This is a genomic window from Streptomyces sp. WM4235, assembly GCF_001279725.1.
Classification (GTDB): Bacteria; Actinomycetota; Actinomycetes; order Streptomycetales; family Streptomycetaceae; genus Streptomyces.
This window is the reverse complement of record NZ_LGDE01000260.1, coordinates 1-56,509: the sequence shown is the minus strand read 5'-3', so window position 1 is coordinate 56,509 and position 56,509 is coordinate 1. Positions and strand designations below refer to the sequence as shown.

Here is a 56,509-nt window from a genome sequence, read left to right as displayed (position 1 = left end):
TATGCCGCCCGCACCGACGGCGGCGATGACCCCGACACCGAGCACGGTCGAGCTGCGGGCCAGTCCGCCGCGCGGCTTGAGGACGCGGTGCTTGCCGCGGAGCGGCCGGGCCGAGTCCTCGGTCGGGTTCCACTCGCCCCAGGCGCCCGCCGTGGGCGACTCCTGGATGTCGACGCCGTCGTGGGCAGGCGAGTTGGAGGCCACGGGGGCACACTCCTCAAAGCAGGGGAACGCGCGCGGCGCCGTCTCTTGCGACGGCCGGGACGACCGCGCTGCGTTATCGAACGGTAATAGACTCGGGGGAGTGATTCCAAGCTGTTGCGATTGATCGTTAACACCAATCGGCCACTGCCTGAACAGCCTTGGCCTGGACATTGGGCCCAATAGTGTTCAACTCGGGCAAAAATCAGTGCACACCCTCACCACTTCAGCCACAGTGGCCAAGTGACGGCCCGTCAGGGCTTTAACGGAGTGCGCCACTTCGGACACGCACCGTTACGCCAGGCTCCTCGCGCGGCCCCTCACGTCGGCCTCTCACGTCGGATCCTCGCGGCTGACCACCGGGACCGTCCGCCGACGCTCCGGCTGCCCCCGCGCCGGGCGGCCCACCGCCAGCAACGCCATGTCGTCGGTCGCCCCGCCGCCCGTGTGCCGGCGCACATCGCTGTTGAGCGCGTCGAGCAGTTCGTCGGGTCCGGGGAAGACCCTCCCCCGCAGCCGGCCCGCCGGGTCGTAGAACCTCCCCTCCGCGTCCCGGGCCTCCGTCAACCCGTCCGTGTACAGCAGCAGCGTGCCGCCCTCGGGGAACGGCCACTCCTCGGCCCGGTCGGGCGAGAGCGCGCCCAGGCCCATGCCCAGCGGCAGCGCGCGCACGGCCGGCGCGAGCACCACCAGTGCCCCGTCGGGGTGCAGCAGCAACGGCTCGGGGTGGCCCCGGTTGACGAGCCGCAGCACCGCCGACCCCTTCGGGACCTCGCCGAGCACACACGTCGTGAACCCCTCCACCGCGTCCAGACTGTCGCGCCGGGTCCCCTCCCGGGTCAACGCGCGCTCCAGCCGCCGCGCGAGCGCCTCCAGCGTCGGTTCGTACTCCGCCGCCTCCCGGAAGGCGCCCAGCACCACCGCGACGGTCTCCACCGCGCCCAGCCCCTTGCCGCGCACGTCACCCACCACCAGCCGCACCCCGTACGGGGTCTCCTGGACGGCGTACAGGTCCCCGCCGATGAAGGCGTCCGCCTGCGCCGCCTCGTACGAGGCGGCGACGTGCAACCCCCCGATCCGATCGGCGGGCGTCGGCAGCACGGCCCGCTGGGCGGCCTCGGCGATCCCGCGCGCCGAGGCGAGTTCCTTGCCGCTGCGCCGTACGACTCGGTTGATCAGGAGCGCCAATCCGGAGACGGTGACCACCGTCGCCAGCTCGGTCACCGACTCGGCCCGCCCACTGGTGCCGTTGTGGACGTGCAGCACGACGACCGCGAGGGAGGCGGCCAGGCCCGTCAGGAACGTCGTGCGCAGGGAGAACAACGGCGCCGCGATCAGCGGGGCCGCCGAGAAGAAGGGGGAACCCGTGAAACTCGGCGGGGTCACCAGGTCGAAGACGAACCCCAAGGCGATCAGGATCGCCGGCAACACCCGGACCACCAGCCGGGACACGCCGCCCCCGGCACCGGTCGCGCCCGCGTCCTCGCCCTGCCGGCCCAGCCCCACCACGCCGTCTCCTGCCGCCCGATCCCTCGCACGGGTGCGGGCCACCGCCGCATCGCCCCTCAAGGCTGGCGTCGTGAAGGTCCGCGGGCGACCGGGCCGGGGCCGTACGGGTGACGAAAACACGGACGCCGGGTGAGAACGAAGGCGCGGCCGGAGTGCGGGAACGACGAAGGCCCGGTCCCCCTGAGGGGACCGGGCCTTCGTACTGAGTAGCGGGGGCAGGATTTGAACCTACGACCTCTGGGTTATGAGCCCAGCGAGCTACCGAGCTGCTCCACCCCGCGTCGGTAAACACAACTCTACGTCATGTGGGGGATGGCCCCCGCCAATTAACCCTCCGGGAACCCCCTGGAACGGCATCATCGCAGGTCAGAGGGCTTAAGAATGGATCCGGGGCGGCCCTCGGAAGCCCTCGCGGGGGCCCACCCCGCCAGTGGGAAGCGCGCGCCTCGCCGGTCGGACGGGCCCTCACCAGGGCTCGGAGGCGGGTGGATCCGCCGCGTGCGCGCCCGAGCGAAGGGCGCCGACCACCGGTGGCGGGAAACCGCCGGGCCGCTCCGGTCGATACCCGATCGGCCTCGCGCCCCTCTGCGGCTATGCTCTGGGGTGAGCACGCCGAGGGCCATTAGCTCAATTGGCAGAGCAGCGGACTTTTAATCCGTTGGTTGTCGGTTCGAGTCCGACATGGCCTACAGCTCGCGGTCGGAGGTCACGCCTCCGACCTGGCACAGAGCGCCCCGTCTGGTTTCGGCCAGGCGGGGCGCTCCGTCGTTTCCGGGTGCTCTCGGGCGCAGTTGGCGCGTCGCGGCGCTCCGGTGCCGGACGGCCGCCCCGGGCCCGCAGCGTGGCGCGCGCGGCCTTCGAGGGCCTCCACGGGAACGGGAAGCGGGAACCAGGAACGGCAACGGAAACGGGCTCGGCCCCCACCGCACCGGAGTGCCGTGGGGGCCGAGCCCGTGTCAGATGACGCTCAGACGTCAGCCGTTGCGCTTCCAGCGGGGCTTGTCGTCACGACGGCCACCGAAGGAACCGGTCGAGCCGGTCGAACCGGAGCCGGAGGGGCGGTTGTCGTCACGACGGCCGTAGGGGCGGTCGCCGGCGCCGCCGGAGCGGAAGCCACCGGACGGACGGTCGCCACCGGAGCGGAAGCCACCGGAGGGGCGGTCGTCGCGACGGAAGCCGCCACGGTCGCCACCGCGGTCGTCACGGTTGAAGCCACCCGAGGGACGGTCGTCGCGACGGAAGCCGCCACCACGGTTGTCATCGCGACGGTCGCCACCGGAACGGAAGCCACCGGACGGACGGTCACCACCGGAGCGGAAGCCGCCACGGTCGCCACCGCGGTCGTCACGGTTGAAACCGCCCGAGGGACGGTCGTCGCGACGGAAGCCGCCACCACGGTTGTCATCGCGACGGTCGCCACCGGAACGGAAGCCACCGGACGGACGGTCACCACCGGAACGGAAGCCGCCACCACGGTTGTCGTCACGACGGTCGCCACCGGAACGGAAACCGCCACGGTCGCCACCGCGGTCACCGCGGTCGTCGCGACGGTTGTCACGACGCTCGAAGTTGCCGCGGTCGTCACGACGCTCGAAGGTGCGCTCCTGGACGACGGGCTCGGCCACGGCGGCCGCGACCTCGGCCTCGGCGGCCTCGACCACCTCGGCCACGGCGGCGTCCGGGTCCTCGCCACGCTCGCGGGCGGAGCGGGCGACGAGGCGGTCGGCCTCCTCGCGCAGCTCGCCGGCGCGGCGGGTCAGGCGCTCCAGCTGCTTGGTGAGGTCGGCGACCTCACGCTCGGCCTGCTTGGCGGCGTTGTTCGCGGAGTCGGCCTGGACCTGCGTCAGCGAACGCGCGCCGGTGATCTCGGCGACCTCGGGGTCGAAGGCGCCGACGCCCTGGACGATGTGGCGCGAGGCGTCGACGCCCGCGTCCTCCATCAGGCGGAAGATCTGGCGACGCTGGTGCGGGAGCGCCAGCGACACGACGACACCGGACTTGCCGGCGCGGGCGGTACGGCCCGAGCGGTGCAGGTAGTCCTTGTGGTCGCCGGCCGGGTCCACGTTCAGGACCAGGTCGATGCCGTCGACGTGGATGCCGCGGGCGGCGACGTCGGTGGCGACGAGCGCGTTGACGTAGCCGTCCTTGAAGTCGGCGAGGACGCGGGTACGGGCGCCCTGCGTCATGCCGCCGTGCAGCGCGTCGGCCTTCACGCCGGCCTCGATGAGCTGCTCGGCGATGCGGTCGGCGCCCAGCTGGGTGCGGACGAAGATGATCGTGCGGCCCTTGCGGGCGGCGATCGCGGCCGTGACGGGCGCCTTGTCCTTCGGCTTCACGACGAGGACGTGGTGGGTCATGGTCGTGACGTTGCCCTGCGCGCTGTCGACCTCGTGCGTGACGGGGTTCGTCAGGTAGCGCTTGACCAGGGTGCCGATCTCGTTCTCCATGGTGGCGGAGAAGAGCATGCGCTGGCCGCCGCCGGGGATCTGGTCGAGCAGCTCGGTGACCTCGGGCAGGAAGCCCAGGTCGGCCATCTGGTCGGCCTCGTCGAGGACCGCGACCTGGACGTTCGCCAGGGAGCAGGCACCGCGGTTAATGATGTCGCGCAGTCGGCCGGGGGTGGCGACGAGGACGTCGACACCGCGCTCCAGAGCGAAGATCTGGTTGCTCATGGAGGTACCGCCGCAGACGACCTTCATCTTCAGGCCGAGCACGTCGCCGTAGGGCTGGAGGGCGTCCGCGACCTGCATCGCGAGCTCACGGGTCGGCGTGAGGATGATCGCGCGGGGCTTCTTCTTCTCGGTGTGCCCGCCGGCCAGGGAGGCCAGGGTCGGCAGACCGAAGGAGAGGGTCTTGCCGGAGCCGGTGCGGCCTCGGCCGAGGATGTCCTTGCCGGCCAGGGCGTCCGGGATGGTCGCGGCCTGGATCGGGAAGGGGCTCGTGACGCCGTTCTGGGCGAGCTTGCGCACGATGCCGTCCGGCAGACCGAGGTCGCTGAACGTGATGGTGGGTTCGGCGTCGGCCTCGTCGGCCTCGTCGATGGACTGGTCGGTCACGTCGGCCTCAAGAGCCTCGATGATCTCGTTCGCCTCAGCGGCCTCGATGGCCTCGGTGACCGCGAGGGTCTCGGCGGTGACGATCTCGTTCGAGTCGTTCTCGGGCATGACGGTGCGGTCAGAACTGGAAATGGACATGCGAAATGCGAAACCTTCCGGAGTCTCGGCACGCGCCCAAACTCCGTGAATCGCAAATCGACCGCCTCAATGCGGTCAGCCACGGCTAGGGAGTACGCGCCACACGGCGCTCTTCGGATTCGGCGCCGGGCAATGGGATCAAACGATCTATAACCATACGCACCCTCCTGGGGGTCTGGCAAGTCGCTCCCCCCAAGAGGCACCTGACCTGCGACGATCCCCGGAGGACAGAGCCGGACAACCGCCGACGAACCTCCCCGATACGACTACCCGACGACCGGAGGACTGGGCTCCGGCTGCGGCGGAGTGGGCTCCGGGGTGGGCTGTGTCACAGGCGGTTCGGGAGTGGGTTCCACCACAGGCGGAGTGGGATTCGACCCTCCGGACCCACCGGCGGCCGCGCCACCGCCGGAACCCGATCCCGACCCCGATCCCGTACCGGCGGAACCCGAGCCGCCGGAACCGGCGGCACCACCCGCGGCGGAGCCCCCGCCCGTCGGCTGCTGCGGCCCCTGGCCACCCGCGCCTCCACCCGGGCCGGCCGACGGCGAGGGGGCGCCCGGCTTGGCGGGCGCGCCCGGGCTGGGTGAGGCCCCGGTCGCGCCGGAGGCCTTGCCCGGCTCGACGGTCTTGCCGTCAGGGGTGGTCCCCGTACCGTCCTTCGCGCCGCGGCCGTTGCCGTGGACGCCGGAGCCCCGCCCGGAGACGGTGCCGCCGGCCGAGGCGGCGGCGTCCTTGGCGTCCACCGAGGCGGAGGGGCCGGGTTTCGCGGCGTTCTCGCCGACGCTCATGCAGCCTGCCGACGCCGCCACCGCGAGCGCGGTGACGGCCAATCGGAGGGAAGCGGACAACTGGCGCACGGGTGGCACCTCCGGGACGGGGAGCAGCGGAGTGTTCCGCATGAGCGGGTCAATGTGCCCAACTCCCCGTACCCCGTAAGAGACACGCCCTCAGCCGAAGAGCCGGCCGGACACCTGCGAGCCCAGGTGCACGGCGCCCAGCCCCACCAGCACCGACGCCAGGACGTTCGCCGCGGCGAGGAACCGCTCGCCGCGCTCGAGCAGTCGCAGGGTCTCGTACGAGAACGTCGAGTACGTGCTGAGCGCCCCGCACAGTCCGGTGCCGAGCAGCAGGCCGAGCCGCGAGGAGGCCGCACCGGCCAGCGTCGCCCCGGCCAGTACCCCCAACACCAGGCAGGCGGCGGCGTTCACGACGAACGTGCCCCAGGGGAAGATCGAGTCGTGGCGGCCGCGCACGGCCCGGTCCGTCAGGTACCGCAGCGGCGCCCCGACCACCGCGCCGGCCACCACCAGCAGCCAGTTCACGCCCGCCCCCGTTCCCGCAGCGCCGCCCGGGTCACCGCCGCACCGGCCCAGACCGCGCCCAGCGCGGCCACCACCGTCAGACCGGCGTACGTCAGCGCGGTCGGGACGAGGCCCTCGTCGAGCAGCCCGGAGAACTCCAGGGCGTAGGTGGAGAAGGTGGTGAAGCCGCCGAGCACCCCGATACCGAGGAAGGGCCGCAGGAGCGGGTGCGGCGAGGTGCGGCCGTCCTCGGCGACCGCCGCCATGAGCACGCCGATCAGCGCGCAGCCCAGGACGTTGACCCAGAAGGTGTCCCAGGGAAAGGCCCCGGGGTCCGCCGGCCACAGCAGGGCCGCCCCGTGGCGCGCCGAGGCGCCGATCGCCCCGCCGACCGCGATGGCCCCGAGGACGCGTCCCCGCGGTTCGGTGCTCCCGGGTGGATCGGCGTCGGGGTCGATCGACGCGGCGTCCTCCTCGTCGGTGCCGGTCACCGGCTCACCCGTAGCCCAGGGCGTGCAGTCGCTCGTCGTCGATCCCGAAGTGGTGGGCGATCTCGTGGACCACGGTGACCTCCGTCTCCGCGACCACGCTCTCCCGGTCCTCGCACATCCGCAACGTGGGGTTGCGGTAGATCGTGATCCTGTCGGGCAGCACCCCGGCGTACCACTCGCCGCGGTCGGTGAGCGGGGTCCCCTCGTAGAGCCCGAGGAGCTCCGGATCGTCTGCGGGCGGCTCGTCCTCGACGAAGACCGCCACGTTGTCCATCAGCCGCGTGAGCTCCGGCGGAATCCGGTCCAAGGCCTCTGCGACGAGCTCTTCGAACTCCTCGCGCGTCATCTCCAGCACCCCGTCATTGTCGCTCCGGGGGAAACCGTTTTGGCGATAGCTCCCCGGATCCCATATGCTTCTCACGTCCCCGACGCGCTGCAAAGTGCCCGGCGGGCCTTTAGCCCTCATCGTCTAGTGGCCCAGGACGCCGCCCTTTCAAGGCGGTAGCACGGGTTCGAATCCCGTTGGGGGTACGCAAAACCGTGTGCGAGACTTGTCTCGCACATTGCAAGGACCTGTGGAGCAGTTGGTTAGCTCGCCACCCTGTCAAGGTGGAGGTCGCGGGTTCAAGTCCCGTCAGGTTCGCTGAAGCTCGTAAGAGTTTCGTGGCTGGGTAGCTCAGTTGGTACGAGCGATCGCCTGAAAAGCGATAGGTCGCCGGTTCGACCCCGGCCCCAGCCACAAGAAAGAAGGCCCCGTCCTCGGACGGGGCCTTCTTGCGTCACTCCTCCATCGCCTCCGCCGCGTCCTTCACGTGCGTCTCGTCCTTCGCGCTTCGGACCGTTCGGCGCCACTGCGTCAGGGCGACCGCCCCCGCGGCGGCGGCGACCAGGCCGAGCAGCGCCCAGTCCGGTACCGCGTCGGCGATCGAGCGGACCCGCTGCTCCACCGCGAACGAGTCGTCCACGTCCAGCAGTCCGGGCAGCGCGCTCGCCCCGTCGTAGATCAGGAACAGCGCGCCCAGGGTGATGAAGAACAGCCCCGACAGCACCGAGGTGGTGTGCAGCCCGAGCGGGCCCACCCGGATGGTCCGGCCGCGCAGCCAGCGCTTGCGGCCCAGCTCGAAGCGGTCCCACAGCAGGGCCAGCAGGAACAGCGGCGCGGCCATCCCGAGGGCGTAGACGGCCAGCAGCAGGCCGCCGTAGACCGGGCTGCCGCTGACGGCGGCCACGGTCAACACGCTGCCGAGGATCGGGCCGGCGCAGAAGCCGGCCAGGCCGTAGACGGCGCCGAGCGCGTACACCGACAGCGCGGTGGTCGGCCGGATCCGTCCGGAGAGCTCCGCGATCCGCCGGGAGGCGAAGCCCAGGCCGAGGATCTGCGCGATCCCGAGCGCGATGATCAGCCAGCCGCCGACGAGGACGAGGGTCTCGCGGTTTCCGTGGAAGAACCGGCCCGCGTACGAGCCGGCCGCGCCCAGCGGTACGAGGGTGCTCGCCAGGCCCGCGTAGAAGATCCCGGTGCGGGCCAGCAGCCGTGACGTGGAGTCGATCGAGTACGCGAAGAAGGCGGGCAGCAGCAGGGCGCTGCACGGGCTGAGCAGCGCGAGGAGGCCGCCCAGCAGGGCGGCCAGGTATCCGATGTCGGTCACTTCCGGGCCGCCGCCTCGGCGCGGGCGATGGCGGCCTCGAAGGCGTCGAGGGGCTGCGCGCCGGCCACGGGCTGCCCGTTGACCAGGAACGACGGGGTGGAGGTGACGCCGATGCGGTAGCCCTCCTGCTGGTCGGCGCGCACCGCCGCGGCGGCCTCCTCACCGGCCATGTCCCGCTTGAAGCGCTCCAGGTCGGGCACTCCGGCCTCGCGGGCCAGCTCGGTGAGTCGGGCCTCGCCGAAGCCCTTCTCCTTGGCTCCCTCCGCGTAGGCGGCCGAGTGGAACCGCTCGAAGCGGTCCTGTCGGCCCGCCGCCCAGGCGGCCTTGGCGGCGGCCTCGGATTCCGCGCCGAAGATGGGGAAGTTGCGCCACTCGATGCGCAGGGTGCCGGCCTCCACGTACTTCTTCACCAGTTCGGGTTCGGTGTCCCGGGCGAACTTGCCGCAGTAGCCGCACTTGAAGTCGGAGTACTCGATCAGTACGACGGGCGCGTCGGCGCGGCCGACGGCGAGCTTGTCGCCGGCGTCGCGGCGGGCGAGCTTCAGCAGTTCGGGGTTGGCCTGCGGCGCGGGGCGGGCGGAGGCCGCGTCGCCGCCCGAGTCACCGCGCTCCTCGGGGGCGGTGGCCTGCCAGGAGACCAGGCCGAGGGTGACGGCGGCGATGGCGACCCCGGCCGCGATCAGCAGGGGCCGGCGCGGGGAGGGCTTGCGGGAGGAGGAAGAGGAGGGGGAAGGGGACATGCGGGTGCTCCGAAGCTGCGGGGTGCGGGTGAAAGGACGGACCGGCGGGAACGACCGGTCCTCCTAGACCCGCATCACGGACAGCTCCACGGGGCCCGGCGTCGTTCGGTCGGGCCCGCGGACGAGGACCCGTACGGGTGTCGTCCGCCAGGCCGCCGGCTGCTCCGCCGCGACCCGGGCGGCGGGGGCGGCGTGCTGTGGGTCACCGCAGCGGGGCGGCACGGCCGGGATCCCGCCGTGGTCCCCACCGCCGGGAGCGCAGGACGGGCCCTGCCCGGAGCCCACCGAGGCGGCGTGCTGCGGTGTCGTGGCGGGGCGCGAAGAGGCGCCCGGTACGAGAGGGGTCGGTACGAGAGCGGTCGCCCGCGCGAAGGTCGTCGTCGGGCCGGCGGCCTTCGGGGGGCCGCCCCCGGCCGCCGTCGACGGGATCCCGGCGAGCAGCACCGCGAGGAGGGCGCCCAGCAGACACCACACTCCCCGGGCGCGGAACATGGCGGGCCTCTCACTCGTACGGCAGGCGGGTTCAGGTGATCTCGTCCCGAAATGGTACGGGGAGGGGGCACAAATGCGTTCGCCACCCGGCACTCCCGGGTGAGATCCTCGACCAGGTATGTCTACTTCCTTCGCCGCCCTGCAGACGCTTCTCGGTGAGATCTCCCTCCGCGACGCGCACCGCCTCGGCCGCCGCCTCGAGGGCGCCCGCCGTATCCGCAAGCCCGAGGCCAAGCAGGCCGTGCTCGACGAGATCGCCGCGGAGGCCGAGAAGGCCGCCGCGCGTCTGGCCGGCCGTGCCTCGCGCAAGCCGGAGATCACGTATCCCGAGAACCTTCCCGTCAGCCAGAAGAAGGACGAGATCGCCGAGGCGATACGCGACCACCAGGTCGTGATCGTCGCCGGCGAGACCGGTTCCGGCAAGACCACGCAGATCCCCAAGATCTGCATGGAGCTGGGCCGCGGCGTCCGGGGCATGATCGGGCACACCCAGCCCCGCCGGATCGCCGCCCGCACGGTCGCGGAGCGGATCGCGGAGGAGCTGAGGTCCGAGATCGGACAGACGGTCGGTTGGAAGGTCCGCTTCACCGACCAGGTGGACCAGGACGCGACCTTCGTCAAGCTGATGACGGACGGCATCCTGCTCGCGGAGGTCCAGACGGACCGCGAGCTGCGCGCCTACGACACGATCATCATCGACGAGGCCCACGAGCGGTCGCTGAACATCGACTTCCTGCTCGGGTACCTGGCCACGCTGCTGCCCAAGCGCCCCGACCTCAAGGTCGTCATCACCTCGGCGACCATCGACCCGGAGCGGTTCTCCCGGCACTTCGGGGACGCGCCGATCGTCGAGGTCAGCGGACGCACGTACCCGGTGGAGGTCCGCTACCGCCCGCTCCTGGAGGAGGAGGGCGACGACTCCGACCGGGACCAGATCACGGCGATCTGCGAGGCCGTGGACGAGCTGCAGTCCGAGGGGCCGGGAGACGTCCTGGTCTTCCTCTCCGGCGAACGGGAGATCCGCGACACGGCGGACGCCCTGAACAAGCGCAACCTGCGGTTCACGGAAGTGCTGCCGCTCTACGCCCGCCTCTCGCACGCCGAGCAGCACCGGGTCTTCCAGCAGCACACGGGCCGCCGGATCGTCCTCGCGACGAACGTCGCCGAGACCTCGCTGACCGTCCCGGGCATCAAGTACGTGATCGACCCGGGCAACGCCCGGATCTCCCGCTACAGCCATCGCACCAAGGTGCAGCGGCTGCCCATCGAGCGGATCTCGCAGGCCAGTGCCAACCAGCGCAAGGGCCGCTGCGGTCGTACGAGCGACGGCATCTGCATCCGGCTGTACTCCGAGGACGACTTCCTCTCCCGCCCCGAGTTCACGGACGCGGAGATCCTGCGCACCAACCTGGCCTCGGTCATCCTCCAGATGACCGCCGCCGGTCTCGGCGAGATCGAGAAGTTCCCCTTCATCGACCCGCCGGACCACCGCAACATCCGCGACGGCGTCCAGCTCCTCCAGGAACTCGGCGCCCTCGACCCGGCCGAGAAGGACCACAGCAAGCGGCTCACGCCGATGGGCCGACAGCTGTCCCAGCTCCCGGTGGACCCGCGGCTGGCGCGCATGGTGGTGGAGGCGGACAAGAACAACTGCGTCCGCGAGGTCATGGTCATCGCGGCGGCGCTGTCCATCCAGGACCCGCGCGAGCGGCCCTCGGACAAGCAGACGCAGGCGGACCAGAACCACGCCCGCTTCAAGGACGAGACCAGCGACTTCCTCTCGTTCCTGAACATGTGGCGCTACGTGCGCGAGCAGCAGAAGGAGCGCGGCTCGTCCTCGTTCCGCCGGATGTGCAAGCAGGAGTACCTGAACTTCCTGCGGATCCGCGAGTGGCAGGACATCTACTCGCAGCTGCGCACGGTGGCGAAGTCGATGGGGATCCACGTCAACGAGGCGGACGCCCCCGAGCAGCACGTGCACATCTCGCTGCTGGCGGGTCTGCTGTCGCACATCGGTCTGAAGGACACCGACAAGAACGAGTACCTCGGCGCGCGGTCGGCCAAGTTCGCGATCTTCCCCGGGTCCTCGCTGTTCAAGAAGCAGCCCAAGTTCCTGATGTCGGCGGAACTGGTGGAGACCTCGCGGCTGTGGGCGCGGGTGAACGCCAAGGTGGAGCCCGAGTGGGTGGAGCCGCTGGCGCAGCACCTGATCAAGCGCACCTACAGCGAGCCGCACTGGGAGAAGGACCAGGCGGCCGTGATGGCGTACGAGAAGGTCACGCTGTACGGCGTGCCGATCGTCGCCCAGCGGAAGATCAACTACGGCCGGATCGACGCCGAGGTCTCCCGCGAGCTGTTCATCCGCAACGCCCTGGTCGAGGGCGACTGGCGCACGCACCACAAGTTCTACGCCGACAACCGCAAGCTCCTCACCGAGGTGGAGGAGCTGGAGAACCGGGCGCGGCGCCGCGACATCGTGGTGGACGACGAGACCCTCTTCGACTTCTACGACCAGCGGATCCCCGAGCACGTGGTCTCCGGGGCGCACTTCGACTCCTGGTGGAAGCACAAGAAGCGGGACGAGCCCGAACTGCTCGACTTCGAGCGCGAGATGCTCCTGACGGAGAAGGCTGCCGGGGTCACCAAGGCCGACTATCCGGACTCCTGGCTCCAGGGGCCGCTGAAGTTCCGGGTGACCTACCAGTTCGAGCCGGGCGCGGACGCGGACGGCGTGACCGTCCACGTCCCGCTCCAGGTCCTGAACCAGGTCACCGAGGAGGGCTTCGACTGGCAGATCCCGGGCCTGCGGGAGGAGGTCGTCACGGAGCTGATCCGTTCCCTCCCGAAGCCGATCCGCCGGCACTACGTGCCCGCGCCGAACTTCGCGACGCGCTTCCTGGCCACGGCGCACCCGATGCAGGAGCCCCTGCACGTGACGCTGGCCCGGGAGCTGCACCGGATGGTCGGAGTGCCGGTGTCCGCCGACGACTTCGACCTGAGCCGGATCCCGGACCATCTGAAGATCACCTTCCGGATCGTCGACGAGCGCCGCAAGAACCTCGCGGAGGACAAGGACCTGGAGGCACTGCGGCTGAGGCTCAAGCCGAAGGCCCGCCAGGCCCTCTCCAAGGCCGCCGCGGCGACCGCCGAGCGGGCGGGCGGGGAGTCGGTCGAGCGTTCCGGGCTGAGCGACTGGACCATCGGGACGCTGAGCAAGGTCTTCGAGACCCGGCGGGCGGGTCAGCCGGTCAAGGCGTACCCGGCGCTGGTGGACGCGGGCGCGAGCGTCTCCGTACGGCTCTTCGACACGGAGGCCGAACAGCGGCAGGCGATGTGGCTCGGCACCCGGCGGCTGATCCTGCTCAACATCCCGGTGAACCCGGCGAAGTTCGCCTCGGACAAGCTCACCAACCAGCAGAAGCTGGCCCTCTCGCGCAATCCGCACGGTTCCATCCAGGCGCTGTTCGACGACTGCGCGACGGCGGCCACCGACCGGCTGATCGCCGCCCACGGCGGCCCGGCCTGGGACGAGGCGGGCTTCCGCAAGCTCTTCGACGCGGTGCGGGCCGACCTGGTGGACACGACCGTGCGGACGGTGGACCAGGTGCAGCAGGTGCTGGCCGCCTGGCAGGCCTGCGAACGGCGGCTGAAGGCCACCAACAGCCTGGCCCTGATGGCGAACGTCCAGGACGCGAAGACACAGCTGGCGGCGCTGATGCCGGCCGGCTTCGTGACGCTGACCGGACTCAAGCGGCTGCCGGACCTCATGCGCTACCTGGTGGCCGTCGACCGACGGCTCCAGCAGATGCCGACGGGCGTCCAGCGCGACACCACGCGCATGGAGAAGGTCCACGAGATGCGGGACGAGTACCTGTGGCTGCTGGAGCAGCTGCCGAAGGGGCGGCCCGTGCCCGAGGCGGTCACCGAGATCCGGTGGATGATCGAGGAACTGCGCGTCAGCTACTTCGCGCACGCGCTCGGGACGGCGTATCCGATCTCCGACAAGCGCATCGTGAAGGCGGTGGATGCGGCCGCCCCCTGATCGGGTTCGACTGCACCCCCTGAGCTGTTGTACAGTCTGATTCGTAACCGCCCAGCGGCTACAAATCAAGGACCTGTGGAGCAGTTGGTTAGCTCGCCACCCTGTCAAGGTGGAGGTCGCGGGTTCAAGTCCCGTCAGGTTCGCAGAGACGTCAGGGCCCGTATCCCTCAGGGGATACGGGCCCTGACGCGTTGACGGGTCCGCTCACCGCCGGTCCACTTGCCGGTGCGCGGGCCGTGCGGGCGCCGAGTCGGGGGCGGTTCGCCCGTCGATCGCCTGAGGGGCGCGGGGCGGGTCGGAGGCCCGTGGATCGCCTCCCGCGACCGCAAGGCGCGCAGAGGGGCCCTGGAGGCCTTTCCGGGGCCATCGATCGCCCCATCCGGCCCATCGGCCCCCATGGGTCACGTTCCCGTCTCATCGCGTCCGCGCCCCTTGCCGCGTCCGGCCGCATTCTCGCGCCCGAGTCGGCGGCCGACGGCCACGCCGGACGAAATCCCTCGTCCGCATGACGCGCCCTGTCGCTCACGTCCCCTTACGGGCTGCATTGCCGGGTGTACAAGAGTGATCAGCTGTGACGGGTGTCACCACATGAGTTTTTGAGACTCGCACATTTATCGCAGTCATACGCCGGCTCGATTTTATATGTGCAATGGCACCTACCCCCGCAGGGCTGCCGAGGGCTCCTCGTTTCCGCCGCCCTCCGGGCATAAAAAAGATCGCGCTGGACCCGGCGGAGTCCAGCGCGATCGAACAGCGGAACCTGTTGGGGCAGGCTCTGCCGTTTGAAGCTTTTGGGTTTCATCGGATTGGGGGACCCGATTCAGACCCGTCAAAAAGGTCCTGCTTGCGAGCCTCAGGCCTCGCTGCGCTGCTGCGGAATTCCCGCGAGCAGTGCGCGAACCTCAGCCTCGCGGTAACGGCGGTGTCCACCCAGAGTGCGGATGGACGTGAGCTTGCCAGCCTTGGCCCAGCGGGTGACCGTCTTCGGGTCCACGCGGAACATCGTGGCAACCTCAGCCGGGGTCAGCAGCGGCTCGGCATCAGGGGTGCGAGCGGTCATGAGCGGCCTCCTCGGGAGAACTGAACCATCTCGGTTCTTTCCTCTAAATTCTGCACCTTGGCCCACGTTGCCCGAAATGGACATACGCAGGCCGAGTCGGTTATAGGACGAACGGCTTGTCCTCGGCACTACAACTACACCATCCGTCCAGCCTCGACGGCCAAACCGATGGAATTGCCCTCCGAGGTGTTCATCAGCGGCGGAAGCCGATGGACCGTCCCATAACGGACAGTCACCCCACTGTGACGATCAGTCACAGAGCGATCAGGAGTCGTCAGACCCCCCATAGAGTGCAATACCAAGCATTCCGCCCTTACTTGGACGGAAGGAACCCTCCCCGGACTCCTTGTCCTATTTTGGCACGAGGGTAGGGGAAGGGCGCAAGGGTGTAGATAGTGCGGTCCGTCACGCTTGGGCCAATGGCCCGTATCGGGACGTAGGTCCCGGCACTAAGACCCCAATACCGTGATCAAGGCTCTGATCTGCGACTTATGGCCGATCGGACGATACGGGCGACACGGCGGGCGCGCCAGGGGTCTCCGGTACCTAATTGGCGAACAGTCTCTCCCGGACCGCCCGCCAACGCTCCGCCAGCTCCCCGTACGTCCGGGCCGCGCCCTCCCGGTCCCCGGCCCGCAGCTCCGCGATCCCCCGCGCCAGATCCCGCGCGGAGCGGTCGCCGGCCAGCCCGGCCTCCGGCAGGGTGTGCGTCAGTCCGCCGTAGTCCAGTTCGACCATGGAGCGCGGGTGGAACTCCTCCAGCCAGCTGCCGACCTCCACCAGACCCTCCGTGAGCATGCCGTACCCCTCCGCCTCGCGCAGGGTCCGCAGCCCCCGGGCGAGCCGGCGCCGGGCCTGCACCATCGGGGTGCGGTAGCGCAGCCGCTCGCCCGGGAGGTACTCCCGCTCCTCGTCGGCCACCAGCACGAACCACCGCAGCGGGACCTGCCAGACCCCGGTCCGGATCCACGGGCGGCCGTCCGGGTTCCGCTCGCGCCACGCCTCGTACTCCTCGGTCGCCCGACGGCGGGCGGCCGGGGGCAGTGCCGCGTCCAGCACCGGGCGCGGGAACCACTCCACGAGTTCCTCCAGCGCCAGCCAGCCGCGCAGCCTGGTCCGCCACGGGCAGACCAGCAGCGTCCCGTCCCACTCGGCGGTGAAGGCGTCGGCGCTCTCGTGCCGGGGGACCGCCACCAGGGGCACCCGCACCAAGTCCGCGAGCGACCTGCGCAGTTCGTCCTGGGCGGTCGGGGTGTCGCCGCGCCGGGCGTAGTCGGCCCAGTGCGTGCGCTCCGGTTCGGGGAAGGCCGCCAGCGGCTCGTAGACGCGCAGGTAGGAGGCGTAGGGAACGGTCGGTACGGGGCGCGCGGAGGGCGGCCGGGGGTCGGGGGATTCGCTCACGCTCTCGTACTCCCCCGCGCCGGCCGGCGGTACTCCGGCGGGCGCCCGCGAGGTCGTCGGGACCCCGCCCGGGACCCGGGAGTGTTTCGATCCCCGGACAGGACGCCTGCGCGGGCCCCTCAGGTCTTACGCTGCTCCCAGCGCGCCCTCCCCCACCCGCAGGGGGGCGTCTTCCCGCCGCATCTCTTCCATGGGAGTCACCACCGTGACCGAAATGACCGACGGCGTCCTGCACACCCTGTTCCGCACGGAACAGGGCGGCCACGAGCAAGTCGTGCTGTGCCAGGACCGAGCCACCGGCCTCAAGGCTGTCATCGCCATCCACTCCACCGCCCTGGGCCCGGCCCTCGGTGGTACCCGCTTCCACGCGTACGCCTCGGACGGGGAGGCCGTCCTCGACGCGCTGAACCTCGCGCGCGGCATGTCGTACAAGAACGCCCTCGCCGGCCTCGACCACGGCGGCGGCAAGGCCGTGATCATCGGCGACCCGGACATCCTCAAGAACGAGGAACTGCTGCTGGCCTACGGCCGGTTCGTGGAGTCCCTCGGGGGTCGCTACGTGACGGCCTGCGACGTCGGCACCTACGTCGCGGACATGGACGTGGTGGCCCGCGAGACCCGCTGGGCGACGGGCCGTTCCCCCGAGAACGGCGGCGCCGGCGACTCCTCGGTCCTCACCTCGTACGGCGTCTTCCAGGGCATGCGCGCGAGCGCCCAGCACCTGTGGGGCGACCCGACCCTGCGCGGCCGCAAGGTCGGTGTCGCGGGTGTCGGCAAGGTCGGCCGGCACCTGGTGGAGCACCTGTTGGAGGACGGCGCGGAGGTCGTCATCACCGACGTCCGGCGCGAGTCGGTGCAGGAGATCCTCGACCGGCACCCGGGTCGGGTGACCGCCGCCTTCGACACGGACTCGCTGATCCGCACCGAGGGCCTGGACATCTACGCCCCGTGCGCGCTGGGCGGTGCGCTCAACGACGCCTCGGTGCCGGTGCTGACCGCCAAGGTCGTCTGCGGCGCGGCGAACAACCAGCTCGCCCACCCGGGTGTGGAGAAGGACCTCGCGGACCGCGGGATCCTCTACGCCCCCGACTACGTGGTCAACGCGGGCGGGGTCATCCAGGTCGCCGACGAGCTCCGCGGCTTCGACTTCGACCGGTGCAAGGCCAAGGCGGCGAAGATCTTCGACACCACGCTGGCCATATTCACACGTGCGAAGGAAGACGGTATTCCGCCGGCTGCCGCAGCCGACCGGATCGCCGAGCAGCGGATGGCCGACGCGCGCGGCGTCGTCGCGGTCTGACACCTTCCGGGGGCCCGTGGGACCCGCCGGAGGCGCAGAGGAGACGGAACTCACTGCCCTTCGGCGGGTCGCCCGCCAGGAAAGGGTTAAAATCGCAGCTGACCAGCGAGTACGGGGTGTCTCGTTGGTACTGCATCGGCGCGCGTGATGCGGGCGGCGTACCGTATGGCCGCTGAAGCAGGTACCGTTGAACCCCTACGGACGGTCTCTCCACGGAGAGCCCGCTCCGAACCATGAACGCGTGTCAGACTCTGGGGCCGTCGAGCCCCGTCACCGAGGGGGTCGAGCCATGGGGCGCGGCCGGGCCAAGGCCAAGCAGACAAAGGTCGCCCGCCAGCTGAAGTACAACAGCGGCGGGACTGACCTCTCGCGTCTGGCCAATGAGCTGGGCGCATCGCCGACAGAGCCGCTGCCCGTCAGCGCGCCGGTCGAGGTCGATGACGATCTGGATGACGAAGACGACCCGTACGCCAAGTACGCGGCTCTCTACAACGGCGATGACGACGAGGACGAGGACGATGAGTCCGGTCCTTCGGCTCAGCGCCGCGGCGCTTGACGCTCTGAACGTCGACGTCTGCAAAAGATCTCAAAAGTACTGAAACCCGGTCCAGGGCATCGCCCCGGACCGGGTTTCAGTGCTGCTCAGCTCGCGTAGGAACCGGTCAGGGTCGCGCCTTCGGTGTGGTCGCCCCGGTCCAGGATCTCTCCGGCGACCCAGGCGTCCACGCCGCGGTCGGCCAGTGCGGTCAGGGCCACGTCCACCGACTCCTGCGGGACCACGGCCATCATGCCGACGCCCATGTTGAGCGTCTTCTCCAGCTCCAGGCGCTCCACCTGTCCGGCCTTGCCGACCAGGTCGAAGATCGCGCCGGGGGCCCAGGTCGCCCGGTCGACCGTGGCGTGCAGGTGGTCCGGGATCACCCGCGCCAGGTTCGCGGCGAGGCCGCCGCCCGTGATGTGCGAGTACGCGTGGACCTCGGCCGTGCGGGTGAGGGCGAGGCAGTCCAGCGAGTAGATCTTGGTCGGCTCCAGCAGCTCCTCGCCGAGGGTCCGGCCGAGCTCCTCGACGTGACCTTCCAGGGGCATCCCGGCGCGGTCGAGGAGGACGTGCCGGACCAGCGAGTACCCGTTCGAGTGAAGACCGGAGGAGGCCATCGCGATGACGGCGTCCCCCGTACGGATGCGATCCGCGCCCAGCAGCCGGTCGTACTCGACGACTCCGGTGCCGGCGCCCGCCACGTCGAAGTCGTCGGGGCCCAGGAGGCCCGGGTGCTCGGCGGTCTCGCCGCCCACGAGGGCGCAGCCGGCGAGGACGCAACCCTCCGCGATGCCCTTCACGATGGCCGCGACACGCTCGGGGTGGACCTTGCCGACGCAGATGTAGTCCGTCATGAAGAGCGGCTCGGCGCCACAGACGACGATGTCGTCCATGACCATCGCGACCAGGTCGTGGCCGATGGTGTCGTACACGCCGAGGCGGCGGGCGATGTCCACCTTGGTGCCGACGCCGTCGGTGGCGGAGGCGAGCAGGGGGCGCTCGTAGCGCTTGAGGGCGGAGGCGTCGAAGAGGCCGGCGAAACCGCCGAGGCCGCCGAGGACCTCGGGGCGCTGCGTCTTCTTCACCCACTCCTTCATGAGTTCGACGGCGCGGTCGCCCGCTTCGATGTCGACACCTGCTGCTGCGTAGCTGGCACCGGTGGTCTTCTCTGTCATGACAGGAGAGAGCTTTCGTGTCGTTACTGCGGGTGGTGCACAGCCCTGGGAGAAGCTTGAAAGACAGGGCCGGGCGCAGGTCGAGCTGGGGCCGAGCCGGTCCGACCCGACCTGGTGGGGTCGGGTCGGACGAGGGCTACGGGCGCCGGAGCGCGTCGGCGGCGTCGGTACCGCCGGCGAGTTCGGTCTCCAGGAGCTGCTTGCCGAGGAGCTGCGGGTCGGGCAGTTCCATCGGGTACTCGCCGTCGAAGCAGGCACGGCAGAGGTTCGGCTTCTGGATGGTGGTCGCCTCGATCATCGCGTCGAGCGAGATGTACGAGAGCGAGTCGGCACCCATCGACGTGGCGATCTCGTCGACCGTCATGCCGTTCGCGATGAGCTCGGCCCGGGTGGCGAAGTCGATGCCGAAGAAGCAAGGCCACTTCACCGGCGGCGAGGAGATCCGGATGTGGACCTCCGCCGCGCCGGCCTCGCGGAGCATCTTGACCAGGGCGCGCTGGGTGTTGCCGCGGACGATCGAGTCGTCCACGACCACCAGGCGCTTGCCCCGGATGACTTCCTTGAGCGGGTTGAGCTTGAGGCGGATGCCGAGCTGGCGGATCGTCTGCGAGGGCTGGATGAAGGTCCGGCCCACATAGGCGTTCTTGACCAGTCCGACGCCGTACGGAATCCCGCTGGCCTCGGCGTAGCCGACGGCGGCGGGCGTGCCGGACTCCGGCGTCGCTATCACCAGGTCGGCGTCGACCGGGGCTTCCTTGGCGAGGCGCCGACCCATCTCGACACGCGAGAGGTAGACGTTCCGGCCGGCGATGTCGGTGTCCGGGCGCGCCAGGTAGACGTACTCGAACACACAGCCCTTGGGCTTCGCTTCTGCGAATCGGGAGCTGCGCAGGCCGTTCTCGTCGATCGCGATGAGCTCGCCCGGCTCGACCTCGCGGACGAAGCTGGCGCCGCAGATGTCGAGGGCGGCGGTCTCACTGGCGACCACCCAGCCGCGCTCCAGGCGGCCGAGGACCAGCGGGCGGATGCCCTGCGGGTCACGGGCGGTGTAGAGGGTTCCCTCGTCCATGAACACGAGCGAGAACGCGCCCTTGACCTGAGGGAGGACCTTGGTGGCCGACTCCTCGATGGTCAGGGGCTTGCCCTCGTCGTCGACCTGGCCGGCCAACAGGGCGGTGACCAGGTCGGTGTCATTGGTGGCCGCCACCTGGGTGGCGCGGCCGTCCTGACGGGGGAGGTCGGCGACCATCTCGGCGAGCTCGGCGGTGTTCACCAGGTTGCCGTTGTGACCCAGGGCAATGGAGCCGTGGGCGGTCGCGCGGAAAGTGGGCTGCGCGTTCTCCCAGACGGAGGCTCCGGTGGTCGAGTAGCGGGCGTGACCGACCGCGATATGACCTTGGAGCGAGCCGAGAGAGGTTTCGTCGAAGACTTGGGAAACGAGGCCCATGTCCTTGAAGACGAGGATCTGGGAACCGTTGCTCACAGCGATTCCCGCGGACTCTTGTCCGCGGTGCTGCAGCGCATACAGTCCGAAGTAGGTGAGCTTGGCGACCTCTTCACCCGGAGCCCAGACACCGAAGACGCCGCAAGCGTCCTGGGGGCCCTTTTCGCCGGGGAGCAGGTCGTGGTTGAGTCGTCCATCACCACGAGGCACGCTCCCGAGTGTAGGCGAGATCGACCACTGGTCCGAATTGGGGACGGCCCGTAAAAGTCACAGTGCGGACAGTCGGGTAACCCGTGCGGAGGGTGACTGTCTCGATATCCGGAATGCCCTGGTTGACAGCCAGTCGTCGATTCGTACAAGCTTCCGGCTCATGCAGCCTCTCGGTGACCGCACCGTCACCCTCGTCGAGCGCCGGCACGTGGACCTCGTCCGTGTCGCGAGCGCCATCTGTTGTTGCCGGGCGTAGTTCCGCCCCGCGCTCCGGCGCGCCTTTTCTGATTCTCCCGGCGCCTCTCGCCGATTTCCCCCGCAGTGCCTTTTCGCTCGCCCCAGCCCGTTCCGCCGTGCCGTGCGCCGTCCCGCGCCGCCGCGGGGTGGGCCGGCGGGCCATGCCCTGGAGCACCCGTGACCTCGTCTGAATCCCACCTGTCCCGACGCGCCTTCGGCGGGGCGGTCGGCGTGAGTGCCGCCGCCGCGGCCGTCGGGCTGGGGGCCGCGTCGCCGGCCGCCGCGGCACCCGCCTCCGCTCCCGCCGACGCCCGGCACGCGGGCCCCGAGGAGCGGGAGTTCAAGGCCGCCCGGGGGCGTCACTCCCGGCGGCCGAACATCCTGTTCATCCTCGGCGACGACCTCGGCTGGGCGGACCTGTCCTCCTACGGGTCCCCGCACATCAAGACCCCGAACCTGGACCGGCTCGCCCGCCAGGGAGTCCGGTTCACCGACGCGTACTCGGGCTCCGCGACCTGCTCGCCGACCCGCTTCAGCCTGTACACGGGGCGGTACCCGGGCCGTACCAAGGGCGGGTTGGCCGAGCCGATCGCCGACAAGTCCGTCGGCCTGGAGCCCACGCACCCGACGCTGGCCTCGCTGCTGAAGGAGTCCGGCTACGCGACGGCGTTGATCGGCAAGTGGCACGCCGGGTACCTGCCGGACTACAGCCCCACCCGGTCCGGCTGGGACGAGTTCTTCGGCAACTTCGGCGGGGCCCTTGAGTACTACTCCAAGCTGGGCCTGGGCGGGGAGTACGACCTCTACGAGGGCGACGCCGAGTACAAGGACCTGCGCTACTACACGCGGATCATCACCGAGCGGGCGAGCGAGTACGTGTCCCGCGACCACCACGGCAAGCCGTGGCTGCTGAACCTCAACTTCACGACCCCGCACTGGCCTTGGATCGCCGACGGCGACACGAAGGAGAGCGCCGAGATCGTCCGCCGGATCAAGGCGGGCGACGGCCGGGCCCTGTGGCACCAGGACGGCGGCTCGGTGGAGAAGTACAAGGAGATGGTCGAGGACCTCGACCGTTCGATCGGCGAGGTGCTGAAGGCCCTGAAGCGCTCCGGCCAGGAGGAGGACACCCTGGTCGTCTTCTCCAGCGACAACGGGGGCGAGCGCTTCTCGTACAACTGGCCGCTCTCCGGCAACAAGGCCTCGCTCCAGGAGGGCGGGATCCGGGTGCCGAACCTCGTGCGCTGGCCCGCGCGCCTGGACGGCGGACAGGTCAGCCACGTCCCGGTGTTCAGCCCCGACTGGACGGCGACCCTGCTGGAGCTGGCCGGTGCCCGGGCGCACCGCGCGTACCCGCTCGACGGGGTGAGCCTGGCCGGATACCTGCTGCGGGGCGAGCGGATCGCGGAGCGGAACCTGTTCTGGCGGGTGCGGGGCGAGCGGGCGCTGCGCCGCGGGGACTGGAAGTACTACCGGGGCAAGGCCGGCAAGGACCAGCTGTTCAACCTGGCCGGGGACGTCCGCGAGCAGGCCGACAAGGCGGCCGTGGAGCCGGCCAGGCTGGCCGAACTGCGGGCGGCCTGGGAGAAGACGGACGCGACGCTGCTCCCGTACCCGGCCTGACCCCGGCCCTCTGATCTGCCTGGTCCTGATCCGTCTGATCCGTCTGATCCGTCTGGTCCGTCGGGGCGTGGAGGCGCCGGCGGGCCCGGCCCGGCCGGTGTCCACAGGCTGTGGACACCGGCCGGGCCGGGGGCGGGGGTCATTCGACGGCGGAGGCCGCCTTGGCTCCCAGGCCCTTGCCGCTGCCGTCGGTGGCGGTGAGGGTCAGGGTGTCTCCCTGGACGCGGTGTTCGAGGGGGCCGCCGGCGAACAGCGCGGTCAGCGCCCGTTCGACGTCACCGGCCGGGCCCGTGCAGGCCATCCGCGTCGAGGTCAGGGGCCCGAAGGTGATCCGGGACCCGTCGACGACGGCCCGGGCGGAGAACCGGTTGCAGCCGAGGTTGCCGCTCGCGGCGCCGTCGGCGGCGATGGTGAACCGGGCCTTGCCCGCCACCTCGGCGGGCACCGAGGACACGGTGGCGCCCTGGATCAGGGAGTCCGCGCTCCAGTCGGTGGCGGTGAGCGGCGCGTCCGGGGTCCGGGGCTTCGTGGTCAGGGAGATGGTGTTCCCGTCCGCGGTCTTCAGGGTGAGGTGCTCCGGCCGGCTCTCGATCGTGAGCGCACCCTTGAAGAGCTTGGCGAAAGCCGTCTCGAACTTGATGTCCGGGCAGGCCATCGCGGTCCTGGAGCCCGGTTGGACGTTCATGGTCGAGCCCTTGATCTCCACCTTGGCCGACAGGCCGTTGCAGCCGTAGTTGCCCGTGGCCTCGTAGGGGGCCTCGGCGCCGATGGCCAGTCGGGCCGCCGCGGGCGCGGTCAGGGTCTTCCCGTCCACGGTCACGCTTTCCACGGACCAACTCGTCCCCGGGAGGCCCGGTGATGGATCCGGGCCGGAGGGGGTCGTCTGGTCCGCGCAGGCGGTCACCGCGGTGGTGACGGTGACGGCGAGCGTGAGGGCGGCGAGGACGTGCCGTTGCTGACGCATGCGTCTGGGACGGGCGAGGTGCCCGGACGGTTCCCTTCCGCCCGCCGCCCGACCGACATCCGACCGCCGTCCGACCCTCCGGGGAGGGTTTCCCTCAGCCCATCAGCGGGAGCAGCGGGCCCAGATCGGCGCGTTCGCCGCTCGCGCTGAGCCGGGCCCCGTCCAGCGCCTCTTCCCAGGTCGTACGGCCCGTCGCGAGCCGGATCCAGGTCAGCGGGTCGGTCTCCACCACGTTGGGCGGGGTGCCCCGGGTGTGCCGGGGCCCCTCCAGGCACTGGACGACGGCGAAGGGCGGGATCCGCAGCTCCACCGAACCCCCGGGGGTCTTGTCCGCGAGGGCGTCGGCGAGCAGCCGGGTGCAGGCGGCGAGAGCCTGCCGGTCGATCGGGATGTCCAGGCCGGCCGCCCGGTTGAGGTCGTCGGTGTGGACGACCAGCTCCACGGTGCGGGTGACCATGAACGGCCCGAAGGCCATCGCGCCGACCCGCAGCCCGAGCAGCCGGCCGTCCGGGACCACCCTCAGCAGTTCGGCGAGCCGGGTCGCCGACTCCTCGTAGAGCGGGCCGAGTTCCTCGCCGGCGGCGGTCTCCCGGGCCAGTTCGTCGATCTGTCCGGCGATCCCGGCGGTGGCGAAGGGCCAGTTCCGTACGGTCAGCTCGGCTTCGGCCGGTTCGGGCCGCGCCACCGCCTCGGGGATGGAGCGGATGATCCAGGCGAGGTGCGCGGCGAGGTCCCGTACGGTCCAGGCGCCGAGGTGCGTGGGGCGGGCCAGTTGCTCGGGGGTCAGCGTCGCCACGGCCGCGGCGACGTGGCCGAACTGTGCGGTGACGGCCGCGCGGATCTTGGCGGAGTCGTAGGTACGCGGCTTCTTCCGGGCGGTCGGCATGGGGCCGACCCTATCCGGCGTGAGAAGCACCACGGACTGCGCCGGCCGGACGGGAGGGGAGAACGGCCGAACACGCGCGAGCCCCCGCCCGGAGGACTCCGGACAGGGGCTCGACGACGCGGCGGGCGGGATCAGGCGAGCAGCGCCGGGATCGTCGCCTCGTGGGCGGTCCGCAGTTCCGCGAGCGGAATCGTGAACTCGCCCTGGATCTCGATCTCCTCGCCGTCCACCACGCCGATGCGGGCGGCCGGCAGGCCCCGCGCACCGCACATGTCGGTGAAGCGGAGCTCCTCGCTGCGCGGGACGGCCACGACGGCCCGGCCCGCGGACTCGGAGAACAGGAAGGTGAAGGCGTCCAGGCCCTCGGGCACCACGATCCGCGCACCGTTGCCGCCGCGCAGGCAGGACTCGGTGAGCGCCTGGATCACGCCGCCGTCGGACAGGTCGTGCGCGGCGTCGATCATGCCGTCGCGCGAGGCCGAGATCAGGATCTCGCCGAGCAGCTTCTCGCGGCCCAGGTCCACCTTCGGCGGCATGCCGCCGAGGTGCTGGTGCACGACCTCGGACCAGGCCGAACCGCCGAACTCCTCGGCGGTGTCGCCGAGCAGGTACAGCAGCTGACCGGCCTCCGCGAACGCCATCGGCGTGCGGCGGTTGACGTCGTCGATCACACCGAGGACCGCCACGACCGGGGTCGGGTGGATCGCGGTCTCGCCGGTCTGGTTGTACAGCGAGACGTTGCCGCCGGTCACCGGGGTGCCCAGCTCCAGGCAGCCGTCCGCGAGACCGCGGGTGGCCTCGGCGAACTGCCACATGACGCCCGGGTCCTCGGGCGAGCCGAAGTTGAGGCAGTCGGAGATGGCGAGCGGCTTGGCGCCGGTCGCGGCGACGTTGCGGTACGCCTCGGCCAGCGCGAGCTGCGCGCCCGTGTACGGGTCGAGCTTCGCGAAGCGGCCGTTGCCGTCGGTGGCCATGGCGACGCCGAGGTTGGTGTCCTCGTCGATGCGGACCATGCCGGCGTCCTCGGGCTGCGAGAGCACCGTGTTGCCCTGGACGAAGCGGTCGTACTGGTCGGTGATCCAGGACTTGGAGGCCTGGTTCGGGGAGGACACCAGCGCCAGGACCTGCGCGCGGAGCTCCTCGGAGGTCTCCGGGCGGGGCAGCTTGCCCGCGTCGTCGGCCTGGAGGGCGTCCTGCCACGCGGGGCGGGCGAACGGACGGTTGTAGACCGGGCCCTCGTGGGCGACGGTGCCCGGGGGCACGTCCACGATCTGCTCGCCGTGCCAGAAGATCTCCAGGCGCTCGCCGTCGGTGACCTCACCGATGACGGTGGCGATGACGTCCCACTTCTCGCAGATCTCCATGAAGCGATCCACGTGCTGCGGCTCGACGATCGCGCACATGCGCTCCTGCGACTCGCTCATGAGGATTTCCTCGGGCGAGAGCGTCGCGTCGCGCAGCGGGACGGTGTCGAGTTCGACGCGCATGCCGCCGGAGCCCGCGGAGGCCAGCTCGCTCGTGGCGCAGGAGAGCCCGGCGCCGCCGAGGTCCTGGATGCCCGCGACGAGCTTCTCCTTGAAGATCTCCAGGGTGCACTCGATGAGGAGCTTCTCCTGGAACGGGTCGCCGACCTGCACGGCCGGCCGCTTGGTCGGCTTGCTGTCGTCGAACGTCTCCGAGGCCAGCACGGACACGCCGCCGATGCCGTCGCCGCCGGTGCGGGCACCGTAGAGGATGACCTTGTTGCCGGGGCCGGAGGCCTGGGCCAGGTGGATGTCCTCGTGCTTCATCACGCCGATGCAACCGGCGTTGACCAGCGGGTTGCCCTGGTAGCAGGCGTCGAAGACGACCTCGCCGCCGATGTTCGGCAGGCCCAGACAGTTGCCGTAGCCGCCGATGCCGGCGACGACGCCCGGCAGGACGCGCTTGGTGTCGGGGTGATCGGCCGCTCCGAAGCGCAGCGGGTCCACGACCGCGACCGGGCGGGCGCCCATCGCGAGGATGTCGCGGACGATGCCGCCGATGCCGGTGGCCGCGCCCTGGTAGGGCTCGATGTACGACGGGTGGTTGTGCGACTCGACCTTGAAGGTGACCGCGTAGCCCTGGCCGACGTCGACGACGCCGGCGTTCTCGCCGATGCCGACGAGCATGGCGTCGTTCTCCGGGACTTTCTCGCCGAACTGCTTCAGGTGGACCTTGCTGCTCTTGTACGAGCAGTGCTCGGACCACATGACCGAGTACATGGCGAGCTCGGCGCCCGTGGGGCGGCGGCCGAGGATCTCCCGGATGCGGGCGTACTCGTCCTCCTTGAGGCCGAGTTCCTTCCACGGCTGGGAGGCGTCCGGGGTGTCGGTGGCGTGCTTGACGGTGTCGAGGCTCATGCGCTGACCAGCTTCTTCAGGACCGAGGTGAAGAACGGGAGACCGTCGGTGCGGCCCGTCCCGATCAGCGGTTCCACCGCGTGCTCGGGGTGCGGCATGAGGCCGACGACGTTGCCCGCGGCGTTGGTGATGCCGGCGATGTCGCGCAGCGAACCGTTCGGGTTCCCGTCCAGGTACCGGAAGGCCACTCGCCCTTCGGCCTCCAGTTCGTCCAGCACACGCTCGTCGGCGGTGTAGCGGCCGTCCATGTTCTTGAGCGGTACGGAGATCTCCTGGCCGGCGGTGTAGTCGCCGGTCCACGCGGTCTCCGCGTTCTCCACGCGCAACTTCTGGTCGCGGCAGATGAAGTGCAGGTGGTTGTTGCGGAGCATCGCCCCCGGCAGCAGGTGGGCCTCGGTGAGGACCTGGAAGCCGTTGCAGATGCCGAGGACCGGCATGCCGGCCCTGGCCTGCTCGATGATGGTCTCCATCACCGGCGAGAAGCGGGAGATGGCCCCGGCGCGCAGGTAGTCCCCGTAGGAGAAGCCGCCCGCGAGGACGACCGCGTCGACCTGGTGCAGGTCCTTGTCGCGGTGCCACAGCGAGACCGGCTCGGCTCCCGCGATGCGGATGGCGCGCAGCGAGTCACGGTCGTCGAGCGTTCCGGGGAACGTGACGACTCCGATGCGAGTGGTCACCCTCAGGCCTCGACCTTCACGGTGAAGTCTTCGATGACGGTGTTGGCGAGGAAGGTTTCGGCCATCTTGTGGATGCGGTCGAGGGCGGCCTGGTCGACCGGTCCCTCCACCTCCAGTTCGAAGCGCTTCCCCTGGCGGACGTCGGCGATCCCCTCGAAGCCCAGCCGCGGCAGTGCACGCTGCACCGCCTGGCCCTGGGGGTCGAGGATCTCCGGCTTGAGCATGACGTCGACTACGACGCGTGCCACTGGCACTCCCGTGTGGTGGTTTGGTGCGAAGGCGGTTCCATCAGCGTACCCGGCGAAAATTTCTACGCGGGTAGATATACCTTGAGCATGATCCGCGAGCCGTTTCAGCTTCACCAACGCTTCGCAAAATCCACCGGAAAACCACGTGCCCGGGATTGCGGCGGGACACGCGGAGAGAATTAACTGGGCTTCGCAATTCAATGCGAATCACGGTACAAAGGAATCGGTCGGGATTCCGACGGATTGATGCATTGCTCCGAAACATCCACACAGGCGACATCACCGCATGTCAGCACGCGGTGACCTCGCACGAAGGGACCGATATCCGTGGCGCAGCGCGTAGTAGTCACGATCTCCGACGACATCGATGGCGGAGAAGCGGCGGAAACGGTCGTGTTCGCCCTGGACGGTAAGTCGTACGAGATCGACCTCAATGTCGCCAACGCAAAGAAACTGCGGAAGGGCCTCGCTCCCTTCGTGGCCGCCGGGCGCCGACAGGCTCGCTCGGGTAAGGCGTACAAGCACACGTCGATCGCCCCCGATCCGGCGGTCGTCCGGGCCTGGGCCCGGTCGAACCAGCACGACGTGCCGCCGCGCGGCCGCATCCCCAAGCGCGTCTACGAGGCCTACAACGCTGCCCACTGACCCCGGATTTGCCATCCACCCCCTCCGATCGGCTAGTGTGTGGATCACGCCAAGGGGCGAGGCCGCAAGGCCAAGACCCGAAGTCGTGCGGGTGTAGTTCAGTAGCAGAACACCCCCCTTCCAGGGGGGAGGCGCAGTGTGCAATCCCTGTCACCCGCTCTGCACGCTTTACCGACCACGGTTGTGGATCAGGTAGAGTGATGCTCGCAGCGCACGGCTTTACGTCGTTGCATGCGGACGTAGCTCAGTTGGTAGAGCACCACCTTGCCAAGGTGGATGTCGCGCGTTCGAGTCGCGTCGTCCGCTCAGTGTGACAAAGGCCCCGATCATTGATCGGGGCCTTTGTCGTGCGTTCACCCCTATACCCGCGCCTTTGCCCGGCCCCGTCTGACATATGTCATCCCGCGTCATGACAGCGCGCACTGCCGACGCGGCCGGTCCGCCGCGAGCCTTGATTCATGACCGACACAGTGATGACCGACACGGTGATCCGGGCGGAGGAACTGCGACGCCGCTACGCCGGCGGCTTCGAGGCTGTCCGCGGCGTCTCCTTCTCCGTGGAACGCGGCGAGATCTTCGCCCTGCTCGGGACGAACGGCGCCGGCAAGACCTCCACCGTGGAACTCCTGGAGGGACTGGCCGCACCCTGCGGGGGGCGGGTACGGGTCTTCGGGCTCGACCCGTACAAGCAGCGGGCCGAGGTCCGGCCGCGTACCGGGATCATGCTCCAGGACGGCGGCTTCCCCTCCGACCTGACCGTCGCCGAGACCGTCCGGATGTGGGCCGGGGTCACCACCGGCGCCCGGCCCGGGGCGGAGGTCCTCGAACGGGTCGGGCTGGCCTCGCGGTCCTCCGTGCGCATCAAGCAGCTGTCCGGCGGTGAACGGCGCCGGCTCGATCTGGCCCTGGCCCTGCTGGGGCGGCCGGAGGTGCTGTTCCTCGACGAGCCGACGACCGGCATGGACCCCGAGGGCCGCCGGGACACCTGGGAGCTGGTGCGGGAGCTGCGCGCGGAGGGGACCACGGTGCTGCTGACCACGCACTACCTGGAGGAGGCCGCGGAGCTCGCCGACCGGCTGGCGATCCTCCACGAGGGGGAGCCGGTGCTGACCGGTACGCCCGCCGAGGTGACCGCGACCCGGCCCTCGCGGATCCGATTCACACTCCCGGAGGCGGTGCCCGCGGCGCGGCTGCCGCTGCCCCTGCGGGCGGCGGCCGACGGACGGCGGGTGGAGATCCGTACCGAACGGCTCCAGGAGAGCCTCGGGGAACTGCTGCGGTGGGCGCACGAGGCCGAGGTGGAGCTGGTCGGGCTCGACGCCCGGTCCGCCTCGCTGGAGGAGGCCTTCCTGGAGATCGCGCGGAGCCGCCGGAGCCCCCTCTCCGGCGTCCGGACCGACGAGGACGAGAGGGCGGGAGCCCGATGAGCGTGCCGAACCTGACCGCACCGCGCCTGAACCCCCGCCGGCTCAGCGCCCTGGGCCGCTCCGAGCTGACCCTGCTGCGGCGCAACCGGACCGCTCTGTCCATGGCCCTGTTGATGCCGGCGGCCATGGTGTTCCTGCTGCGCTCGACACTGGTCGACGTGGCCGAGCAGAGCGCCGCGGCCCTCGGCCGGTCCACCCTGAGCGGCGGCATCGGACTCGTCCTGCTCCTGGTCGTCTACATGAACCTGGTCTCCGCGTACGTGGCCCGGCGCGAGGAACTCGTCCTCAAGCGGCTGCGCACCGGCGAGGCGGGCGACCTGGAGATCCTCGCCGGCACCGCGCTGCCGGCCGCGGTCGTCGCCCTCGGGCAGATCGGCGTCCTCGTCCTGGCCGGGGCCGCCGCCCTGGACGCGCCGATGCCGGACAACCCGCTGCTCCTGATCGTCGCGGTGCTCGCCGCGATCGTGTTGCTGGCCGGCTTGGCGGCGCTGACCAGCTCCTTCACCCGGAGCGTGGAGAGCGCGGGCATCACCACCGTGCCGCTGCTGCTGGTGAGCCTGCTCGGCTCGGGCCTGTTCGTACCGATGGACAGCCTTCCGCGGACGCTGGCATCGGTGTGCGAACTGCTTCCGCTGAGCGGCGTCATGACGCTGGTGCGGGGCGCGTGGGACGGTGCGCCGGCCGGGGACCTGACCGGGGCCGCGCTCGTCACGGTGGCCTGGACCGTGAACACCGTGTTTGCTGTCCACCGGTGGTTCCGCTGGGAACCGCGGCGCTAGGAAACGAAAGCGAAGTCGGGGGGACGGGGACCGTGTCGAAGCTGACCGGGTGGTGGAAGAACCGCAGCAGTGCGGGGAAGGTCGAGCTCTACACACGCTGGTCGTTCCATCTCTTCGTGGCGGTCGAGATCCTGACCTTCGGCCTCGGCGGCCTGGTCCTCGGCCCGCGGGAGGTGCCGGGCTCCGCCGAAGTGGGCCTGCTGGTGCTGATGTGCGTGCACTCCGTGCTCGTCGGGTTCCTCTCCTCCCGGGCGCTGGACTGGCTGGTGGGGCGCCGGGACCGGCCGGTGTGGGTGGCGGTGGCGACGATGATCGTGACGGCCCTCGGGTGCGTGGCCGTCCTCCTCCTGCGCCGGACCGGGCACATCGACGAGGCCGTCGCCCCGATGCTGGTGACGGGCATGACCTGCTTCGCCTCCGGCTCGCTGGTGATGTGCCTGGAGAAGGTCCGGCACATGTGGGGGGTGGCGCCCGCCCACGCCGTGGGGACCGGCCTGGCGGTGGTCGCCGTGGGGCTGCCGGTGGTGGAGGGCGTCGGTTATGCCATCGGGGTGCTGCTGAGCGGCCTGTTCCTCAGCTTCGCCTGTGGCTTCTCGGGGTGGCTGCTGCGGATCGTGTACGAACTCGACCGCGCCCGGGAGCTCCAGGCCCAGCTCGCGGTGGCCGAGGAACGGCTGCGGTTCGGCCGGGACCTGCACGACGTGATGGGGCGCAACCTGGCGGTCGTCGCCCTCAAGAGCGAGCTGGCGGTACAACTGGCCCGGCGCGGCCGTCCCGAGGCGGTGGAGCAGATGATCGAGGTCCAGCGGATCGCCCGCGAGTCGCAGCGCGAGGTACGGGACGTCGTGCGCGGCTACCGCGAGGCGGACCTGGCCGTGGAGCTGGAGGGCGCGCGCGGGGTGCTGAGCGCGGCGGGGATGGACTGCCGCGTCGAGTTCGAGGCCCGCCGGGCGCTGCCCTCCGAAGTGCAGTCGGCCCTGGGCTGGGTGGTCCGGGAGGCGACCACCAACGTCCTGCGGCACGGTGACGCGCAGAGCTGCCTGATCCGGCTCGCCGAGGCCGCGGACGGATCGGGCGCGCTGACCCTGCTGGTGGAGAACGACGGAGCCCCCGAGACGCCGGCCGGTCCGCCCGGTTCGGGACTCGCGGGGCTGCGCGAGCGCCTCGCGGTGGTCGACGGAACCCTGTCGGCGGGCCCGACCGAGGGCGGCCGGTTCCGGCTGCTGGCCCGGATCCCCGAACAACGACTGGAGGTGCGGGCATGAGCCCCGCGCCCACGACTGACGGTGCGGGCGTGAGCCCCGTACCCGCGACTGGAGGTGCGGGCGTGAGCCCCGTACGCGTGCTGCTCGCCGACGACGAACACCTGATCCGCGGCGCCTTGGCCGCGCTGTTGGCCTTGGAGGACGACCTGCTGGTCGTCGCGGAGGCGGCCTCGGGGCCGGAGGCGCTGGCGATGGCCCGGGCGCACCGTCCGGACGTGGCGGTGCTGGACCTGCAGATGCCGGGGGCGGACGGTGTGAGTGTCGCCACATCGTTGAAGTCCGAACTCCCCGGCTGCAAGGTCATGATCGTGACCAGTCACGGCCGGCCCGGCCACCTCAAGCGGGCCCTCGCGGCGGGTGTGCGGGCCTTCGCGCCGAAGACGGTGTCGGCGCAGCGACTGGCCGAGCTGATCCGAACCGTGCACGCCGGAGGTCGTTACGTGGACCCCGAGTTGGCGGCCGACGCGATCAGCGCGGGGGACTCCCCGCTGACCGCCCGGGAGGCCGAGGTACTGGAACTCGCGGCGGACGGGGCGCCGATCGCGGAGATCGCGGAGCGGGCCTCGCTCACGCAGGGAACGGTGCGCAATTACCTGTCCTCGGCGGCGACGAAGCTGGGGGCCGAGAACCGGCACACGGCAGTGCGTCTCGCACGCCAGCGAGGTTGGGTATAGTGGGTACCGCGCTACGGCGCATGCGGACATAGCTCAGTTGGTAGAGCACCACCTTGCCAAGGTGGATGTCGCGCGTTCGAGTCGCGTTGTCCGCTCTGTACGAAGAAGCCCCCGGTCCTTGGACCGGGGGCTTCTTCGTGTTGCCGGGTCCTCGGTGCCCCCGGCCCGCTGGGCGGGCCGGGGACACGGGACGTTCAGCGGCCGGTCTTGGCGGTCCAGGTCAGGCCGGTGAGCCGCTCGTACGCCTCGATGTACTTGGCGCTGGTCTGCTCCACGACCTCCTGCGGCAGTGCCGGGGGCGGGAGTTCGCCGGTGCGGTCCCAGCCGGAGGCCGGGGAGGTCAGCCAGTCTCGGACGTACTGCTTGTCGAAGGAGGGCTGGGCGCGGCCCGGCTTCCACTGGTCGGCCGGCCAGAACCGCGAGGAGTCCGGGGTCAGCACCTCGTCGGCGGCGACCAGGGTCCCGTCGGCCCCGAAGCCGAACTCGAACTTCGTGTCGGCCAGGATGATGCCCCGGTCGCGGGCGATGTTCCGGGCGCGGGTGTAGATGGCCAGGGTGGCCTGGCGCAGCAGCGCTGCCGTCTCGGTGCCGACGGTCCGCGCGACCTCCTCGTAGGAGACGTTCTCGTCGTGCTCGCCGACGTCGGCCTTGGCGGCCGGGGTGAAGATGGGGCCGGGCAGCTCGGAGCCGTCCACGAGGCCCTCGGGCAGGCCGAGTCCGCAGACCGTGCGGGTCTGGTCGTACTCGACGAGGCCGGAGCCGGTGAGATAGCCGCGGGCCACGCACTCGATCGGGACCATGTCGAGGTTCTGGCAGATCAGCGTGCGGCCGGCCCAGTCGGCGGGGGCGCCGGCGGGCAGGGTGGTGCCGATGACGTGGTTCGGGACGATCTCCTTGAGCTGGTCGAACCACCACAGGGAGAGCTGGGTCAGGACCCGGCCCTTGTCCGGGATCTCGGTGGGCAGGACCCAGTCGAAGGCGGACATCCGGTCGCTGGCGACCATGACGAGGTTGCCGTCCCCGTCGCGGTAGAGATCGCGGACCTTGCCGGTGTGGAGGTGGACGAGGCCCGGCACCTGAGCCGGCTCGGGCTTTTCGACGAATCCGGACACGGGGTCTCCCTGTGGTTCTGTACGAGCGCGATCCCATTGTCCCGTACCGGGCCGCGCGCCCTCGCCAGGGGGCGCGGCCCGTCGCGTCGGCCGCCGGTCCGGCGCGGGATGCCGGGCCGGTCCAGGGGCCGTGTCGGTCGGTGGGGGCCGTGTCAGTCGTGTTTGCAGATCCGGTCGAGGAGATTGGCCGTGGCCCGCTGGATCCGCTCGTCCACGTGGCCGGGGCGGTCGAGCGCCGGGGACCAGGCGAAGGTGCCGGACGCGAACACCCAGGCTCCGCTGGGCGACCGGTACAGGGACGTCTCCTGGTGCCGCTTGGCGCCCTCGCTGTCGAGGTACGGGGAGTGCGCGAGCAGGATGCGGTCCTGGTGCTCGGGAAGCTGGGTGCGCGGGAAGTACCGGTCGGCCTCGCCTGCGACCAGTCCGTCGAGCTCGTCGTTCTCGGCGGCGCCGGTGGAGTCCCAGAGCCAGTGCGTGGCGTTGCGCACGATCAGGGGCGCGGGCTCGGGGACCCGCCCCGCGTACTGGATGCCGAGCAGTTGCTGTTCGGGGCGGTCTACCTCGCGCCACAGGCTGGGGCGGCCGGGTCCGCGCCGCTTGCGGCAGGTGAGGAGCCGGTCCTCGACCCCGGACGGCGAGGGGGCCAGTTCGACCTGCCAGTACATGGTGTTGGCGGAGAGGAACACGAGCGAGGTGCCGTGCTCGCGGGCGCGCTCGACGGTGCGGCGCATGGGGGCCGACCAGTACTCGTCGTGCCCGGGGAAGACCAGGCCCCGGTAGCGGGTGGGATCGACGCGGCCCGCGTGCAGGTCCCGGGTGTCGGCGTAGGCGATGTCGTAGCCGTAGCGCTCGGCCCAGCGGATGAAGTCGTAGGCGTGGCCCACGTGGAGCGGCAGGCCGGCGCCCGCGTAGGGGCGGTCGAAGGACACGGTGGTGGCGGCGTCCGCCTCCCCGAGGAGACGGCCCTGCTCGTCCCAGGCGTGGTAGAGGCTCGCGCCCGTGTGGCCGTCCTCCGGGTAGAGGTTGTAGGCCTGCCAGGTGATGTCGGGCAGCAGGAGCAGCAGGTCGGCGGGCTCGTCGTCGCGGACGGTGAAGGGAATGTGGGAGCGGTAGCCGTCGACGGTCGTCAGGACGGCCACGTACGCGCCGACGTTCCAGTACGAGGGGACCTGGAGCCGCCAGGACAGCCACCAGTGGTGGCAGGAGACCGTCCGGTCGGCGGTGAGCGCGGCCGGTTGGACGATGCCGGAGAGCCGGGGACTGGAATGGATCTTGCTGGCGCCGTCGCCCGCGTAGTGGCCGATGCGGTAGATGTCGACGGAGAACTGTTGGGGCGGGTCCACGGTGATGTGGAAGTCGATCGCCTCGCCGGGGGAGACCGCCCCGGTGGAGGCGAAGCCCTTGATCTGCCGGTGGACGTCGTCGGCGGTGAGCGGGCCCCCGCCGCTGCGGGCGCGCGGAATCTGACCGGGGGCGACCGCGGGGTCCACGTACCAGGGGACGACCTGGCCGGTGTCGTCGAAGTACAGCTCGCTCCCCCGGAACCAGGGCAGCGGTCCCTGCCCGAAGGGATCGTTCACCGCGTGCGCGAGCGCACCTGACTCCCACCGCCGGATCTGGTCCGCACTCATCCCGCTCCCCTCCCTCGCTCCCCCGAACGTGCATCCGTCGACCCCAGCACATCACATAACGCGCGCACTCCGTCACCGTTCGTCGCGAAAAAGCCTTGTCGCGTGGCCGGCCGGCGTCGGGGCCGGATCCGGGGCGAGGGAGCGCGCGCGGGCGCGCGGTCCCGGGCGGCGCCTGCCGCGCCTCACACCAGCCGGACCGGCTTCTCCGGGCGGACGCCGATCTCCTGGAGCCAGTCCCGCAGGGGCTCCGGGTCGCCGTCCTCGACCAGGCACAACACCCGGGGCGCGAGGTCCGACCGGCGTGCGCCGCCTACCAGCAGCACGGGGCCGTCGAGCCAGTCCAGGCCCGGCGCGGCCCCGGCGGAGTCCACGGCCGCGCAACAGACCAGCGCCGTCACGTGGTCGGCCAGCAGGTCCCGGCCGCTGCGCGGTGCCTGGAGCGGGAAGAGCGGGACGGCGTCCGCGGCCCGTGCCACGGCCGAGTCCGGCCCGGACTCCTCCCGCGCGAGGTCGCCGCTGAGCCTGCCCGCCAGCGACTCCCCGGCGGGGACGGCGTCCGTGAGGAAGGCGATGACCCGCTCCACCGTGGGTACGGCGGGGGCCGCGAGCCCGTCGAGGGCGGCGTGCAGTCGGGCGGCCTCCGTGCGCCACTTCCGGTCCACGACCTCTTCCGGGTACGCGGTCCAGTCCACCGGGGACCAGTCCGGGCCCGCCTCGGCCGGACCTCCGTGGAAGAGGCGCGCGGCCAGCAGCGAGGCGGCCTCGTCGACGGCGCCCGGCTGCTCCAGCAGATCGCACGCGGGGCGCTCGCCGAGCCGGGAGGTGAACCCGTCCGCGAGGCGGTCACGGCGGGACAACTCGGTCAGCGCCGACACGACGCCGGCGTCGAGCCGTGCGGGCCAACGGCCCATCCGCCAGGCCGGCAGGGCCACCCGGGTCAGCAGCCGGTCCCAGCCCGCGTAGGCCAGCCCGACCTGCTCCTGGGCGACGATGCGCAGCCCGTAGTCCACGCCCTGGGCGCGGTCCGACGCGGCGGCGGCCACTCCGCGCTCCATCTCCGCGGCGTCCACCCGGCACAGCCGCAGCAGCAGCCGGGCCGGCGGAGCGATCCAGCCGAGGCCGGGCCTGCCGCCGACGTCCACGGCGGCGTCGAGCCCCCGTACGAAGCCGCGGGCGTCGGCTATGTCGGGATGCGCGGAGGGGCCCGTGCCGGCGACGACCGGCGCCAGGACGGCACGGAGTTCCGCGACCCGCATCCACCACAGGAACGGCGAGCCGATCACCAGCACGGGGGCCGCGCCGGGCTCGGACTCGGCCCGGCCGGCCGCCGTGTCGGCGCGGCGGTGGGCGGGGTGGGTGCGGTCCTCCAGCCAGCTGTCGCAGTCCGGGGTCAGGGCTATCGCGGAGGGCGGGGGCACGTCCATCCGGTCGGCGAGGTCCCGCACCAGCCGGTACAGATCGGGGGCGGCGGTCTCGGACAGCGGCACCGTCGGGGTGACGGCGGGCCCGGCCCGCAGCACTACGGCGGCGAAGACCCCGCCGACCAGCAGCACCAGGGCGGCGACCGCGCAGACGATCAGGGTCACCGCGGGCCAGGGGTCACCGGCCAGCCGACCCGTCATCCGGGCGGCGACGAGCACCACCGCGAGGGCGGCGGGCAGCAGCGCGAGGGCCAGCGCCCTGCTGCGGACCCGCAGCACGGCGAGGGCTCGGGAACGCGCGGACGGCGTCCCGACTTCAGCGATCGAACCGGTTCCGGACACGGCCGGACCTCACCCCCTCTGCCCTGCGGCGGCTTTGCTCACTCCCCCACTGTGACACCCGCCACCGACATCGCAATGCCGGTGGGCCATGTGCCGGAATGCTTGCGCCGCACCCTAGTTGGGGCCGGCGCGACAGTCAGGCGGTCCGGGCCACCATCACCCGATGGAATGGCTTTGGGTAAAGGTGGGTGCGTTCGAACGCGGCCGGATGCAGTCGCACGCGCGGGCCCGGGCGCGCAGAGTGCGCCCGGGCCCGCGTTCTCGTCGTTCCGCTGTTCAGCGGCCTTCGGCGGCCTTCGCCGCGATGTCCGTGCGGTGCTGCGCGCCGTCGAGCCGGATGCGGGCGACGGCCTTATACGCCCTCTCGCGGGCCTGCGCCAGATCGGAACCGGTCGCCGTCACCGAGAGGACACGGCCGCCCGCGCTGACGACGGCGTCGCCGTCACGGCGGGTCCCGGCGTGCAGCACGTACGCGTGCGGTGCGTCCTGCGCGGCCACGTCGGCCAGACCCTCGATCGGGTCCCCGGTGCGCGGGGTCTCGGGGTAGTTGTGCGAGGCGATGACGACGGTGACGGCGGCGTCGTCGTGCCAGGCGAGCGGCGGCTCGGTGTCCAGGGTGCCCCGGGCCGCGTTCAGCAGCACGCTCGCGAGCGGGGTGCGCAGGCGGGCGAGGACGACCTGGGTCTCGGGGTCGCCGAAGCGGGCGTTGAACTCGATGACCCGGACCCCGCGCGAGGTGATCGCCAGACCGGCGTACAGCAGGCCGGAGAAGGGGGTGCCGCGCCGGCGGAGCTCGTCGACGGTCGGCTGGAGGACGGAGGCCATGACCTCGTCGACCAGCTTCGGGTCGGCCCAGGGGAGCGGCGAGTACGCGCCCATGCCGCCGGTGTTGGGGCCCTCGTCGCCGTCGAGCGCGCGCTTGAAGTCCTGCGCGGGCTGGAGGGGGAGGACGGTGACCCCGTCGGTGATGGCGAAGAGGGAGACCTCGGGGCCGTCGAGGAACTCCTCGATGACGACCCGGTCGCAGGCCAGCGCGTGGGCGCGGGCGGCGGCGAGGTCGTCGGTGACCACGACGCCCTTGCCGGCGGCGAGGCCGTCGTCCTTGACGACGTACGGGGCACCGAAGGCGTCGAGGGCCGCGTCCACCTCTTCGGGGGTGGTGCACACGTAGCTGCGCGCGGTCGGTACACCCGCCGCGGCCATCACGTCCTTGGCGAAGGCCTTGGAGCCCTCCAGTCGGGCCGCGTCGGCGGAGGGGCCGAAGACGGGGATGCCGGCCGCGCGGACTGCGTCGCCGACCCCGGCGACCAGCGGGGCCTCCGGTCCGACGACGACCAGGTCGGCGCCGAGATCGACGGCGAGGCGGGCCACCGCGTCACCGTCGAGGGCGTCGACCGGGCGCAGTTCGGCCACCTCGGAGATGCCGGCGTTGCCGGGAGCGCAGTACAGGGCGTTGACGTCGGGGTCGAGGGACAGAGAGCGGCACAGGGCGTGTTCGCGGGCGCCGCCGCCGATGACGAGGACCTTCACGCCATGAAGCGTAGCCCGCGCTCCGGATTCTCTTTCGTGCGGCCACCCAATGAGACGGCCCTACTCGTTCGTGTATTCCTCCACAACGGTGGCTCCGAGCTCCCGCACGATCAGGTCGTGTCCCGTCAGGGCGCTGTCGACGAGGTCGGGGTCGTCCTCCTCGGGGACGTCGTCCTCCGGGGAGACCGGCGGGGGCGCCTGCCGCTCGGGCGGCTGCGGCGGGGGCGCGGACTGCTGGGACGGCTGCTGGTACGAGGCCGGCTGGGACGGCTGCTGCGGAGCCGGGGCCTGCTGCTGCGGGGGCGGCGGGCTGTACGCGGGCGCGGCCGGGGCGGAGTACGAACCCATGGCGGGCACGGGCGCGCCACCGCCGACCACGGCGTCGATCTTCCAGTTGACCTGGAACTGCTCGGCCAGAACGGCCTTGAGGACGTCCTCGCTGCCGCTGCTCGCGAAGTTGTCGCGGGCTCCGACATTGGGGAAGCCGAGCTGCAACGTCGTTCCGTCGAAGCCGGTGACCTGGGCGTTCTGGCTGAGCAGGATCCAGGTGAAGCGGCGGCGGTTCTTCACCGCCTCCAGGACGGCGGGCCACATGGCCTGTACCTGGCCCGCTCCGGCGGCCATGCCGGGCGAGGGGATGGCGGGCGCGGGGCCGGTCGGGGCGGCGGCGGCCGGGGCCGGCGCGGGTGCGGGGGCGCCCGATCCGGGTGCGGTGGCGCTGGGCCAGGCGCCGGCGGCGGGAGCCTGGGCGGCCGGGGCGGGGGATTGGGCCGCCGCGGCGGGGCTCGCGGCGCCGGGCCATGCGCCCGGCTGGGCCGCGGCGGGGGCGGGTGTCCGGGCGCCGGCGCCCGGCTGGGCGGCGCCGGGCCAGGCACCGGGTGCGGAGGCGGGCGCCTGCGCGGGGGCGGGGGTCGCGGGCGGCTCCGCCGGGGCGGGGGGGGCCGGGGCCGGCACGGGGGGCGGGGGTGTCGCGGGCGCGGGCTCCGGTTCGGGGGCCCGGACGGCCGCGCGGGCGGCGGCCATGCCGCCTGCGGGTCCGGCCGGGGCCATGCCGTGGGCCTCGGGCCCGGGGACGTACCCCATGGCGGGCATCGCGGCCGGCGCTGCGGCTGCCGCCGCCGCGAACCCGCCGCGCTCCAGGCGGTCCAGGCGGGCCTGGAAGGAACGCTCGTCGTCGAAGGCGGCGGGCAGCAGCACGCGGGCGCAGATCAGCTCCAGCTGGAGCCGGGGCGAGGTCGCGCCCCGCATCTCGGTGAGCCCGGTGTTGACGAGGTCGGCGGCGCGCGACAGCTCGGCGGCGCCGAAGACGGAGGCCTGGGCCGTCATCCGCTCGACGACATCGACGGGGGCGTCGATGAGCCCCTTCTCGCCGGCGTCGGGGACGGCGGCCAGGATCACCAGGTCGCGCAGCCGCTCCAGCAGGTCGGCGACGAACCGGCGGGGGTCGTTGCCGCCCTCCACCACGCGGTCGACGGCCTCGAACGCGGCGGCCCCGTCCCCGGCGGCGAAGGCGTCGACGACGGAGTCGAGCAGCGATCCGTCCGTGTAACCGAGGAGGGACGTCGCCATGGCGTACGTCACACCCTGATCGGCGGCGCCGGCGAGCAACTGGTCCATCACCGACATCGAGTCACGCACCGACCCGGCGCCGGCCCGTACGACGAGCGGCAGCACGCCGTCCTCGACGGTGGCGCCCTCGCGCCCGCAGACCTCGCCCAGGTAGTCCCGCAGGGTCCCGGGCGGGACGAGCCGGAAGGGGTAGTGGTGCGTCCGGGACCGGATGGTGCCGATGACCTTTTCCGGCTCGGTCGTGGCGAAGATGAACTTCAGGTGCTCCGGCGGCTCCTCGACCACCTTCAGCAGGGCGTTGAAGCCCGCCGAGGTGACCATGTGGGCCTCGTCGATGATGTAGATCTTGTAGCGGCTGGAGGCGGGCCCGAAGAAGGCCTTCTCCCGCAGGTCACGGGCATCGTCCACACCACCGTGCGATGCGGCGTCGATCTCGATGACGTCGATGGACCCGGGGCCGTTGCGCGCGAGGTCCTTGCAGGACTGGCACTCCCCGCAGGGGGTCGGCGTGGGACCTTGCTCACAGTTCAGGCAGCGGGCCAGGATGCGCGCGCTGGTGGTCTTGCCGCACCCTCGTGGACCGCTGAACAGGTACGCGTGATTGACCCGGTTGTTCCGCAGGGCCTGCATCAGCGGTGCAGTGACATGCTCCTGACCGATGACCTCGGCGAACGACTCGGGGCGGTAGCGGCGGTACAGCGCAAGGGACGACACGTATACGAGGTTATCCGGGCCCACCGACAAGAGCCGCCCACCGGCCCGCGGATCCCCCGCCGGGCCGCCCCGGAACGCAAAACGCCCCCCACGCACCCGCCAGAGCCCACTTACCCTTGCTGCCTTCCGGCCCTGGGGGAGTTGGGTGAGATAGCGCCACGTGAGGGGCTGGCCCCACCCTAGCCGATGAAGCGACCCGGAATCGACCCTGGTCGGTTCCGGGTCGGTTCCGGATCCGTCCCGGTCCACCGCCCGACGATCACGTTCGCGAGCACCCCTGAACGTCTTGTATTGTTTGCCCCGGAGGATTCGCCTAGTGGCCTAGGGCGCACGCTTGGAAAGCGTGTTGGGGGCAACCCCTCACGAGTTCGAATCTCGTATCCTCCGCCATTGCTCTCACCGGGCAATACGTTGAAGAGCCCCACCGCTTGCGGTGGGGCTCTTCGCGTTCCTCAGCCCTCGTTGTCCTGGCCCTCGTTTCCCACCCGCACCAGGTGGCTGCGACCTGGATCAGGCCTGCCGCTGCGCTCGGGCGTGACGGGGTACCAGCGCTCCTCCCACGACGGCGGCTGTGACCGCGGCCGCGACGACGGTGAGGACCGGGTGATGCGGTGGTACGGCCCGGAAACCACCGGCTGGCGCGGTGAGCCTGCGGACCGGTTTCAGGCGACCGGGGTCGTCGTGTCGTCCTCAGGAGTGGGGGCCTCCGGGGTGGGGGCCTCAGGGGTGGGGGCTTCGATGGTTACGGCCATGAGGATCTGGGTCGCGGGGGTGGTGTTGTCGGCGCGGACCGCTCGGGCCATCGCGGTGCGGGCGGCGGCGGGCCGGGTGTTCGGGGGGACGACCAGGAGAGCGAAGTGGTCGTTCTCGCCGCGGGTGATGAGGACGGTGTCGTCTCCGACCGGGTCGGAGACGAGGTGCACGACGTGGCCGTCGACGACCAGGCGGGTCGGGATGTCCTGCCAGGTCGAGGCGTCCAGGCCGATGCGGGAGATCGGGCCGAGGTGGCCGGTCAGTACCGAGATCAGTTCGGGCAGCTCGGCCAGGGGGTCGCTCGAACGGGGCCACCACGCGCCGTCCAGCACGCCGTCACGGGTGTGCGTGGTCTCCAGTCGGAGCAGCGCCGTGCCGGGCTTCACCGTGTGGTGGATCTCGTCCGGGAGAAGCAGCTCGTAGTGGTGGTGGATCTCGGAGTCGGCCATGTGGTTCGCCCGTCTCGGGGGGAGGCCGTGCTCGACCGTCGGGCGTACCGCAGGGCGGTGTCGTCGCCGGTCGGGCGCTGGCTTCGTGGTTCAACGGTACTCCGGGGGCGTGTTCCCCGCAGGGGCCCGACGGGCGGCCGGACGGGTGGGCGAGGAGGCGGGCGGGCGGGGAAAGTGCCTGGTCGTGGGAGGTTCCCGGGGCGTCGTACGGGAGTACAGTCGAAGGACCGGGAGCTTTTCGTACACCGGCCGCAGGCGAGTGTCGTTTCCGGCGATCACGAGACGCCGGGCTGCCGACGGGTGGCCCGGGGGACGGTTCGCGTCATGAACACGACCCTGGCAGGCATGCCCCTCGGACGGACCACGCATCACGACCTCGCGCCGGCGCTCGCGCTGGCGGCGCGGCTGCGTCTGGCCCCGCGGTCCTCGCTGGTCACCGCCCTGGACGGGGCGTGGTGGCCCCATTCCCGTGACCTGGCCGTCGAACTCCCGCCCCTGATGGCGGCGCTCGACGAGCTGTGGGGGCGGATCACCCGCGTCACCGTGAATCCGACGCACTGGCCGGTCGTCCCTCCGAGGGTGGACGTCGCGGGGCGGATCGTTCACGTAGGCCGGTTCGTGGAGCAGGATCCCGACAAGTTGATCCTGCTGTCCTTCACCGTCGGCCGGTGGGACCTGTTGGTGATCCCGCCCGAGACCGCGCCCGCCTCGGCGGCCCGGCTGCTGGCGGCGGCCGCGCTCCCGGGCAGCATGCTGAGCGCCGGCACCCTGATGGCCAACGAGGCCGTCATCGGACGCGGTGTGCGCGAGGCGCAGCGCCGGGAGGCGGACTGGGAGGTCACCTGGGAGACCGAGGGCGGAGCGTGCATGTCGCCCTTCGGGGAGCCGCTCGGTGACCCGCACGCGAGCCCTCGCGTGCGGCGTCCGGGGTTGCCCGTGATGCCCGTGGAGGCCATCCCGCTGGGTACGGCCGCCGGCATGGCCGCGGCCGGCGGGTCGGGCCGGACGTCCTGATGGCCCGTACCGAATGCCCGCCGACGACCGGGCGCGCCGAGGTCCGGATCGTCGCCGCCTCCCCCGAGTCGGCCCGCGCGGTCGCCGAGGTCCTGCGTCACTTCTTCGGCGCCACGGAGCAGCGCAGCTATCCGGCCCCGGAGGGCGGCACGCGTCTGCACCTCACGGTGGACACCGATGCCGTGGCCGGGCCGGAGCGGCCCTGGTTGAGCACGAGCAGGCCGCTCAGGGGCGCCGGTACCGGCGCGCACGCCGACGAGATCTGACGGCGGAGGGGAGAGCGGGGAGGGGGCGGGGAGCAGAGGCGGCACGGCCATCGGTGTCGTCGCCGGCGTGAGGCGGATCCTTTCCCCAGTACGACTGTTCCACCCGAGTGGGTGGATCGGCCGGACCGTACCCGGGAGAGACGGATCGTCGCGCCTATAACAGGGCCCGTCATGTTGATCGACTGATGGGCTTCCCACCATGTTGAAGGCCGCTCTCCGGGTCCTCGCCGCCGTCTCCCTCGTCTCCGCCGCAGCCGCGTCCCCGGCCGTCGCCGCGCACGCGACGCCGCTCGCGCCCGTCGCGCTCCCGGCGTCCGCCGCGCCCGGGGCGCTCGTCGACGACCTGACCTCGCCCTGTGGGCCGACCGTCGAGTACCGCGCCTGGGACTGGTGGCGTACGACGACCAACCCGAGGATCGCCCGCCCCGTCGCGGCCGCCGCGGCGAACGAGCGCTGGCAGTGGCGCAGCGACACCAACACCCTGTGGCGCGGTGACACGCGGGAGACCGTCGAGGAGATCTTCAAGACCGGATTCACGCCGCGCGGCGACCAGTTGACCCCGCTGGCCGAGTACATCGTCAAGGGCGGCGGGCAGAACAGCGCACACCTGAGCACCACGTGCGAGAAGTGGGTGGCGCAGAAGTTCGCGACCTACGGCGCCGAGAAGACGGGTTGGGTCTACGAGATCTACGCGCCCGGCGGCATCGACGTGAACGCCACCGCGCACCTGAACAACTACAACTCGCCGTACCTCTGGAACAAGGAGATCGACTTCCCGGGCGGGGTCAAGGGCCGCTACATCAAGGGTGCTTGCAAGTACCGCCTGACCTACACCGACCCGGCGACCAAGGTCAGCACCTGGGAGGAGCTCGGCTGCAAGGACAACGCCGGCTTCGCCCCGTACAAGACCGACGCGGCGGCCCGCGCGGGCGCCGCCCGCTAGGCCGAGAAGCCCCGGGCCGAGAAGCCCCGGCCGAGAAGCCCCGCCGGGATCCCGCCCGACTAGGCTGCGGCCGTGCCGTCGTACTCCATGGGTCAGGCCGCGAACCTGCTGGGTGTCAGCCCCGAGACCGTCCGCCGTTGGGCGGACGCCGGAAGGCTGCCCGTCCACCGCGCGTCCGATGGGACGCGGACGGTGGACGGGGTGGCGCTCGCCGCGTTCGCGAAGGAGCGGGCGGCGAGCCCGGCGCCGGTCACGGGGGCCGTGGCGACCTCGGTGCGGAACTCCTTCGCGGGGATCGTCACCGCGGTGCGGGTCGACGACGTGGCGGCCCAGGTGGAGATCCAGTCGGGTCCGCACCGGGTCGTCTCGGTCGTCACGCGGGAGTCGGTGGAGCAGCTCGGGATCGCGGTGGGGGTGTGCGTCACGGCGCGGGTGAAGTCCACCGAGGTGTACATCGACCTGCCCTGAGGCCCGCCGGCCGCACGAGGGCCGCGCACCGGCCCTCTCCACAGCCCCCGGTCAGCGGCAGCGCAGCGCCGCGTACAGGTCGAGCTTGTGGTCGAGGCGCGAGAGGTCCCGGCCGGTCAGGGTCTCGACCCGCTCGATGCGGTAGTGGACGGTGTTCACGTGCAGGTGGAGGGCCTCCGCCGTGCGTGCCCAGGAGCAGTTGTTCGCGAGGAACACCTCCAGCGTCTCCCGCAGCATGCCGTCGCCGAGTGCTCCCAGGGTCCGTGCCGCGAAGACGGTGCGGACCTCGGGCGGTACCCCGGCGAGCAGTTCGGTGAGGGTGTCCAGTTGCTCGACTCCGCGTACGGGGACGTCGTCGTCGGCCGCGGTGAGGGCGAAGCGGGACTGGTTCAGGGACGCGCGCAGCGCCTCGGCGGTGGAGGCGCGGGTGCCGGCGCCGAGGCGCAGCTCCACGTCCGGTTCGGCGCAGGCGCGGACGAGCGGCCACACCGAGCGGAGCAGGTCGGGGACGTCGAGTCCGGCGGAGGGGTCCTCGTACAGGACGGCGGTGTGGTCGCCGACCGCGGACGGGACGGTGTCGAGGTGGCGCAGGGCCTCGGCGAGGGCGTCGCCCGAGGTGGCGGTCAGGACGCGGTACGGGCCTCCGAGCGGGAGCCCGGCGGCGGTCAGCGCGTCGTCGAGGGTGGCCGGGTCGGGGTCCCCGGACAGGACGCGGATCAGTTCCTCGGCGGTGGCGCGGGCGGCGGCGACGCGGCGGGCCTGGCCGTCGCGGTACTGGGCGATGACCTCGGCGATCTCGTGGAGGACGCGGGGCGGGGCCGCGTCGGCGTCGGGCACGTGGAGCTGCCAGGCGTCGTAGGGGGAGCTGTCGGACTCGATGCGCAGGAAGACGCCGGGCCGGGACGAGACGCCGGGCCGGGACGAGCCGCCGCCGCGGGCGGCGGTCGTGCGCCGGGCCGGAATGGCGGGGGCGGAGGGCGTACGGGCGACGGTGCGGCCGCTCGCGGTCAGCAGGTAGCAGGCGATCCGGCCGAGGTGGGCGCAGGCCCGGTCGAGGAGTTCGGCGGGGCCGGCGCCGCCTTCGAGGAGGTGGCTGAGTTCGCTGCGGACGTTCTCGGGGAGGGCGAAGAGTCGGGTGGGGCGGCGGCTGAGGTCCCCCCATTGGCGCAGGTACACGGCCTCGGTCACGGCGCGGAAGCTGGTCTTGGCGGGGACGGCGACGAGGGGGACGCGGTGGGCCCGGCAGGCGGCGACCAGTTCGTCGGGGACTTTGCCGTGGGTCTCCTCGCCGGCGAGGAGGGCGGTGGCCCCGGCGTGGGCGAGGGCGGAGACGAAACGGTCCGCCTTGGCGAGGTCGCCGTCCGCCCACCACACGAGTCCGCTCAGGACGAGTTCGCCGGGGCCGAGGAAACGGCCGGGGTCCTCCAGGTCGGTGGCGGTGACCCCGCTGACCTCCTGGCCGAGAAGGGCCTCCTCGCCCCAGAGCAGGGTGAGGCCGAGATTGTCGGACTGGAGCAGGTCGAGGACGTGCATGGCAGGGACTCCTTGCGGTGGGCGGCAACCCACATTCGCCAGGCGAATACGAGAATGCCCATCGTAAATGCAAGGGCAAGAGCCCGGCCGGCCTCTTGGTTGATTCTCCAGGGCGCGCTGCCTCCGGGTGGTTGCTTTCCGTGGCCGGGACCAGTCGTCCCGGCCCCTTCCGCGTTGCTTCACTGACTGAAAACCCCCTGGGAGAGGCCGGTGGCGCGAAGTGGATCTCAACACGGTGCTCGACGTGCGCGACGCGCGCCGCCGGGAGCCCTGGCGGCCGGGTGACGCCTGGCTCGGCGGCGGCACGTATCTCTTCTCCGAGCCGCAGCCGCACCTGCGCCGGCTGATCGACCTCTCCCGGATGGGCTGGCCTCCGCTGTCCTGGCAGCCGGACGGTTCGCTGGACATCGCGGCGACCTGCACCATCACCGAGCTGTCCCGGTTCGGCCGTTCGCTGCCGAAGGCCGCCGCCCCGCTGATCGAGCGGTGCTGCCGGGCCTTCCTCGCCAGCTTCAAGATCTGGAACATGGCCACCGTCGGGGGCAACCTCTGCAACGGTCTCCCCGCCGGCCCGATGATCTCCCTCACCGCCGCCCTCGACGGCGAGGTGCTGCTCCAGGGCCAGGACGGCGCGACCCGCCGGCTGTCCGTCGTCGACTTCGTCCTCGGTGCGGGCGTCAAGGACCTTCGTGACGGCGAGCTGCTGCGTTCCGTGCGGGTCCCGGCCCGGGCGCTGGACTGCCGTACGGCTTTCCGGCAGGCGTCGCTGTACGGGCTCGGGCGTTCCGGCGCGCTGGTGATCGGGGCGTCGGACCCGCGGGACGGTTCGCTGACGGTGACGGTCTCCGCCGCGACCACCCGGCCGTTCCGGTTCTGGTTCGCCCTGCCGCCGACCGCGGGCGAGCTGCGGGAGGCGATCGACTCCGCCGTCCGCGCCGACGAGTGGTTCGACGACATCCACGGCCTGCCGGAGTGGCGCCGCCACATGGCCCTGCGCCTCTCCGAGGAGATCCGCCGCGAGCTGTCCCCCACCCCCGGAGCACCCGCTCCCGGAGCACCCGCCCTCGAACCGGCCCACGACCACCAGGAGGGATCCCGATGAGCACCGACGCGCCCGAGAGCTACCGGATCGAGGTCAACGAGCGGGAGTTCACCGAGGAGCCCCGGGCCGGCCAGTGCCTGCGCACGTACCTGCGCGAGCGCGGTTGGTTCGGCGTGAAGAAGGGCTGCGACCAGGGCGACTGCGGTGCCTGCACCGTGCACGTCGACGGGCAGCCGGTGCACAGTTGCCTGTATCCGGCCGTACGCGCCCAGGGCCGCTCGGTGACGACCGTCGAGGGCCTCGCCAGGCCGGGCGGTGAACTGCACCCGGCGCAGAAGCAGTTCCTCGACGCGCAGGGCTTCCAGTGCGGCTTCTGCACGGCCGGGTTCCTGATGACCACGGCCGCGCTCCAGGCCGAGCGGGGCACCGCGCACGACGACGGCAAGTTGGACGATCTGCCGCGCGCCTTCAAGGGCAACATCTGCCGCTGTACCGGTTATCGCGCCATCGAGGACGCCGTGCGCGGGGTGAAGCACACCGAGGATCCGGAGGCGGGGCAGGCGGTGGGCAAGTCGCTGGGCGCGCCCGCCGGTCCGCTCGTCGTCACCGGCACGGCCCGCTACACCTTCGACGTGGAGGTGCCGGGGCTGCTCCACATGAAGCTGCTGCGTTCCCCGCACCCGCACGCCCGGATCGTCTCCATCGACACCCGCGACGCCCTCCAGGTGCCCGGGGTGCACGCGGTCCTCACCCACCACGACGCCCCGGAGCGGCTCTACTCCTCGGCCCGGCACGAGCATCCCACCGAGGACCCGATGGACACCCGTGTCCTGGACGACGTGGTGCGCTTCGTCGGCCAGCGGGTGGCGGCCGTGGTGGCGACGAGCGAGCAGGCGGCCGAGGAGGGCTGCCGCCGGGTGGTCGTCACGTACGAGGAGCTGCCGTACGTGATCGATCCGGAGGAGGCCATGCTTCCGGGCGCTCCCGTCCTGCACGCCAAGGGGCCGGAGTCGGGCATCTTCCGCGCCGAGAACAACGTGTGCGGCGAGGTCCACAACACCCTCGGCGACATGGAGAAGGGGTGGGCGGAGGCGGACGTCGTCCACGAGGAGACCTTCCAGACGCAGCGCGTGCAGCACGCCAGCCTGGAGACGCACGGCAGCGTCGCGTACTTCGAGCCCAAGGAGGAGGGCGACGGCGAGCGCATCACCGTCCGCTCCTCCACGCAGGCGCCGTTCCTGACCCGGCGGGCGCTGTGCGCCCTGTACGACCTGAACGAGGACGAGGTCCGCGTGGTCGCGGGCCGTGTGGGCGGCGGGTTCGGCGGCAAGCAGGAGATGCTGACCGAGGACATCGTGGTCCTCGCCGCCCTGAAGCTGCGGCGGCCGGTGAAACTCGAGTTCACCCGGGCCGAGCAGTTCTACGGCGCCACCACCCGCCACCCCTTCAAGATCACCATCAAGATCGGCGCCCAGGCCGACGGCACCCTCACCGCGCTGCGCATCCGCGTCGTCTCCAACACCGGCGCGTACGGCAACCACGGCCCGGCCGTCATGTTCCACAGCGTCGGCGAGTCCTTCGCCGTCTACAAGGCACCGAACAAGGAGGTGGAGGCGTACTCCGTCTACACCAACGGCGTTCCGGCGGGCGCCTTTCGCGGCTACGGCCTGGGCCAGGTCCTCTTCGCCCTGGAGTCGGTGATGGACGAGCTGGCCGTCAAGCTGGGCATGGACCCGCTCGTGCTGCGCGAGAAGAACGTGATCGGCGCCGGCGACCACCTGGTGACCCCGATCGGCCACGAGGAGGACCTGTTCATCGCCTCGTACGGGATGAAGCAGTGCATGGACGTCGTCCGCAAGGCCATCGCCGAGGACCGCAGTCACGAGGACGTCCCGGAGGGCTGGCTCACCGGTCAGGGCACGGCGGTCGCGATGATCGCGACCGGCCCGCCGGGCGGTCACTACGCGGACGCGCGGGTCGCCCTGCTGCGCGACGGGACGTACGACATCGCGGTCGGCACGGCGGAGTTCGGCAACGGCACCACCACCGTCCACAGGCAGATCACCGCCGGGGCGCTGAACACCACGGTCGACCGGATCGCGGTCCGCCAGTCGGACACGGACGTGGTGCGCCACGACACCGGCGCGTTCGGATCCGCCGGCACGGTGGTGGCGGGCAAGGCCGTGATGCTGGCGGCCAACTCCCTCGCGGAGCGGCTCCAGACCTTCGCGGCCCGGCACACGGGCGTGGCGCGTCACCTGTGCAGGCTCCGGGCCGAGGCCTTCGACTGCGCGGGCCGCGTGCTCACGCTCAAGGAGTTGTACGAGGCCGCGTACGACAAGGGGAAGCTCGACGAGATCGCGGCGGACGGGCACTGGGGTGGCTCGCCGCGTTCGGTCGCCTTCAACGCGCAGTGGTTCCGTCTCGCCGTCGACCCGGACACGGGCGAGATGAGGATCCTGCGCAGCGTGCACGCGGCCGACGCGGGCAAGGTGATGAACCCGATGCAGTGCCGCGGCCAGGTGGAGGGCGGTGTGGCGCAGGCGCTGGGCGCGACGCTGTTCGAGACCGTACGGGTGGACGAGCGCGGGGAGGTGACCACGGCGGCGTTCCGTCGCTACCGGCTGCCGCAGTACGCGGACGTGCCGCGTACGGAGGTCCACTTCATGGAGACCTCGGACGCGATCGGGCCGCTGGGCGCCAAGTCGATGAGCGAGAGCCCCTTCAACCCGGTGGCGCCGGCGTTCGCGAACGCCCTGCGGGACGCGACGGGGGTGCGGTTCACGGAGCTGCCGGTGACGCGGGACGTGGTGTGGCGGAGGATCGCGGAGCACGCGCGGGGACGAGGCGAACGGAGCCTGCCAGGTGGAACCAACGAATCATGACACGTTTGCGGCTCGCATCTTGCCATCAACCTTGCAGATGAGGTTCCGGAATGAGCCCGCCCGGGCATGACGTACGCATGGCCGAACTCATGCTGCAGGGGGACCTCGATCACCCGGCGACCCTGAGCGTCGCGGACCTTCGGGAGTGGGAACAGCACAAGGCCGCCGTCACCTTCGACTGTGCGACGAACGGCCCCCAGCACCACGTGTTCGAAGGCGCGCTGCTCCGGGACGTCGTCGCGCAGGCCGGCCCGGCCTTCGACGCCCGGCGGCGCAAGGACCGCTCCCGCTTCCTCATCGCGGTGAGCGGCGGGGACGGCCACCACAGCGTGTTGTCCTGGGCGGAGTTGGACCGCGACTTCGGGGCCACCCCGGTCCTGTTGGCGACCCGCCTGGACGGTGAGGACCTCGACGAGGCGGGCAGCCAGTTGGTGGTGCCCTCGGACCGCTGCGGCGCGCGCTATGTCAGCGCGATCACGCACGTGTGGTTCGGCGCGCTGACGCCGCCGACCCTGGGGCTCTGACGCCGCCGGTCCTGAGGCCCTGTCGACGCCGGTCCTGAGGCCCTGACGCCGCCGACCCCGAGGCCTGACGCCGCTCCTCCCGGGCTCCGACAGGGGCTCCGACAGGGGCTCCGGCTTGGGGGTCGGGGCCCGTCCCGGACGCGTCCTCACGGTTCGTGACCGCAAGAATTCAGCAAGTGAGCGATAGATGAATCCCTGACTGAATTGTCGTCAATAAGCTTCCACTTCTTATCTCGATTTGATAACGACCTCCCCGATAAGGCCTGGACCTTTGCGCCACTACACGCGTAACTCGCCTTACTCGTATACGAGTTGACAGTTCATCAAATCAAACCAGAAGGTAACGGTCTGATTTCTTGGGGCCAATTCCCGTTTGTCCGAATTCTCCGTACCGCCCTTCTGGCAGGCTTCCGCGCACCCACCCCCCATCACGATTTGAGGTGCGCATGACCAGACGTAGAAGGCGTGAACACCGGCGCAAGCCACGCCGGTTCATACTCGTCACCGCCGCCATGGCCACCGCGGCGGTGATCGCGGGAGGCGTCGCCTACTCCGGACTGGGTGACAACGCCCAGGCGTCCCAGCCCGCACAGGCCGAAGCGCTCGCCGCGGAGATACCCGCGCCCGCCGCCGCACCCGCCCGGGACGCCGAGCCGGCCGTCATCAAGGACGCGCCCGCCAACGAGAACGCCCGCGGCATGATCTACGACGGTCTCAAGGCCGCGCCGAAGGGCGACCGCTGCGTCGGCGTCTACCGCACCGACGTCGGGCACTGCACCCACGGCCCCGACGCACCGCCCAAGGGCGTCGACATCAAGAAGGACATCCCGCCCGTCGTCAAGGCGAAGGCGCCCGCGGCCGACCCGGCCCGCCCCGCGTCCGACGACCCGGCCCCCGCGGAGGGTGGCAAGCGCGCCCAGGACGCGCCCGCCGCCGACGCGCAGGCGGCCACGAACACCGCCAAGGCCGCCCCGGCCCCCGCCGCCTCGGCCGCCTCCGGCCAGGCGGTCGCCGCAGGGCCCGCCGGCCAGACCGTCCAGTGCGACGGCGACGGCAGCACCGGCAACCGCGTCCAGGTCGTCTACGTGCACGGCCCCGACCGCGACCGGTACTCCGAGTACGTGGCCTCGTTCCGCAAGTGGGCCGTCGACGCGGACCTCATCTACTCCACGAGCGCCAAGGAGACCGGCGGCGTCCGGCACATCCGCTACGTGACGGCCGCGGACTGCACGCCGACCGTGCTCAACATCGAGCTTCCGGCGTCGGCCCTCTCCGAGTTCAGCGCGAGCAACAAGGCGCTCGCCGGCAAGGGCCTCGACCGCCGCGACCGCAAGTACATGATCTTCGCGGACACGCAGGTCTACTGCGGCATCGGCACCTTCAACGGCGACGAGCGCCACGGCCAGGACAACCTGAGCAACTTCGGCCCCTCCTACGGCCGTACCGACTCCGGCTGCTGGGGCGGCCACACCGCCGCGCACGAGCTGGGCCACAACCTGGGCGCGGTCAACAACAGCGCACCCAACACCAGCCGCGGCGCGCACTGCACGGACGAGTGGGACGTCATGTGCTACTCGGACACCCCGTACTACCCCACGATGCGCAACGTCTGCACCAACCAGGCGGCCGAGAACATCCTGGACTGCAACCACGACGACTACTTCCACACCAGTCCCAAGGCGGGCAGCTACCTCGCCACGCACTGGAACATCGCGGACAACCAGTTCCTGATGCGCACGGCCGGCGGCGGGGGCGGGACCGACCCGAACCCGAACCCCAAGCCGACGCCCACCCCCACCCCCAAGCCCACGCCGACGCCGACGCCGACGAAGAAGCCCACGGGCGGCCCCACGGTCACGGCCGGACAGATCCAGTCCGACTCCGTCGTGGTGAGCTGGCCGAAGGTGGAGGGCGCCGCCTGGTACCAGGTGCAGCTCAACGGCAAGCACCTGACCTGGACCCAGTCGCAGACCCTGCGGATCTACAACCTGAAGCCGGGCAGCGAGTACAAGATCGCCGTGTCGGTGCGGGACTCCGCCGGTCGTGACAGCGGCGCCGGCAAGACCACGACGTTCCGTACGAAGAGCACGGGCGGAGGCGCCACCACCAAGCCGAACACCCGCTACCTGCTCGGCAACGGCAGCACCGGCATGAACGCCGAACTGTGGGGCGGCCGGACCGCCGACGGGACGGTCCTCGTCGGTGGCCGCGCCAACGGCTACGCCCAGCAGCAGTGGTACTTCGACGACGCGGGCAGTGGTCTCGTCCGCATCCGTTCCGCCGTCTCCGGCAAGTGCCTCCAGCCGGGCGCCGCGGCGGCGGCCGGCATGTGGGTCGCGCAGCAGCCCTGCACGAACTCCGGCGCGCAGAAGTGGCGGGTCACCGCCCGCGGCAACGCCGTGACCGTGACGGACGCGGGCGGCGGTTTCGCCCTTACGGTCAGCAACCGCCCGTACTACGGGAACTGGCTGCTCGACCTCCAGCGCGCGGACGGCCGCGCGGCGCAGGCGTGGACGGTCCAGAAGGCCGCCTGACCCTCCTCGTGAACCCCCGGCGGACGGCCCCTCCCCACGCGGGGCCGTCCGCCGGCTCCCTCATCTCGACCCACCGCACTTCGGAGTACCGCGATGATGCGCACCAGACACGCGTTCCTGTTCCTGTTCCTGCTGCTCGCGCAGGGCCTGGCCGTATCCACCGACGCGCACGCGCACGGTGACACCGTCAAGGTGGTGATCACCGGACAGCGCGAGGGGCACGTCACCACAGAGATCACCTGGGAGAACGACGGGGATCCCGTCGAAGAGGCCGTGGCCGCCACGGTGAACGCGACCAACCCCGACGGCTCCCGCACCATGGGCCCCTGGGGGCTGGTCCGCGACGCGGGCAAGCCCAGCGGCTGGTCCACGACCGAGGTACTGCCGCCGGGCACGTGGAAGGTCACGGTGGACGTGGGCTTCCCCGACCTGGGACACGGAGAGAGCGAGATCGCGGTTCCGGTGACCGACCCCGCCCCGTCGACCGCGCCGTCGACCGCCCCCACGACGGTGCCGAGCCCCGTCGCCTCCCCGACCCCGTCCGCCCCCGCCGCCTCGACCCCGCAGGTCCCGGACCCGTCCACCGCCCCGGTGGCGAAGAAGTCCGACGACACCGTCTGGTGGACCACGGCGGGCGTGGTGGTCATCGCCCTCGCCGGCGCCGCGGTCGGCATCCTCCTGCGCCGCGCGCGGGCCCGCAGGCGCTGACCCGCGCGAGCCGTTTCAGGCCTGGGAGGCGTACGACACGAAGCCTGCCCAGGCCTGCGGCGTGAGCGCGAGCCGGGGTCCGGGGACGTTCTTCGAGTCCCGGACGTGGACAGTGCCGGGGGTCGCGGCTACCTCGACGCAGGAGTCGCCCTCAGGGCCGCTGCTGTAGCTGCTCTTGAACCAGTCCAGATCGGCCATGACCTACCCCTTCGCGGCGTACGTGACGAAGCCCGCCCAGGCCTGCGGCGTGAGCACGAGCCGGGCACCGGAGTCGTTCTTGGAATCCCGGACATGCACCGTGCCGGGGGTCGACGCGACCTCGACGCAGTCATCGATCTCGCTGCTGCTGCTGTAGCTGCTCTTGAACCAGTCCAGCTCAAGGTCGTTGATCATGTCTCCCCCAGCAGATGCTCGATGAAGGCCCGGGACTCCCATGGCGTCAACGCCTGGGCTCGGATCATCCCATAACGCAGCTCAAGGATCTGGAGCTGCTTGCGGTCGGAAACGGGACGTCCGTTGAACGCGCCGTCGGAGCGCCCCACCGCCGTGCCGTCACCGAACTTGAGCAACTCGATGATGCCCGCCATGCCGGCGTGCACTTCACGATCCGTCGGCATGACCTGGATCGACACATTCCGCAACTGGCCTACGCACAGGATGCGTTCGAGCTGCGCCTCCCACACCATTGTGCCTCCGATACGGCGCCTAAGCGATGCCTCCTCCTGCACGACGGTGATCGCCGGAGCGAGCTTGCGGTCGAAGACCGACCGTCGCGCCAGCCGCCCCGCGACGCCTCGCTCAATCTCTTCGAGCGTGTGCGTCGGCTGCCGCATCTCGAACAGCGCCCGGGCATGCCCTTCGGTCTGCAACAGGCCATGGATGTTGTGCGTGTGATAGCCGCAGATCTCCACCGCGTCGGCTTCCATCTTCGCCAGGGCCCGAACCGTCTTCGGGTAACGGGCGCGGCCCAGGTCCTCCTTCATCGCCTTGATCAGCCCGCCGGCCTCCAGCGCGTCGTCCACCCTGTCCAGGTACTCCGGCTTGGCGATCCGCTTGCCGCCCTCGACCTTGTAGATCAGGTCCTCGCCGTACCGGATCCGCGACGCCAGTTCCGCCACCCGCACGCCCAGCGCTTCGCGCCGAGCCCGCATCTGGCGGCCGAACGCCGCGACGATGTCCGCCCCCTGTTCGTCCTCGGGGTCCACCGACCAGCTGTGCTCTTCCGTACCGTCACTGTCCACGCTCACGCGCGCCCACCTCCGACGAGCCCGAAGTTTCGCTACTCCCCGTACCCGTACGCGCCCTCCGGACAGTCCGGACAGGCTTGGACAGGCCTCGTACAGACCTTGTACGCAAGGCCGTTGCACCTTCTCAGGCTACGCACGAGCGGCCACGCTGCGTGACATGAATCCTCAACTCAGCTTCTCCCTCCAGCTCTCCGCCACGCCCCGCGCGGCCCGGCTCGCCCGTCTGCTCACCGTCGAGCAACTCCGTTCCTGGGGCGTTCCCTTCGAGGACGCCGCGCAGCTCGTCGCGGAACTCTGCGCGAACGCGATCACGCACGGCCGGGTTCCGGGGCGGGACTTTCGGCTGGACATCAGCGTCGACGCGTCCCGGGGCGTGCGGATCGAGGTGGTCGACCCCCGGGGCGACGTGCCGGTGGGCGAGCCGCGCCGGGGACTGGCGATCGTCGAGGCGCTCTCGGACCGCTGGGGGAGCACTCCCGGGCCCGCTCCGAGGAAGGTGGTATGGGCCGAACTGAAGTGCTGAGAACAGCGTTTGATCCTGGTCGGACCGGGTCCCGGTCCGCCGGGACCTGGTGACCCGGGATGCTTCTTTCCTTGCTTCGCAGTACCAGGGGAGAGAACCTGCCCTACCCCACCAGCCTCCCGCCGAGGCGCCCTCACTCACACGAGTGAATGGCCCCAACTTGGCTGGCGGGACGGCCCGTTGCCTGGCATATGCTCGGCCCCGACAACTCCAGACACAGGACGGCCCCCGGCCGGGACGGCAATCCCGATCGAGGGCCTGACCACGAGAAGGATCCAACTTCCCGATGGCTTTCCAGCACCCTAGCGCCCACTCGCGCGCGGCGTACGGCGTTCAGCACCGCAACGTGCGTCTCACCCGTCGCTTCACGATCGTCAGCAACGACCTCGTCCAGCACCCGGAGCTGTCGATGAACGCCCGGGGACTCGGCGCGTACATCCAGTCGCTGCCCGCGGGCACCCCGATCGGCATCAAGGACCTGCTCAGCGAGCTGCCGCTCGGCCAGGTGTGCATCGCCTCTGCCCTGCGCGAGCTGGAGGACCACGGCTTCCTGGGCCGCTCCAAGGAGCACCTCCCGAACGGTCGCCTCATCACCCGTACGGTGTCGCACAACCACCCCAGCGCGGCCGAGCTCGCACCCGCAGCCCCGCAGACCCCGCCGGCGCCCCGCCCCGCCCCCCCGCCGCAGCCCGCCCCGGAGCCCGCTCCCGCTCCCGCTCCGGAACCCGACCCGGCGCCCGAGGAG

Annotated in this window: 49 protein-coding genes, 10 tRNA genes, 1 other RNA gene and 1 pseudogene (1 of these 61 cut by a window edge); 30 read left to right on the top strand and 31 right to left on the bottom strand. The window is 71.4% G+C overall.

Annotation, left to right across the window (positions count from 1 at the left end; genetic code table 11):
• The 3 genes from ADK55_RS18930 to ADK55_RS18920 all read right to left on the bottom strand — a co-directional run.
• Positions 1–204, bottom strand: partial view of a M23 family metallopeptidase gene (locus tag ADK55_RS18930; RefSeq protein WP_053680278.1) — the 5' end (the start) only. 864 nt of this gene lie to the left of the window's left edge; the window shows 204 of its 1,068 coding nt (coding positions 1–204); it begins with the start codon at positions 202–204; the stop codon falls past the left edge of the window.
• 330 nt (positions 205–534) lie between these two features.
• Complete coding sequence (locus ADK55_RS18925) at positions 535–1,701, bottom strand: PP2C family protein-serine/threonine phosphatase (protein WP_420713643.1); 1,167 nt, start codon at positions 1,699–1,701, stop codon at positions 535–537.
• 216 nt (positions 1,702–1,917) lie between these two features.
• Positions 1,918–1,991, bottom strand: a tRNA-Met gene (locus ADK55_RS18920).
• Positions 1,992–2,326: 335 nt separating this feature from the next.
• Between ADK55_RS18920 and ADK55_RS18915 the strand changes: the two genes are divergently transcribed.
• Positions 2,327–2,399: transfer RNA gene (locus ADK55_RS18915), tRNA-Lys, on the top strand.
• A gap of 285 nt (positions 2,400–2,684) precedes the next feature.
• Here the strand turns inward: ADK55_RS18915 and ADK55_RS18910 are convergent.
• The 5 genes from ADK55_RS18910 to ADK55_RS18890 all read right to left on the bottom strand — a co-directional run bounded on the left by ADK55_RS18910 (position 2,685) and on the right by ADK55_RS18890 (position 7,054).
• Positions 2,685–4,904 (bottom strand): DEAD/DEAH box helicase, encoded by a 2,220-nt coding sequence (locus ADK55_RS18910; RefSeq protein ID WP_078999109.1) that lies wholly within the window; start codon positions 4,902–4,904, stop codon positions 2,685–2,687.
• 266 nt (positions 4,905–5,170) lie between these two features.
• Positions 5,171–5,806, bottom strand: coding sequence for a hypothetical protein (locus ADK55_RS18905; RefSeq protein WP_053680272.1), 636 nt, complete (start codon positions 5,804–5,806; stop codon positions 5,171–5,173).
• Between the two features lie 48 nt (positions 5,807–5,854).
• Positions 5,855–6,229, bottom strand: a complete 375-nt coding sequence (gene crcB, locus ADK55_RS18900; protein ID WP_053680271.1) for a fluoride efflux transporter CrcB — start codon at positions 6,227–6,229, stop codon at positions 5,855–5,857.
• Positions 6,226–6,699, bottom strand: coding sequence for a FluC/FEX family fluoride channel (locus ADK55_RS18895; protein ID WP_053680269.1), 474 nt, complete (start codon positions 6,697–6,699; stop codon positions 6,226–6,228). Before ADK55_RS18895 ends, crcB begins: the two co-directional genes overlap by 4 nt.
• A 4-nt stretch (positions 6,700–6,703) precedes the next feature.
• On the bottom strand, positions 6,704–7,054 hold the full coding sequence (locus ADK55_RS18890; RefSeq protein WP_030012899.1) for a metallopeptidase family protein: 351 nt from the start codon (positions 7,052–7,054) through the stop codon (positions 6,704–6,706).
• A 103-nt stretch (positions 7,055–7,157) separates the two neighbouring features.
• On the opposite strand from ADK55_RS18890, the gene ADK55_RS18885 reads away from it, so the two are divergent.
• The 3 genes from ADK55_RS18885 to ADK55_RS18875 all read left to right on the top strand — a co-directional run bounded on the left by ADK55_RS18885 (position 7,158) and on the right by ADK55_RS18875 (position 7,438).
• Positions 7,158–7,230, top strand: a tRNA-Glu gene (locus ADK55_RS18885).
• 38 nt (positions 7,231–7,268) lie between these two features.
• Positions 7,269–7,342 (top strand) — tRNA-Asp (locus tag ADK55_RS18880).
• A gap of 22 nt (positions 7,343–7,364) precedes the next feature.
• Positions 7,365–7,438, top strand: a tRNA-Phe gene (locus tag ADK55_RS18875).
• A 40-nt stretch (positions 7,439–7,478) separates the two neighbouring features.
• Here ADK55_RS18875 and ADK55_RS18870 read toward each other — a convergent pair.
• The 3 genes from ADK55_RS18870 to ADK55_RS18860 all read right to left on the bottom strand — a co-directional run bounded on the left by ADK55_RS18870 (position 7,479) and on the right by ADK55_RS18860 (position 9,580).
• The gene (locus ADK55_RS18870) at positions 7,479–8,348 is read right to left on the bottom strand and encodes a cytochrome c biogenesis CcdA family protein (RefSeq protein WP_053680267.1); all 870 of its coding nucleotides are present in this window, start codon (positions 8,346–8,348) and stop codon (positions 7,479–7,481) included.
• On the bottom strand, positions 8,345–9,088 hold the full coding sequence (locus ADK55_RS18865; RefSeq protein ID WP_053680265.1) for a DsbA family protein: 744 nt from the start codon (positions 9,086–9,088) through the stop codon (positions 8,345–8,347). Before ADK55_RS18865 ends, ADK55_RS18870 begins: the two co-directional genes overlap by 4 nt.
• A 63-nt stretch (positions 9,089–9,151) precedes the next feature.
• Positions 9,152–9,580: a hypothetical protein gene (locus ADK55_RS18860; protein WP_053680263.1), complete on the bottom strand. Its 429-nt coding sequence runs from the start codon at positions 9,578–9,580 to the stop codon at positions 9,152–9,154.
• 118 nt (positions 9,581–9,698) lie between these two features.
• Here ADK55_RS18860 and hrpA point away from each other — a divergent pair, with 118 nt between their 5' ends.
• Positions 9,699–13,622 carry an ATP-dependent RNA helicase HrpA gene (gene hrpA, locus ADK55_RS18855; RefSeq protein ID WP_053680261.1) on the top strand — a complete coding sequence of 1,308 codons (3,924 nt, stop codon included), beginning with the start codon at positions 9,699–9,701 and terminating at the stop codon, positions 13,620–13,622.
• Positions 13,623–13,691: 69 nt separating this feature from the next.
• Positions 13,692–13,765, top strand: a tRNA-Asp gene (locus ADK55_RS18850).
• Positions 13,766–14,475: 710 nt separating this feature from the next.
• Here the strand turns inward: ADK55_RS18850 and bldC are convergent.
• A complete protein-coding gene (gene bldC / locus ADK55_RS18845) occupies positions 14,476–14,682 on the bottom strand; it encodes a developmental transcriptional regulator BldC (RefSeq protein WP_003949541.1) in 207 nt (68 codons plus the stop codon).
• Between the two features lie 546 nt (positions 14,683–15,228).
• On the bottom strand, positions 15,229–16,083 hold the full coding sequence (locus ADK55_RS18840) for a hypothetical protein (protein ID WP_053680259.1): 855 nt from the start codon (positions 16,081–16,083) through the stop codon (positions 15,229–15,231).
• Between the two features lie 205 nt (positions 16,084–16,288).
• On the opposite strand from ADK55_RS18840, the gene ADK55_RS18835 reads away from it, so the two are divergent.
• A complete protein-coding gene (locus ADK55_RS18835) occupies positions 16,289–17,383 on the top strand; it encodes a Leu/Phe/Val dehydrogenase (protein WP_053680257.1) in 1,095 nt (364 codons plus the stop codon).
• 289 nt (positions 17,384–17,672) lie between these two features.
• Complete coding sequence (locus ADK55_RS18830) at positions 17,673–17,939, top strand: DUF3073 domain-containing protein (RefSeq protein ID WP_053680255.1); 267 nt, start codon at positions 17,673–17,675, stop codon at positions 17,937–17,939.
• Between the two features lie 86 nt (positions 17,940–18,025).
• On the opposite strand, the gene purM is transcribed toward ADK55_RS18830, so the two are convergent.
• Together purM and purF are read right to left on the bottom strand one after the other, a co-directional pair.
• Positions 18,026–19,096 (bottom strand): phosphoribosylformylglycinamidine cyclo-ligase, encoded by a 1,071-nt coding sequence (gene purM, locus ADK55_RS18825; RefSeq protein ID WP_053680253.1) that lies wholly within the window; start codon positions 19,094–19,096, stop codon positions 18,026–18,028.
• A 136-nt stretch (positions 19,097–19,232) separates the two neighbouring features.
• Complete coding sequence (gene purF, locus ADK55_RS18820) at positions 19,233–20,750, bottom strand: amidophosphoribosyltransferase (protein WP_053680251.1); 1,518 nt, start codon at positions 20,748–20,750, stop codon at positions 19,233–19,235.
• Between the two features lie 160 nt (positions 20,751–20,910).
• Between purF and ADK55_RS40745 the strand changes: the two genes are divergently transcribed.
• On the top strand, positions 20,911–21,006 hold the full coding sequence (locus ADK55_RS40745) for a putative leader peptide (RefSeq protein WP_323178891.1): 96 nt from the start codon (positions 20,911–20,913) through the stop codon (positions 21,004–21,006).
• Positions 21,007–21,164: 158 nt separating this feature from the next.
• Complete coding sequence (locus ADK55_RS18815; protein ID WP_053680249.1) at positions 21,165–22,610, top strand: sulfatase-like hydrolase/transferase; 1,446 nt, start codon at positions 21,165–21,167, stop codon at positions 22,608–22,610.
• A gap of 139 nt (positions 22,611–22,749) precedes the next feature.
• On the opposite strand, the gene ADK55_RS18810 is transcribed toward ADK55_RS18815, so the two are convergent.
• From ADK55_RS18810 to purS, 5 genes are all read right to left on the bottom strand, one after another.
• Entirely contained in the window at positions 22,750–23,574 is an 825-nt protein-coding gene (locus ADK55_RS18810; RefSeq protein ID WP_053680247.1) for an META domain-containing protein, read from the bottom strand.
• 94 nt (positions 23,575–23,668) lie between these two features.
• Entirely contained in the window at positions 23,669–24,460 is a 792-nt protein-coding gene (locus tag ADK55_RS18805) for a maleylpyruvate isomerase family mycothiol-dependent enzyme (RefSeq protein WP_053680246.1), read from the bottom strand.
• Positions 24,461–24,591: 131 nt separating this feature from the next.
• Positions 24,592–26,841, bottom strand: a complete 2,250-nt coding sequence (purL, locus tag ADK55_RS18800) for a phosphoribosylformylglycinamidine synthase subunit PurL (RefSeq protein WP_053680244.1) — start codon at positions 26,839–26,841, stop codon at positions 24,592–24,594.
• On the bottom strand, positions 26,838–27,518 hold the full coding sequence (gene purQ, locus ADK55_RS18795) for a phosphoribosylformylglycinamidine synthase subunit PurQ (protein ID WP_053680243.1): 681 nt from the start codon (positions 27,516–27,518) through the stop codon (positions 26,838–26,840). The genes purL and purQ overlap by 4 nt, the downstream gene beginning before the upstream one ends.
• Positions 27,519–27,520: 2 nt before the next feature.
• Positions 27,521–27,772 carry a phosphoribosylformylglycinamidine synthase subunit PurS gene (gene purS / locus ADK55_RS18790; RefSeq protein WP_008740952.1) on the bottom strand — a complete coding sequence of 84 codons (252 nt, stop codon included), beginning with the start codon at positions 27,770–27,772 and terminating at the stop codon, positions 27,521–27,523.
• A 321-nt stretch (positions 27,773–28,093) separates the two neighbouring features.
• On the opposite strand from purS, the gene ADK55_RS18785 reads away from it, so the two are divergent.
• The 8 genes from ADK55_RS18785 to ADK55_RS18750 all read left to right on the top strand — a co-directional run bounded on the left by ADK55_RS18785 (position 28,094) and on the right by ADK55_RS18750 (position 32,651).
• Positions 28,094–28,411: a histone-like nucleoid-structuring protein Lsr2 gene (locus ADK55_RS18785; RefSeq protein WP_053680241.1), complete on the top strand. Its 318-nt coding sequence runs from the start codon at positions 28,094–28,096 to the stop codon at positions 28,409–28,411.
• 87 nt (positions 28,412–28,498) lie between these two features.
• Positions 28,499–28,570: transfer RNA gene (locus ADK55_RS18780), tRNA-Gly, on the top strand.
• 74 nt (positions 28,571–28,644) lie between these two features.
• Positions 28,645–28,717 (top strand) — tRNA-Gly (locus ADK55_RS18775).
• Positions 28,718–28,869: 152 nt separating this feature from the next.
• Positions 28,870–29,838, top strand: a complete 969-nt coding sequence (locus ADK55_RS18770; protein ID WP_053680239.1) for an ABC transporter ATP-binding protein — start codon at positions 28,870–28,872, stop codon at positions 29,836–29,838.
• Positions 29,835–30,617: an ABC transporter permease gene (locus ADK55_RS18765; protein ID WP_053680236.1), complete on the top strand. Its 783-nt coding sequence runs from the start codon at positions 29,835–29,837 to the stop codon at positions 30,615–30,617. Before ADK55_RS18770 ends, ADK55_RS18765 begins: the two co-directional genes overlap by 4 nt.
• 32 nt (positions 30,618–30,649) lie before the next feature.
• Positions 30,650–31,882, top strand: coding sequence for a sensor histidine kinase (locus tag ADK55_RS18760; RefSeq protein ID WP_053680235.1), 1,233 nt, complete (start codon positions 30,650–30,652; stop codon positions 31,880–31,882).
• A gap of 62 nt (positions 31,883–31,944) precedes the next feature.
• Complete coding sequence (locus ADK55_RS18755) at positions 31,945–32,556, top strand: response regulator transcription factor (protein ID WP_053680233.1); 612 nt, start codon at positions 31,945–31,947, stop codon at positions 32,554–32,556.
• Between the two features lie 22 nt (positions 32,557–32,578).
• Positions 32,579–32,651: transfer RNA gene (locus ADK55_RS18750), tRNA-Gly, on the top strand.
• Between the two features lie 99 nt (positions 32,652–32,750).
• Here ADK55_RS18750 and ADK55_RS18745 read toward each other — a convergent pair.
• The 6 genes from ADK55_RS18745 to ffs all read right to left on the bottom strand — a co-directional run bounded on the left by ADK55_RS18745 (position 32,751) and on the right by ffs (position 41,047).
• Positions 32,751–33,668 carry a phosphoribosylaminoimidazolesuccinocarboxamide synthase gene (locus tag ADK55_RS18745; RefSeq protein WP_053680231.1) on the bottom strand — a complete coding sequence of 306 codons (918 nt, stop codon included), beginning with the start codon at positions 33,666–33,668 and terminating at the stop codon, positions 32,751–32,753.
• 152 nt (positions 33,669–33,820) lie between these two features.
• Complete coding sequence (locus ADK55_RS18740) at positions 33,821–35,299, bottom strand: N,N-dimethylformamidase beta subunit family domain-containing protein (RefSeq protein ID WP_053680228.1); 1,479 nt, start codon at positions 35,297–35,299, stop codon at positions 33,821–33,823.
• A gap of 182 nt (positions 35,300–35,481) precedes the next feature.
• Positions 35,482–37,062 carry a hypothetical protein gene (locus ADK55_RS18735; protein ID WP_053680226.1) on the bottom strand — a complete coding sequence of 527 codons (1,581 nt, stop codon included), beginning with the start codon at positions 37,060–37,062 and terminating at the stop codon, positions 35,482–35,484.
• 276 nt (positions 37,063–37,338) lie between these two features.
• Positions 37,339–38,592: a phosphoribosylamine--glycine ligase gene (purD, locus tag ADK55_RS18730; RefSeq protein ID WP_053680224.1), complete on the bottom strand. Its 1,254-nt coding sequence runs from the start codon at positions 38,590–38,592 to the stop codon at positions 37,339–37,341.
• A gap of 60 nt (positions 38,593–38,652) precedes the next feature.
• Entirely contained in the window at positions 38,653–40,875 is a 2,223-nt protein-coding gene (locus ADK55_RS18725) for a DNA polymerase III subunit gamma and tau (RefSeq protein WP_053680222.1), read from the bottom strand.
• A 77-nt stretch (positions 40,876–40,952) separates the two neighbouring features.
• An RNA gene (ffs, locus tag ADK55_RS35570) (signal recognition particle sRNA small type) lies at positions 40,953–41,047 on the bottom strand.
• A 130-nt stretch (positions 41,048–41,177) separates the two neighbouring features.
• On the opposite strand from ffs, the gene ADK55_RS18720 reads away from it, so the two are divergent.
• Positions 41,178–41,265: transfer RNA gene (locus tag ADK55_RS18720), tRNA-Ser, on the top strand.
• 272 nt (positions 41,266–41,537) lie between these two features.
• On the opposite strand, the gene ADK55_RS18715 is transcribed toward ADK55_RS18720, so the two are convergent.
• Positions 41,538–42,077, bottom strand: a complete 540-nt coding sequence (locus ADK55_RS18715) for a DUF5994 family protein (protein ID WP_053680220.1) — start codon at positions 42,075–42,077, stop codon at positions 41,538–41,540.
• Positions 42,078–42,401: 324 nt separating this feature from the next.
• On the opposite strand from ADK55_RS18715, the gene ADK55_RS18710 reads away from it, so the two are divergent.
• The 4 genes from ADK55_RS18710 (at position 42,402) to ADK55_RS18695 (ending at position 44,768) form a co-directional block, all read left to right on the top strand.
• On the top strand, positions 42,402–43,091 hold the full coding sequence (locus tag ADK55_RS18710; protein WP_063839565.1) for a DUF5994 family protein: 690 nt from the start codon (positions 42,402–42,404) through the stop codon (positions 43,089–43,091).
• Complete coding sequence (locus ADK55_RS18705) at positions 43,091–43,357, top strand: hypothetical protein (protein ID WP_053680218.1); 267 nt, start codon at positions 43,091–43,093, stop codon at positions 43,355–43,357. The genes ADK55_RS18710 and ADK55_RS18705 overlap by 1 nt, the downstream gene beginning before the upstream one ends.
• 199 nt (positions 43,358–43,556) lie before the next feature.
• On the top strand, positions 43,557–44,300 hold the full coding sequence (locus ADK55_RS18700) for a scabin-related ADP-ribosyltransferase (protein WP_053680216.1): 744 nt from the start codon (positions 43,557–43,559) through the stop codon (positions 44,298–44,300).
• A 72-nt stretch (positions 44,301–44,372) separates the two neighbouring features.
• Complete coding sequence (locus ADK55_RS18695; protein WP_053680214.1) at positions 44,373–44,768, top strand: TOBE domain-containing protein; 396 nt, start codon at positions 44,373–44,375, stop codon at positions 44,766–44,768.
• Positions 44,769–44,819: 51 nt separating this feature from the next.
• On the opposite strand, the gene ADK55_RS18690 is transcribed toward ADK55_RS18695, so the two are convergent.
• Entirely contained in the window at positions 44,820–46,301 is a 1,482-nt protein-coding gene (locus tag ADK55_RS18690; RefSeq protein WP_053680212.1) for a PucR family transcriptional regulator, read from the bottom strand.
• A gap of 220 nt (positions 46,302–46,521) precedes the next feature.
• Here ADK55_RS18690 and ADK55_RS18685 point away from each other — a divergent pair, with 220 nt between their 5' ends.
• From ADK55_RS18685 to ADK55_RS38645, 5 genes are all read left to right on the top strand, one after another.
• A complete protein-coding gene (locus tag ADK55_RS18685) occupies positions 46,522–47,403 on the top strand; it encodes an FAD binding domain-containing protein (protein ID WP_053680210.1) in 882 nt (293 codons plus the stop codon).
• Positions 47,400–50,228, top strand: coding sequence for a molybdopterin-dependent oxidoreductase (locus ADK55_RS18680; protein ID WP_053680208.1), 2,829 nt, complete (start codon positions 47,400–47,402; stop codon positions 50,226–50,228). Before ADK55_RS18685 ends, ADK55_RS18680 begins: the two co-directional genes overlap by 4 nt.
• Before the next feature lie 77 nt (positions 50,229–50,305).
• Complete coding sequence (locus ADK55_RS18675; RefSeq protein ID WP_234350132.1) at positions 50,306–50,752, top strand: molybdopterin-dependent oxidoreductase; 447 nt, start codon at positions 50,306–50,308, stop codon at positions 50,750–50,752.
• 446 nt (positions 50,753–51,198) lie between these two features.
• Positions 51,199–53,286, top strand: a complete 2,088-nt coding sequence (locus ADK55_RS18670; protein WP_234350131.1) for an RICIN domain-containing protein — start codon at positions 51,199–51,201, stop codon at positions 53,284–53,286.
• Positions 53,287–53,379: 93 nt separating this feature from the next.
• Complete coding sequence (locus tag ADK55_RS38645; protein WP_053680204.1) at positions 53,380–53,994, top strand: hypothetical protein; 615 nt, start codon at positions 53,380–53,382, stop codon at positions 53,992–53,994.
• Between the two features lie 15 nt (positions 53,995–54,009).
• On the opposite strand, the gene ADK55_RS18660 is transcribed toward ADK55_RS38645, so the two are convergent.
• From ADK55_RS18660 to ADK55_RS18650, 3 genes are read right to left on the bottom strand one after another with little or no spacing between them, the layout of a single operon-like run.
• Positions 54,010–54,192: a DUF397 domain-containing protein gene (locus ADK55_RS18660; RefSeq protein ID WP_053680202.1), complete on the bottom strand. Its 183-nt coding sequence runs from the start codon at positions 54,190–54,192 to the stop codon at positions 54,010–54,012.
• 3 nt (positions 54,193–54,195) lie between these two features.
• The gene (locus ADK55_RS18655) at positions 54,196–54,387 is read right to left on the bottom strand and encodes a DUF397 domain-containing protein (RefSeq protein WP_078999107.1); all 192 of its coding nucleotides are present in this window, start codon (positions 54,385–54,387) and stop codon (positions 54,196–54,198) included.
• On the bottom strand, positions 54,384–55,241 hold the full coding sequence (locus ADK55_RS18650) for a helix-turn-helix domain-containing protein (protein WP_053680199.1): 858 nt from the start codon (positions 55,239–55,241) through the stop codon (positions 54,384–54,386). Before ADK55_RS18650 ends, ADK55_RS18655 begins: the two co-directional genes overlap by 4 nt.
• A 157-nt stretch (positions 55,242–55,398) precedes the next feature.
• Here ADK55_RS18650 and ADK55_RS18645 point away from each other — a divergent pair, with 157 nt between their 5' ends.
• Both ADK55_RS18645 and ADK55_RS18640 read left to right on the top strand, forming a co-directional pair.
• On the top strand, positions 55,399–55,764 hold the full coding sequence (locus tag ADK55_RS18645) for an ATP-binding protein (RefSeq protein ID WP_053680197.1): 366 nt from the start codon (positions 55,399–55,401) through the stop codon (positions 55,762–55,764).
• Positions 55,765–56,110: 346 nt separating this feature from the next.
• Positions 56,111–56,509, top strand: a pseudogene (locus ADK55_RS18640) (hypothetical protein); the annotation flags it as partial.

What these genes read in the sequence shown, in the direction of transcription:
- ADK55_RS18910 (WP_078999109.1), bottom strand. Translation starts at nt 4,904, where the DNA reads ATGTCCATTTCCAGTTCTGACCGCACCGTCATGCCCGAGAACGACTCG.
- ADK55_RS18905 (WP_053680272.1), bottom strand. Translation starts at nt 5,806, where the DNA reads ATGCGGAACACTCCGCTGCTCCCCGTCCCGGAGGTGCCACCCGTGCGC.
- ADK55_RS18865 (WP_053680265.1), bottom strand. Translation starts at nt 9,088, where the DNA reads ATGTCCCCTTCCCCCTCCTCTTCCTCCTCCCGCAAGCCCTCCCCGCGC.
- ADK55_RS18860 (WP_053680263.1), bottom strand. Translation starts at nt 9,580, where the DNA reads ATGTTCCGCGCCCGGGGAGTGTGGTGTCTGCTGGGCGCCCTCCTCGCG.
- hrpA (WP_053680261.1), top strand. Translation starts at nt 9,699, where the DNA reads ATGTCTACTTCCTTCGCCGCCCTGCAGACGCTTCTCGGTGAGATCTCC.
- bldC (WP_003949541.1), bottom strand. Translation starts at nt 14,682, where the DNA reads ATGACCGCTCGCACCCCTGATGCCGAGCCGCTGCTGACCCCGGCTGAG.
- ADK55_RS18830 (WP_053680255.1), top strand. Translation starts at nt 17,673, where the DNA reads ATGGGGCGCGGCCGGGCCAAGGCCAAGCAGACAAAGGTCGCCCGCCAG.
- purM (WP_053680253.1), bottom strand. Translation starts at nt 19,096, where the DNA reads ATGACAGAGAAGACCACCGGTGCCAGCTACGCAGCAGCAGGTGTCGAC.
- ADK55_RS40745 (WP_323178891.1), top strand. Translation starts at nt 20,911, where the DNA reads ATGCAGCCTCTCGGTGACCGCACCGTCACCCTCGTCGAGCGCCGGCAC.
- ADK55_RS18810 (WP_053680247.1), bottom strand. Translation starts at nt 23,574, where the DNA reads ATGCGTCAGCAACGGCACGTCCTCGCCGCCCTCACGCTCGCCGTCACC.
- ADK55_RS18805 (WP_053680246.1), bottom strand. Translation starts at nt 24,460, where the DNA reads ATGCCGACCGCCCGGAAGAAGCCGCGTACCTACGACTCCGCCAAGATC.
- purL (WP_053680244.1), bottom strand. Translation starts at nt 26,841, where the DNA reads ATGAGCCTCGACACCGTCAAGCACGCCACCGACACCCCGGACGCCTCC.
- ADK55_RS18770 (WP_053680239.1), top strand. Translation starts at nt 28,870, where the DNA reads ATGACCGACACAGTGATGACCGACACGGTGATCCGGGCGGAGGAACTG.
- ADK55_RS18765 (WP_053680236.1), top strand. Translation starts at nt 29,835, where the DNA reads ATGAGCGTGCCGAACCTGACCGCACCGCGCCTGAACCCCCGCCGGCTC.
- ADK55_RS18740 (WP_053680228.1), bottom strand. Translation starts at nt 35,299, where the DNA reads ATGAGTGCGGACCAGATCCGGCGGTGGGAGTCAGGTGCGCTCGCGCAC.
- ADK55_RS18715 (WP_053680220.1), bottom strand. Translation starts at nt 42,077, where the DNA reads ATGGCCGACTCCGAGATCCACCACCACTACGAGCTGCTTCTCCCGGAC.
- ADK55_RS18710 (WP_063839565.1), top strand. Translation starts at nt 42,402, where the DNA reads ATGAACACGACCCTGGCAGGCATGCCCCTCGGACGGACCACGCATCAC.
- ADK55_RS18705 (WP_053680218.1), top strand. Translation starts at nt 43,091, where the DNA reads ATGGCCCGTACCGAATGCCCGCCGACGACCGGGCGCGCCGAGGTCCGG.
- ADK55_RS18700 (WP_053680216.1), top strand. Translation starts at nt 43,557, where the DNA reads ATGTTGAAGGCCGCTCTCCGGGTCCTCGCCGCCGTCTCCCTCGTCTCC.
- ADK55_RS18690 (WP_053680212.1), bottom strand. Translation starts at nt 46,301, where the DNA reads ATGCACGTCCTCGACCTGCTCCAGTCCGACAATCTCGGCCTCACCCTG.
- ADK55_RS18680 (WP_053680208.1), top strand. Translation starts at nt 47,400, where the DNA reads ATGAGCACCGACGCGCCCGAGAGCTACCGGATCGAGGTCAACGAGCGG.
- ADK55_RS18675 (WP_234350132.1), top strand. Translation starts at nt 50,306, where the DNA reads ATGGCCGAACTCATGCTGCAGGGGGACCTCGATCACCCGGCGACCCTG.
- ADK55_RS18670 (WP_234350131.1), top strand. Translation starts at nt 51,199, where the DNA reads ATGACCAGACGTAGAAGGCGTGAACACCGGCGCAAGCCACGCCGGTTC.
- ADK55_RS38645 (WP_053680204.1), top strand. Translation starts at nt 53,380, where the DNA reads ATGATGCGCACCAGACACGCGTTCCTGTTCCTGTTCCTGCTGCTCGCG.
- ADK55_RS18660 (WP_053680202.1), bottom strand. Translation starts at nt 54,192, where the DNA reads ATGGCCGATCTGGACTGGTTCAAGAGCAGCTACAGCAGCGGCCCTGAG.
- ADK55_RS18655 (WP_078999107.1), bottom strand. Translation starts at nt 54,387, where the DNA reads ATGATCAACGACCTTGAGCTGGACTGGTTCAAGAGCAGCTACAGCAGC.
- ADK55_RS18645 (WP_053680197.1), top strand. Translation starts at nt 55,399, where the DNA reads ATGAATCCTCAACTCAGCTTCTCCCTCCAGCTCTCCGCCACGCCCCGC.